Source organism: Caulobacter sp. SRI_008, assembly GCF_057586355.1.
Map to the genome: position 1 here is coordinate 221,459 of NZ_JBYCZS010000003.1, position 51,530 is coordinate 272,988.

The following is a 51,530-nucleotide window of genomic DNA, read 5'->3' on the forward strand; positions in this document are numbered from 1 at the left end:
CGTCACCGGTTCCGGCGCCGTCTTGGCCTTGGCCGCCGGCTTCCTGCGGCGCTTGGGCAGGCCCGAGGGATTGCCCCAGAAGGTGACCACCGCCAGCGTGCCCAGCAGGGTCAGGGCCAGGCCCGAGACCGTCATCACCAGCCGGTAGGCCAGGCCGCCCACCTTGGCCGCGTGCAGCGGGAAGTCGGCGTTGGTGATCCGCGAGCCCAGCGGCATGGTCTGGGCGTCGCGCGCGGCGACCATCTTGCCCGTGGCGGGATCGAACCAGGCCATGCTGCGGCCATTGGGCAGCCACTCGGCCTGCTGTCGCAGGCGGATGGCGACCAGGCCGCCGGTCTTGGCCGGCAGGCCGATGGTCCGCACCTCGGCGCCCGGGAAGCGGGCCTGGGCCTGGCCGATCACCGCAGCCCAGTCGAGATCCTTGGCCAGCTTGCCGCCCTTGATCTTCGGCGCGGCGGCGGCCTTCTCCATCACCGCCGGCGAGGTGAACGGCGCGCGCAGGGCCTGGGAGAACCACTTGAGATTCATGGTCGCGCCCGTGGCCAGCGACAGGATCAGCAGCGGCGCCACCAGCACCCCGAGGTCGCGATGGTGGTGGACGATGGCCGCCCGCTTGGCCATCCGCGGCCAGAGCCGCAGGTGGAACATCCGCCGCGTCGGCCACCACAGGATCAGCCCGGTGACCACGAAGCCCAGCCCCGCCAGCCCGGCGATCCCGCCGACGATCTCGCCCGTGTCGCCGGCGAAGAGATGGTGGTGCAGGTCGAACAGCCAGACCTCCGGCCGCGCCCAGTTGCTGGTCCAGGCCTGGACGATCGCGCCGTCCTGGTCGGCATAGGCGCCCTTCTCGGTCTCGCCGGGATAGGACAGCTTGTGCAGGCCCTTGCGCTCGCTCGCCAGGACGATGGAGCGCGGACGGTCCTGCGCGGCGAAGATCCGCGTCGCGGCCGCCGCCAGGGTCGCCGTGTCCTGTCGCTGGGCGTCGGCGGCGTGGGGCACGGTGGCGCGCAGGAACGCGTCCTCGTGCACCAGCAGCGCGCCGGTGAAGCCGAGCACGGCCAGCAGCAGGCCGATCAGGCCGCCGGCCCAGCGATGCAGGAGCCGCAGCGTCTTCATCAGAAGCGCGCTTCCCAGCCCAGCGTCGCGGTGCGGCCGCGGCCGGCGTAGAACTTGTCCTTGGCCGGCAGCACGGTGTCGGAGTTGTAGGTGATGTACTGCTCGTTCAGCAGGTTCTGGACCCCCAGCGACAGCGCCCCCACCGGCAGTTCGTAGCGGGCGAAGGCGTCCACCAGGGTGTAGCCCGAGAAGTCGTCCTTCACGAGGGCGTGGCTCATGTCGCGCTGCAGATAGGTCTGGACCTGCAGACGGAGGGCCAGCTTGCCGGCGCGGTAGTCGGCCGCCAGGTTCACCCGGTCGGGGGAGATGTTGGCGCCGTCGAGATCGGTGTCGAGCTTGCCGTCGCCGTTGGCGTCGGTCTCGCCGCGCAGGCGGGCGTAGCCAGCCGAGACGCCCAGGCCCGGGACCGGGGTCCTGGCCTTGACGTTCAGCTCCAGGCCCTCGATGGCCACCTTCTGGCGCTGCACGTCGAAGATGCCGCCGGTGTTCTTGACCAGCAGCTGGCCCAGCTTCGACGACGACCAGAAATAGGCGACGCTGGCGTCGAACGGCCCGCGCTTCCACTCGCCGCCGATCTCGCGGTTGTTCGACACGATCGGCTCGATGTTGAGGTAGCTGTCCACGTCCACGCCGGCGACGTTGATGCTGCGCAGGATCCGGCCGACGTCCGGCACGGTGTAGCCCTCGGCGTAGCTGGCGTAGAGGCGCAGGCCCGAGGCTGGCTCCAGCACGACGCCGCCGTTGGCCAGGGTCGACTTGAACTCCGGATCGCCGCCCGCGACCTTGCGCGAGCCGTAGGAGGCCAGGGTCGTGAAGTCGTCGACCTTCAGCTGGACGTTCTCGAAGCGCAGGCCGCCGGCCAGGCGCAGCTTGCCGTCCAGCAGGGCGTAGTTGCCCTGGACGAAGGGCGCGACGCTCTGGAACTTGGTCGGCGGCACCCAGGCGCGGCCGGTGGCGATCAGCAGTTGCTCGGTGCGGTCGTTCATGGCGTCGAGGCCGACGGTGGCGGTCAGGCCCTGGATGCCCGGAACTTCGCGCTCGTAGTTCAGGCGCGCGCCCAGCTTGCGCGAGCGGTTCGACGACTGGTCGAACAGCGTGCCAGACGGGGCGATGCTGACGTCCTGGAAGGTGGCGTTGCGGTCGCCGCCGAAGGTGTCGCGCGAGCGGTTGAAGAACACCTGGGCGGTGAAGTCGCCGCCGAGCACTTCGCCGCTGGTCAGCGAGGCCGACAGGGTCTCGACGCGGTTGGCGGCCGGCTTGCCCGGAACCGGACCGCGCACCGAAGTGGTGGGCAGGCGCGTGGCGCGATTGCCGTCGGTGACGGCCGCGGCCGTGCCGGTGACGGTCACGTAATCGCCGTCGCCCTTCAGCTCGAAGCGGTTGGCGACCACGTCCAGGCGGGTGCTGTCGCCCAGCTGCCAGCCAAAGCGGCCGAACACCGACAGGCTCTTGGAATCCTGGACGTCGCCCTGGGTGTTGTCCATGCCGATGCGGCGGCCGTCGGCGTCGTAGAAGGCGCCGCGGGTCTCGTAGGCCACGCCGCCGGTGGCGTCGAACGCGCCGCCACGCCAAGCGAGAAGGCCCGCGACCTTGCCGCCGACGCTGTCGCCCAGGTCATGGCCGATCGTGCTCTGCACCAGGGTGCGGCCCGAGACGCCGTCGTTCTTGGGCGGGCCGACCGTCACCTGGTTGACCACGCCGCCGGTGGCGCCGATGCCCTGCAGGGCGTTGGAGCCGTAGATCAGCTCGACCCGGTCCACGAAGAACGGATCGATGGTGTAGCCGTCGCGCGAGCCGTCGCGGATTGGGGTCGACTGCGGGATGCCGTTGATGGCGTAGAGCGGCGAGCGGCCGCGCAGGCTCTCGCCCGAGCCCGACAGCTTCTGGCGGGTGGGCGAGAACGACGGCGACAGGGTCGACAGGGCGTCGACGATCGAGCCGCTGATGGCCACCTGCTGGTTCAGGGCTTCGGCGCCCACCACGTCGACGGTCAGCGGCAGGGCCGTGACCGGCAGCTTGGTGCGGGCGGCGGTGACGACCACCTGTTCGACGTCGTCAGCTTTAGGCGCCTGGGCGTGGGCGCCGGCGGCGATCGACAGCGCCGCCAGGCTGAGCGTCGAGAACAGGGCGCGCCGAGCGGCGGCGCGCGAGAAGCAAAGTCGCATGACCATCCCCAGAAAGAGAGGGCCGGCTATTGGCGCAACTGCGACTGAGTTTCAATCCTGAAATGATCTCCGACAGACGATCAGCCGCCCTACCGACACGTCCCTGCCCTCCCTGACGAGCTTGAACCACTTTTCTACCGAGCCTCCCCGCGAAGGCGGGGATCCAAGCCGAGCCGGCGGATCGCCCGCGGACGCGCCTCATCCTGAAAATCAGCTTGGATCCCCGCCTGCGCGGGGAAACACGGATTTGGGGAGCGAGCGGATGAATGTCGCTTCCGGCCTAGCCTTGATCAGCCGCACTGCGCCATCGCCGCCATGTCCATGAACAGCACCTCCCAGACGTGGCCGTCGGGGTCCTGGAAGCTGGCGCCGTACATCGGGCCCATGTCCATGACCGGCTTCCATTCGCGGCCGCCGTTGGCCAGGGCGTTGGCCAAGAGGCTGTCGACCTCGGCCCGACTGTCGGCCGACAGGCAGGTCAGGACCTCGGTGGCCTTGAAGGCGTCGGCGATGTCGCCGTTGATGAACTGGCGGAACTTGTCGTGGGTCAGCAGCATGACGTGGATCACGTCGGACACCACCACGCAGGCGGCGGTCTCGTCGGAGAACTGCGGATTGATCGAAAAGCCCAGGGCCTCGAAGAAGGCCTTGGAGCGGTCGAGGTCGGCGACCGGCAGGTTGACGAAGATCATGCGCATGATGCGGCTCCCTAAGCTGTGTCGGCCAGAGGACGTTTGAGCCTCGACGCTCCCGACATCCTGCCGGATCTTTTTTGTCAGCCCTTCACGCGGGCCGGGTTGCCCACCGCCGTCGCGCCGGTCGGCACGTCGCGAGTGACCACCGCCCCGGCCCCGATCACCGCGCCGTCGCCGATCGTCACGCCCGGAACGATGATCGCCCCGCCGCCGATCCAGACGTCCTTGCCGATGGTCACCGGGCGGCCGAACTCCAGCCCCGAACGGCGGGTCTCGGCGTCGCGCGGATGGTCGGCGGCGAAGATCTTCACGTGCGGGCCGATCATCGTGCGGTCGCCGATCGTGACCGTCGTCACGTCGAGGATCACGCAGCCGAAGTTCATGAACACCCCGTCGCCCAGCACGATGTTGTAGCCGTAGTCGCAGTGGAACGGCGCCCGGATGTTGGCGCCCAGGCCCACGCTTCCGAACCGCTCCTTCAGCAACGCCATGCGCTGGGCGAGGGTCTGGCCGGGAGCGTTGTAGCGCTCCATCCAGTCCAGCGCCTGCTCCTGGTCGGCGACGATCTCGGCGTCCAGCGGGTCGTAGAGGTCGCCGGCCAGCATGCGCGCTTTGTGGGTGCGATCGTCGGTCAAGGCGGAGCTCCGGCAGATAAGGACAGACCCCCGGATGGACCGGCGGCGGCCTGCAAACAATGAAAACCATGCGACGAAGAGGGATATCGCTGCTCGCCCGAGCGACAGGTTCACGAGACCTCGCGCGATCGCTCGTCCGAAAGTTGCCTGCGCCGCAAGCTCGGCTATTGTCCCGCTCCGAGTAGCGGGGGCGTGAAATGCGAGTCTGGGGTATTGCGGCGACGGCGCTTGTGGCCGCGGCCGGCGTGGCGCATGCGGGATCGAACGTGGTCAAGTACGGGCCCGCCCCGGCCTGGGTCGCCGCGCCGCCCGCCCCGACCGACACGGCCCCGCCCGAAGGCGCCGCCGCCCAGTTCGTCTACAACGACGTGCAGACCCGCCTCGGCGCCGACCACGACGAGTTCTACACCAGCTACCGCATCAAGATCCTCAAGCCCGAGGCCCTGGCCCTGGGCAACGTGATGGCGGTGTGGAACCCGTCGTCCGACGAGATCCGCGTGCACATGCTGAAGATCCTGCGCGACGGCCGCGAGATCGACGTGCTGGCCAAGACCAAGTTCGGCGTCATCCAACGCGAGAACAATCTCGAGGCCGCCATGCTGGCCGGCGACCTAACCGCCAATCTGCAGGCGCCGGGCCTGCAGGTCGGCGACGAACTGCAGTTCGCCGCCACAATCAGCCGACGCGACCCGACCCTGGGCGACCGCTCGCAGGGCGGCATGATGCTGCCCTCGGTCGGCGCGGCCGGCGCCTATCGCACGCGGCTTGTCTGGCCGGTCGACCGGCCGCTGCAATGGTCGGCCTCGCCGGACCTGGGCAAGCTGGAGCCCGTGCGCCAGGGCGCCGACAACGTGCTGACCCTGGAGATGCGCGATCCCAAGAGCGCCATCGCCGCCGACGGCGCGCCGCTGCGCTACAACATCCGCCGCCTGGTGCAGTTCAGCAGCTTCGGCGGCTGGAGCGAGGTGTCGAACCTGCTCTGGCCGATCTACGACAAGGCCGCCCAGTTGGCGCCGGCCTCGCCGATCAAGGCCGAGGCGGCCAGGATCGCCGCCGCCCACAAGGACCCGACGGCCCGCGCCGCGGCGGCCCTGGCCCTGGTCCAGGAACAGATCCGCTACGTCTATATCGGCCTGGACGACGGCAACTATCGTCCGGCCTCGGCCGAGGACACCTGGTCGCGGCGGTTCGGCGACTGCAAGGCCAAGACCGTGCTGCTGCTGGCCCTGCTGCGCGAACTGGGGATCGAGGCCGAGCCGGTCCTGATCCAGAGCCAGAACGACGACGGCCTCGACAAGCGCCTGCCGATGGTCAGCGCCTTCGACCACATCCTGGTGCGCGCCGTCATCGGCGGCCGCGCCTACTGGCTGGACGGCACGCGCATGGGCGACCTGGACCTCAAGTCCATCCCCGAGCCCGACTTCCACTGGTTCCTGCCCGTCCGCGCCGGCGCGACCAGCCTGACCGCCTTCAAGCCCGAGGCGCCGCTGCTGGCGCAGGAAGGCTTCCTGCTGGAGATCGACGCCTCGGCCGGCTTCGACGCCCCTGCCAAGGTGACCGCCGAGAACATCGTCCGCGGCGACCAGGCCTTCGCCTTCAAGACCGCGCTGGCCCAGCTCTCAAAGGACGACGCCGACCGCGCCCTCAAGGGCTATTGGAGCAAGGCCAACGACTGGGTCGAGCCCGAGACCGTCGGCTGGACCTACGACGCGGTCCGCAAGCAGATGCTGCTGACCATGACCGGCGAAGGCGAACTCGACTGGGAAGGCGACGCGACCGACGGCCGCGCGTTCGACATCTCCAGCGCGGGCTTCAGCCCGCCCTCGCCCTACAAGCGGCCCAAGGAGCAGGACCAGACCGCCCCCTGGCAGACCGAATTCCCGATCTACCGGCGCTGGACCACCCTCATTCGACTGCCGCCGGAAACCGACGGCTGGAAGTGGAGCTTCATGGCCAGTCCGGTCGACGACCGGCTGGGCGGAACCGCCTACTGGCGCCAGGCCGACCTGGAGCGCGGCGTCATGCGCACCACCATGACCCGCCGCGTCTACGAGCCCGAGGTCTCGGCCGAAGAGGCCAAGCTGCTCAACAAGAAGCTTCCGAAGTTCGACAACAAGGTCTCGCGCGTCTTCCAGTACCGCGCGACGGACGAAGGCCCGGCCAAGCCGGCCGAGGAAACGGCGCAGGACCCGGCCGAACTGGTGGGGATCGGCGCCTACTACCAGACCACGGGCAAGCCGGAGAAGGCGCTCGCCGTGGCCGACAAGGCTTTGGCCAAGAGCCCCGGCTTCCGTCCGGCCGTCCGCCTCAAGGCCCTGGCGATCGCTACGACCTCGCCCGCCAAGGGCCTGGCCTTCGTCGACAAGGCGCTGAAGACCGACGACGACCCGGTGCTGGCGATACAGCGCGGCAGGATCCTGGCCGGTCTTGGCCAGACCGACGCCGGCCTGGCGGCGATGGAGGCGACGTTCGCGTCGCGCGACGACGAGCTGGAGGTCGCCGAGGCCTTCGCCGATACGGCCCAGGCCATGGGCCGCAGCGACCTGGCGCTGAAGGGCGCCGAGCGGGCCGTGAAACTGGCGCCCGACAACATCGTCGCCCTGCGCCGCCGGGCCGCGCTCAACATCCAGCTGGGTCACATGGAGGCCGCGCTCGCCGACTTCGAGACCGCCGTGCACCTGCAGCCGGAGGACCCGATCAACCTGCGCAATCGGGCCTACGCCCTGCGTCGCCTGGGCCGGACCGACGAGGCCCTCGCCGATCTCGACGAAGCGTTGCGGATGAACCCGGTCGACATCGACAACCTGGACGCCAAGGCCCTGGCCCTGCGCGCCGCCGGCCGCGGCGCCGAAGCGGCCGCGCTGTACGACGCCTTGATCGCGCGCCGACGCGACGGCTGGGCCCTGAACAGCCGCTGCTGGGAGCGCGCCCTGGCCAATGTCGAGCTGAAGGGCGCCGAGAGCGACTGCGCCGAAGCGGTCAAGCTGGAGCCCAAGGATGCCGCCTACTGGGACAGCTACGCCCTGGTGGCGCTGCGCGACGGCCGCTTCGACGTCGCCCTGCAACGCTACGACCAGGCGCTGAAGCTGGCGCCGCGGCAGGCCGCCAGCCTCTACGGCCGCGGCCTGGTGAAGCTGCGCCGGGGCGACGAGGCCGGCGGCCGCGACGACATCGCCGCCGCCAAGGTGCTCAACGCCAAGGCCGGCGACGAACTGGACGAGGCGGGCCTCGCGCCCGCCGCCAAGGGCGACTGACGGTTCAGGCCTCGCCCAAGCCTTCGCCCAGACCTTCACCAAGCCGCTCGGCCAGGGCGGCGACGAACAGGCGGACCTTGGGCGGGGCCAGGCGGGCGGTCGGATAGACGGCCCAGATCGACCAGCCGGGCAAGGCGGCGTCGGCCAGCGGCAGCTCGATCAGCCGGCCGGCGGCGACCTCGTCGCGCACGTCCCAGGCCGACAGCGGGGTGATCCCCAGCCCGCCGAGGCAGGCTTGGTGCAGGCCCTCGATGCCCGAGGCGGTGAAGCGGCCGGCGACCTTCTGCTGCACGGCCCGCCCCCCGGCCTCGAACGACCAGTGGGTGGTTCCGCTCATCGCCAGGCATTCGTGCTCGGCCAGATCGGCCAGGCGGGCCGGCGCCCCGCGACGCTCCAGATAGGCCGGCGCGGCGTAGAGGGCGCGGGGGTTGCCGGCCAGCCGGCGGGCGACCAGCGAGTTGTCGCGCAGGGGCGCGATGCGGATGGCCAGATCGAGGCCCGCGGCGACGATGTCGACCACGCTGTCGGTCAGCAGCAGATCGATGCTGACCTCGGGATTGGCGTGCATGAACGCGGCCGCCGCCGGGGCGACGACCTTGCGGCCGAAAGCGGCCGAGGCGGTGACGCGCAGCAGGCCCGAGGCCCCGGCGTCGGACGGCCGGATCGCGGCGCGGGCCGCCGCCTCGCCTTCCAGCATGGCCTGGGCGTGAGGCAGGAACGCCTCGCCCTCGGGGGTCAGCGACAGGGCGCGGGTGGTGCGGTGGACGAGGCGCGCCCCGACCTCCTGCTCCAGGGCCGCCATCCGGCGCGAGGCGGCCATGGGCGTGACGCCCAGCCGCCGGGCCGCGCCCGCCAGGCTGCCGGCCCGCGCGGCCTCCACGAAGACGCCGACGTCCGCGAGATCCATTCTATCGAATTCCGTTATGCCGACTTAACGCAAGACCGTACTATAAACGGATCGGGGATACTCTATATAGCCGGGCGACTGACACGGAACGCCGCCCCCTCCCCCTCGCCGGGCGGCCTGGAGCCGATCATGAGCACAGCCGCCCTTCCCGCCGACACCTCCAACACCCACGCCCTGGGCAAGGGCCTGACCTTCGCCATGGCCGCCGCCGCGGGCCTGGCCGTGGCCAACATCTATTACAACCAGCCGATGCTGGGCCTGATCGAGCGCGACCTGCCCGGCCCGCTGACCGCCTTCGTGCCGACCGCCACCCAGCTGGGCTACGCCGCCGGCCTCTTCCTGCTGACGCCGCTGGGCGACCGGGTGGAGCGCAAGAGCCTGATCGTCGTGCAGTTCCTGGTGCTGGCCCTGGCCCTGGTCGCCGCAGCCCTGGCGCCGAACACCGGCCTGCTGCTGGTCGCCTCGCTGCTGGTCGGGGCCGGCGCGACCGTGGCCCAGCAGATCGTGCCCTTCGCCGCCCATCTCTCGGTGCCCGAGCGGCGCGGCCAGACCGTGGGCGTCGTGATGTCGGGCCTGCTGTGCGGCATCCTGCTGTCGCGCACCCTGGCCGGCTTCGTGGGCGCGCACGGCGGCTGGCGGGCGATGTTCTGGCTGGGCGCGCCGATCGCCCTGGCCGCCGCCGGCCTGATGGCCCTGGCCCTGCCGCGCAGCAAGCCGGACGCCGACCTGACCTACGCCGGCCTGCTCGGCTCGCTGGGCAAGCTGTGGCGCGAGTTCCCGGCCCTGCGCCTGGCGACCCTGACCCAGGCCAGCCTGTTCGCCGCCTTCACCGCCTTCTGGACGATCCTGGCCCTGCAGCTTCAGGCCCGCTTCCACCTGGGCGCGGACGTCGCCGGCCTGTTCGGCATCGTCGGCGTGGTCGGCGTGCTGGCCGCCCCGATCGCCGGCCGCGTCGCCGACAAGCGCGGCCCGCACCTGACGATCGCCCTGGGGGCCGTGCTGACCCTGGCCTCGTGGATCCTGTTCGGAACCTGGATCTCGATCGCCGGCCTGATCGCGGGCGTCGTCCTGCTCGACTTCGCCATCCAGGGGGCGCTGGTCTCCAACCAGCACCTCGTCTACGCGCTGAAGCCCGAGGCCCGGGCGCGGCTGAACACCCTGTTCATGGGCGGGATGTTCCTAGGCGGAGCGGCCGGCTCGGCGGCGGCGGCCGCTGCCTGGAACCTCGGCGGCTGGAACAGCGTGGCCCTGATGGGCGCGGGCCTGGCGGCGGTGGCCAGCGTGTTGCAGGTGACGAGCCTGAAGGGGCGGAAGGGCTGAGGCCCCTCACGCTTCCCCTCCCCCACGATCGTCATCCCGGCCGCAGCGTAGCGGAGAGCCGGGACCCAGGGGCAGCCGCAATGCGACGACGACCGGCAACCGGCGGGCGGCGAACCCTGGCGTGGAGCCCAGTCCCCTGGGTCCCGGCTCTACGCGCTACGCGCTTCGGCCGGGATGACGACGCAGGTGGAACTCAATCCACCGAGTGCTCGACCGCCAGCGCCAGGTCCAGCGCCCGGGCGGCCTCTTCCCCCGTCACCACCGGACGCGGAGCCTCGCCGCGCACGGCCTTCAGGAAGCCGGCGACGCTCTGGCCCAGGGGGTCCTTGCCGGCCGGGGTCTCGGTGAAGTCCTCGATCAGCGGGAACGGCGTGGTGTTGCGGAAGGTGCGGGCCAGGAAGTCGATCTCGACCTCGCCCGAGGGGTAGACCACCTTCATCGTCCGCTCGCGGGCCTCTGCGACGCGGGAGCTGTCGAACACGGCGGTGAACCCATTCGCGAAAGTGGCTTCCACCTTCACCCAGTCCAGGCCGTAGCCGCGCGCGGCCTCGCCCTCGCCTTCCACGGCCACCGGATCGGCGGCGCACAGCGCCAGGGCCAGGTCGATGTCGTGGATCATCAGGTCCAGCACCACCGAGACGTCGAGATTGCGCTCCGACGGCGTGCCGCGACGCACCGCTTCCAGGCGCAGCGGCTGTTCGGGAATATCCAGCAGGCCCATGGCCTGGAACACCACCCGCTCCTGGTGGCCGCAGGCCAGAGCCACGCCCGACTTGGCGGCGGCGGCGATCAAGGCGTCGGCGTCTTCCGGAGACACCGCCAGGGGTTTTTCGGAATAGACCGGCTTGCCGGCCTTCAGCGCCGCCAGCGCCGCCTTGGCGTGGTGCACGGCCGGGGTGGCGACGGTGACGACGTCGACCGCGGCCAGGAAGGCCTCCATGTCGTCATAGGCCTTGGCGCCCAGCGGGCCGGCCAGGGCTTGCGCGCGCGCCAGGTCGATGTCGAACACGCCGACCAGATCGACGCCCGGCAGCTCGGCGTATTTCTTCGCGTGGTAGCCACCGAACACGCCGGCGCCGACAACGCCAGCCTTGAGGGTTTTGACTTGAGCATCTTGGGTCATGGGCGCTGTCTCTAGCCGCTTCGGGATGCCGCGAAAAGCTTTGGCGGGCGACGCGGACCAGCGCTAAACATTCGTTTGAACCAGAACACAAAGGCCCAAAAGCCAGAAAAGGGAGGTCGCCATGACCACGTCGCGTGAGATCCGCCTCAAGAGCCGTCCCGTCGGCGTGCCGACCGCCGAGAACTTCGAACTGGCCAGCGTCGACCTGCCCCCGCCCGGCGACGGCGAGATCCAGGTCAAGAACCTCTACATGTCGGTCGATCCCTACATGCGCGGCCGCATGACCGACCGGAAGAGCTATGTGCCGCCGTTCGAGCTGGGCAAGGCCCTGCAAGGCGGCGCGGTCGGCGAGGTGACGGCTTCCAACGATCCGGACTTCAAGGTCGGCGACCTGGTCAGCTCGATGTTCGGCTGGCGCGAGGCCTACAACGCCCATCCGAAAGCCCTGGCCGCCGCCGGGCCGATGGGCGGGATCATGAAGCTTTCCACCCACGGCATGCCGCCCCAGGCGTTCCTGGGCGTGGCCGGCATGCCCGGCATGACCGCCTATGCCGGCCTGCTGCGGGTGGCCGGCCTGAAGGAAGGCGACGTCGTCTTCGTCTCGGCCGCCGCCGGCGCGGTCGGCTCGGTCGTCTGCCAGATCGCCAAGATCAAGGGCCACACGGTGATCGGCTCGGCCGGCGGACCGGAGAAGGTCGCCTTCCTCAAGTCGATCGGCGTCGACCACGTGATCGACTACAAGGCCACGCCCGACGTGGTGGCGGAGCTGGCCAAGGTCGCCCCCAAGGGCATCGACGTCTATTTCGAGAACGTCGGCGGCGCGCACCTGGAAGCGGCCCTGAACTCGGCCCGGCCGTTCGGTCGCTTCGCCCTGTGCGGGATGATCTCGCAGTACAACGACACCGGCCGCCCGACCGGCCCGGCCAACATCATCCAGGCGGTGGGCAAGAGCCTTCGCCTCGAAGGCTTCATCGTCTCCAACCACTACGACCTGTTCCCCGCCTTCGTGCGCGACATGGCCGATTGGATCGGTTCGGGGAAGCTGACCTGGAAGGACACCGTGCTGGAAGGCGTCGACCGCGCGCCCGAGGCCTTCATCAAACTGTTCTCGGGCGAGAACCTGGGGAAGATGCTGGTGAAGCTGTAGGGGCGAAGGCCCCCTCAGTCGCTTCGCGACAGCTCCCCCAGAGGGGGAGCATCTGCGGCGTAGATCCTCCCCCTCTGGGGGAGGTGGCCCGGAGGGCCGGAGGGGGTTCACCGCCCCCGCATCTCCGTCAGTTCCCAGCCTTCGCCAACCGCGACCTTGCGGAACTTGAACGTCACCCGCGCGCCGGGTTCGAGCGGGGCTTCGGCCAGGACGTCGCCATAGGCCTGGAAGGTCGTGCGGCCGGCCGGCAGCGGCGCGGCGCTCGCGCCGTCGTGATCGAGCGTGAGAACCTGGCCGTCGACCGTGGCGATCACGCCTTGAGTCTCGTGCTCGGGGGCGGTCGAGATCCGCGGCGCGGGCCGGGCGGCGGGCGGCGTGGCGCTGTCGCCCTTCGGGGCGGGCCCGCAGGCGGCCAGGCTCGCAACCGCGAGAAACGCCAAAACTGCCTTGAACTTCATAGCCTTACCCAATCCCTTAGCGACTTCCGGCCGCGCCGTTACGCGCATTTGCACAGATTTTTCACCGCACCTGCGAAATCGATCACATTTTCGATAGCGATTTCGTGATCGAAGTTTTACTCTAGATGCGTCGGCGGTTCCTCCGCCGGACTTCGTGCAACGCCAGACCCCTCCCTGAACGCAGCCGATCCCTAGCGGACCGGAGGCGTCCCGTGAAGGCGTTCGGCGTGAAATCGAAGCTCTGCATTTCGTCCGACCACGGTCGGATCACCGAGACGGAACCGATGACCGAACGCGGCGCCTTCTTCGACCTGGCCACCTCCACCCCGGTGGCCTTCGAAACCGTGATCTCTCCGCGCGACCGGGTCGAAATCCCGACCGAGGCGCCGCTGGCCATGCCGGTCCAGCCGCTGGGCTTCTGGCAGGGCGCGGCCCGCGCCGTCAGCACCCCGGGTTCGGAAACGGTCATGCGCCGCTGGGTGGTGTTCATCGCCACCGCCATCATGGGCGCGGCCGGCTGGAAGGCCACGTTCGACACCGTGGCCCTGGGCGGCGTCACCCGCCTGGAAGCTGTCTGCCTGACCCTGCTGGCCCCGCTGTTCCTGGCGCTGGCCCTGTGGTTCGTCACCGCCGTCGCCGGCTTCGTGGTGCTGCTGCGCACGCCGAAGGACCCGCTGGGCATCGACAGCAGCAAACCCATGCCCAAGCCGCGCGCCCGCACGGCGATCCTGATGCCGGTCTACAACGAAGACGCCCAGGCGGTGTTCGCCCGCCTGCGGGCCATGGACGCCTCGATCGCCGAGACGGGCAACAGCCGCGCCTTCGACATCTTCATCATCTCCGACACCCGCGACGCGGCCGTGGCCCTGGCCGAGCAGGCCTGCTTCGCCCGCTTCCGTCGCGAGGCCTCCAGCCACGCCTTCTATCGCCGCCGCCCCGACAACGCGGGCCGCAAGGCCGGCAACGTCGCCGACTGGGTCGCCCGCTGGGGCGGCGACTACGAGCACATGCTCGTGCTGGACGCCGACAGCCTGATGACCGGCGACGCCATGGTCCGCCTGGCCGACGCCATGGAGCGCCACCCGGGCGTGGGTCTGATCCAGACCATGCCGACGATCATCAACGGCCAGACCATCTTCGCCCGCACCCTGCAGTTCGCCACCAAGCTCTACGGCCGCGTGGCCTGGACGGGCCTGGCCTGGTGGTCGGGTTCGGAAAGCTCGTTCTGGGGCCACAACGCCATCATCCGCACCAAGGCCTTCGCCCAGACCTGCGGCCTGCCCTCGCTGAACGGCCCCAAGCCCTTCGGCGGCGAGGTGATGAGCCACGACGCCCTGGAAAGCGCCCTGCTGCGCCGCGGCGGCTGGGCCGTGCACCTGGCCCCCTACCTGGAAGGCTCGTACGAGGAGAGCCCCTCCAACCTGCTCGACTTCGCCACCCGCGACCGCCGCTGGTGCCGGGGCAACGTCCAGCACGTGCCGCTGATCGGCCTGCCGGGCCTGCACTGGATGAGCCGCCTGCACCTGGTGATCGGCGTGCTGAGCTACGCCCTGTCGCCGATCTGGTTCGTGGCCCTGTCGGCCGGCGTGATCTCGCGGGCCCTGATGCCCGAGGTCAAGAAGGCCGCCTTCACCATGGCCGACCTGCAGGCCGCCGCCCACGCCCTGATCGACTGGCGCGAGATCCAGGCCACCGCCTGGGCGATGATCATCACCTTCGTGCTGCTGTTCGGCCCCAAGATCATGGGCGCCACCCTGATCTTCATGCGCAAGCACGAGATCAAGGGCTTCGGCGGCCGTCGCCGGGTGATGGCCGGCCTGGGCGTCGAGATGCTGCTCTCGGCCCTGGTCGCCCCGATGCTGATGTTCACCCAGACCCGCGCCCTCGCGGAAATCCTGGCCGGCCGCGTCGGCGGCTGGAGCGCCCAGCGCCGCGACGCAGACAAGGTCGCCTTCAAGGAGGCCTGCGCCGCCATGGGCTGGATCAGCGCCACGGGCCTGGGCCTGGCCGCGATGTTCTGGTTCACGCCGGACCTGCTGACCGCCACCGCCCCGATCCTGGCCGGCCTGATCCTGGCCGTGCCGCTGACCATGCTGGGCGCCAGCAAGGCCGCGGGCCTTGCTTTGAAGGCCAACGGCCTGTTCATGACCCCCGACGAACGCACCCCGCCGGCCATCGTCCGCGCCGCCCTCGGCCCGGTCTGCGAACCGCCGGCCCGCTGGAAGGTCGGCAAGGCCCCGGCCGCGCCGCTGGCGACCGCCGAGCAGAACGCGGCCTGATCACTCTTCGCCCCGATATGAAAAGCCCCGCCCTCACCGGCGGGGCTTTTTGTTTTCGGCCGCCCAGAAACAGCTACTCAAGCTTCGCAACATCTGGCGGCTCGCCCTCCGGGGGAGTAGAAGCGCGCTTCGTTTGGATTTGACGGAGCCTTCGCTGTGTCGCGGCTTTTCAGCGCCTATGTGATCGTCGACTGGAGCGCGGCGGCCAAGCCGACCACGGGCGCGGATTCCGTCTGGATCGGCGTGCTCAAGCGCGACGTGCGCTTCCGCCTGACCTTCGAGAGCTTCAATCCGGCCACCCGCCAGGAGGCCGAGGCCAAGATCGCCGTCGTCCTCGACGACCTGAAGAAGCGCGGCGAGCGCGCCCTGCTGGGCTTCGACTTCCCGCTGGGCTTCCCGCGCGGCTTCTCCCAGGCCCTGAACCTGCCGGGCGACAAGCCCTGGCGCGCGGTCTGGGACCAGCTGAATAAGATGGTCAAGGACAAGGCCGACAATACCAACAACCGCTTCGGCGTGGGTTCCGAGATCAACCGCCGCCTGACCGGCGGGCCGTTCCCGTTCTGGGGCTGCCCGCCCAAGGACGCCCTGACCACCCTGCAGCCCAAGCGCACGCGTGAACACGGGCCGGACGACCTGCCGGAGTTCCGCCACGCCGATGTCGCCGCCAAGGGCGCGCACTCGATCTGGAAGCTCTATTACAATGGCTCGGTCGGCGGCCAGGCGATCATGGGCATCCCAGCCGTGCGCCGCCTGAAGGACGCCCGCGGCGAGACCGTCCGCGTGTGGCCGTTCGAGACCGGCTTCAAGACCCTGACCGAGGCCGATCTCGACGGCGTCGAGGTCGTGGCCGCCGAGGTCTATCCCTCGCTGGTCAAGGCCGTCCCCGGCCCTGGCGAGATCAAGGACCTGGCCCAGGTGCGCACCCTCGCCGAACACTTCGCCAAGCTCGACGAGGCCGGCAAGCTGGCCGCGCTGTTCGGTCCGGGCAAGGACGCGCCGGCCGAACTGGTCGAGGACGTGCAGACCCAGGAAGGCTGGATCCTCGGAGCCGGCGTCTAAGCCGCTTCGCGGCTCCCCCTCCGGCCCTCCGGGCCACCTCCCCCAGAGGGGGAGGATTTACGCTGCAAAGATGCTCCCCCTCTGGGGGAGCTGTCGGCGAAGCCGACTGAGGGGGCCGCCGCAGGCGTTCAGCCCCGCTTATCCAGCATCCGATACCGCCCCAGCAGCATCGCCGCCGCCGCGAAGCTGGTGACGATCACCGACCAGACGATGCCGTTGACGCCCATCTTCATCGGCAGGGCCAGCCACCAGGCCAGCGGCCCCATGATCAGGGCGTAGGCGACCATGTGGGTGCCGGCGGGGATCCAGACCTCGCCCCGCGCCCGCAGGGCCTGGGCGCAGACCACCTGCACGGCGTCGGGCACCAGGAACAGGCAGGTCAGCACCAGGGCCGGCGCGATCAGAGCGATGGCGGCGGGATCGGCGGTGTAGGCGCCGGCCACCAGGTGGCGCAGCGGATAGAGCAGCAGCGCCACGATCAGCGAAAACACCGCCGTGACGCCGAAGGCGATCCAGCCGGCGCGGCTCATGCCCGCCGGATCGCGCGCGCCATGCGCCCGGCCGACCTGCACCGCCGTGGCGGTGGCCAGACCCAGCGGCACCATGAAGATCACCCCGGCCACGTTCAGCACCACCGCCCAGGCCGCGACGTTCAGCCCGCCCAGCCAGCCCGCCACCAGGCTCATGCCGGCGAAGGCCGACACCTCGAACAGGTTGGACGTGCCGGCCCCGTAGCCGACCCGGCGCTGGTCCTTCTCGGCGGCGCGGTCGCGGCCCGGCTTGTCGAACACGCCCAGCGCCCGGGCGTCCTTAAGCCGGACGATGACCACGACCAGCATGATCGTGAAGGCGGTGCGGGCCACGAAGGTCGCCCAGGCCGCGCCGACCGCGCCCAGGGCCGGCAGGCCCATGACGCCGGGCACCAGCAGCAGGTTGACCCCGAGGTTGATCAGGTTGGCGATCCACATCGTCACGGTCACCAGGCCAGGGCGGCCCAGCCCCTCGAGCCAGAAGCTCAAGGCGACGCTCAGCGCATAGGGCGTCAGCGACAGCGAGAAGACGATCAGCGGCGCGGTCGCGCCGTCGGCCAGGGCCTTGTCGATGCCGACATGGTGCAGCAGCGGCGGCGCGGCCAGGGCCAGCAGCACCGAGCCGGCAAGACCCAGCCACAGGCCATATTTCACGCCCCGGTGCAGCACCGCTCCGGCCTCGTGCAGCCGCCCCGCCCCGAGCGCTCGCGAGCCCATCACCTGGGTCCCGACCAGCAGGCCGACCGTCACGGTGACGAACACCGAGGTCGGGGCCCAGGCCATGGCGTGGAAGCCCAACTGCCTGGCCGAATAGTGCCCCACTACGATGGCGTCGGTCAGGCCCATCACCATGATGCCCAGGCGCGACAGCACCACCGGCCCAGCCAGGCGCAGCAGCTCGATCAGATCCGAGGCGATGACGCCGCCCGACTTCCCGGAAGCCGGCGCGGCCGCGGGACGCGACATGGAAGGGCCTTTCGAAACGGGGCCGGAAGGTGGCCGATGCGCGATGGGAGGGCAAGGGGCGGCGAGCCCCCTCCGGTCCTCCGGACCACCTCCCCCAGAGGGGGAGGATCTTGAGCGCCCAGATGCTCCCCCTTTGGGGGAGCTGTCGCGGAGCGACTGAGGGGGCTCTTCCCCTACTCCGCGTACAGCCGCAGGGCCTGCAGGCACATCTCCAGCCCGGTCAGGTCGTGCAGCGGTTCGGGCGTCACGATCACGAACAGCCGCCGCGCCTCGGCCCACAGCATGACGCTCTCGGGCAGGCCCAGGTCCTCGACCACGCAGTCGTGCTCGTCGCGCCAGATCCCGTCCTCGCCGCGCTCGGCGCCGACCAGCACGTCGACCCGGTCGACATATTCGGCCAGGCTTTCGTCCTCGACGTTGAGATAGGCGAAGATCGGCTTGCCCAGCCCCGCCAGCACCCCCGCCTCGAAGGCCGTGGCCGCGTCGCAGGACGGCCCGCGCCAGGGGGTGAGATTGACGATCGCGGCGTCGGCCCGACGCAATTGGGCCATGCGCTCCATGTAGAGTTCACGGGCCTGGATCTCGGAGCTGAACTCGTCGCCCGGCGCCGGCTGGGCGCCGGAAAAGGCCGTGAAGCCGGCGTCCAGACACAGGGCCTTGCGCCGCAGGTCTTGGGCTTCTGCATCGGGGAGCCAGGCCTCGGGGCCGGCCAGCCAAAGGGAACGGACGGGTCGCATCCGGCCTTAGAGCGGACGACCGGCCTGTCCTGTCAACTGTATTGGAGCCAAAGCCCGCCCTGATGACCGCCCTTCCCCGCCGAACCGTCCTCAGCCTTGGCGTCGCGGCCCTCTTCCTGCCTGGGCTCGCGCAAGCCGCCCCGGCCCGGACCTGGCTGGCCTACGAGCGCCGCCTGCGCGACCAGCTGGCCGCCCGGCGCGGCGACTTCGACGCCGATTTCGAGCGCGAGCTGCTCGACCAGGGCGACGCCTTCCGCGAGGCTCGGCGCCTGTCGCCGCTGGCCTTCGACCCGGGCCTGGCCCAGGCCGCCCGCACCCACGCCGCCGACATCGCCCGCACCCGAATCTACGACCATATGACCCGCGAGGGCTTCGGGCCCGCCGCCCGCGTCGGCCTGCTGGCCCGCGACCTGGTCGGCGCCCCGGCCGAGAACATCGCCATGCGCCGCAACGCCTCGGGCGCTGTCCGCCCCGATCAGATCATGGGCCAGTGGAAGTCGAGCCCCGGCCACCGCGCCAACCTGCTGGCGCCGGGCCTGACCCACGTCGGCTACGCGGCCCTGCGCGATGGGCCCGAGGTCATCGCCGTCGGCGTCTATGCCGAGGTCTCGGCCCGCCTGGCCGCCCCCGCCCCGCTGCGCGCCCCCTCGGTCGAGGCCATCGCCGCCGCCCTCTCCCGCGCCAGCCCGCGCATCGACCAGTTCTCGCTGTCGGACCCCGGCGGCGAGGTGCTGACCCAGACCTATGTCGAACGCCCCCAGCCGGTCGTCATCCCGCCCGGCGCCTGGCAGCTGCGCCCGCACCTCTCCAGCGGCGCGCACCGCTATCAGGTGGCCTGGGGGCCGGTGGTGGTGCTGGGGTAGCGGCGTACTCCTCTCCTATAGGGAGAGGATTGGGGTGAGGGGTTACGGCGTCTGACGGAGCGCCGGCACATCGTCCGACCTCGTAACCCCTCACCCTCCCACCGCTGCGCGGCGGGCCCCTCCCTCTCCCTCTGGAAGAGGGGCGTTACACCCCCTCCACGAACGCCTTCAGCCGCCCAAGCGCGTCGTCCCAGCGGGCCGAGACGGTGTCGAGCCAGGCCCGCGCCTGCCGCACCTGTTCGGGGCGGTAGGCAAAGCGGCTTTCACGCCCTTCGCGCAGGCTGGCGACCAGGCCCGCGCCCTCCAGCACCCGAAGGTGCTTGGTCACGGCCTGGCGGGTGATGTCGCCGCCGCTGGCCAGGGCCGAGATCGAGCGCGGGCGGCCGTCGCTGAGCCGGTCCAGCAGGGCCAGGCGGGTAGGATCGCCCAGGGCGGCGAACACGACGGCGGGATCAGGGGCGTCCGGCGCCCCGGCCTCAAGCCTCGACATGGGCCTTGATGTTCTCGACCTGCTGGGCCCAGCCGCCATCGTTCATGCGGAAGGCCTCGTCGCGGCGATGGGCCGGCACGGCGTCGAAGCCGCTCTCGATCACGTCCAGCCGCACGCCGTCGCCTTCCGGCGTCAGCAGGAACTCCACCAGGGTCGGGGTCTCGCCCGAATAGTCGATCGCCGGATCGATGGCGTACGGATGCCAGTGGAAGGCCAGCCGCCGCATCGGCTCGACGGCGACGACCTGCGCGCGCCACTGGATGTGTTCGTAGCCTGGATAGGTGATGTGGCCGGTCGAGGCCTCTCCCGGCACGAACGGCCCGTCCAGCTTGACCCGGAACCAGGCGCCGAACTGCTCGTGGTCGGCGATGGCGTTCCAGACGCGCTCCAGCGGCGCGTTCAACACGATGGTCTTCTCGATGCGGTCGGTCATTTCAGCAACCTTCTGGTTGCCCAACCATGACTCCGACACGCGATATACGCAACCATATGATTGCATGATAGCCCAAACGAAAAACGACGGGCCCTTGCGAGCCCGCCGTTTCCGTCTTCAGCCGTGAGGCGGAAGCTTAGTTCTTGGTGACGTCCACCAGCTTGTTCTTGGCGATCCACGGCATCATGCCGCGGAGACGCGCGCCGACTTCCTCGATCTGGTGCTCGGAAGCGCGACGGCGGGTCGCCTTGAAGGACGGCTGGCCGACGGCGTTTTCCAGCATGAAGTCACGGACGAACTTGCCCGACTGGATGTCTTCCAGCACGCGCTTCATCTCGGCCTTGGTCTCGGCGGTCACGACGCGCGGGCCGGTGACGTACTCGCCGTACTCGGCGGTGTTCGAGATCGAGTAGTTCATGTTGGCGATGCCGCCTTCGTAGATCAGGTCCACGATCAGCTTCAGCTCGTGCAGGCACTCGAAATAGGCCATTTCCGGCGCGTAGCCGGCTTCAACCAGCACTTCGAAGCCGGCGCGGATCAGCTCGACCGTGCCGCCGCAGAGGACGGCCTGCTCGCCGAACAGGTCGGTTTCGCATTCTTCGCGGAAGTTGGTCTCGATGATGCCCGAGCGGCCGCCGCCGATGGCCGAGGCGTAGGCCAGGCCGAGGTCCAGCGCGTTGCCGGTGGCGTTGTGGTGCACCGCGATCAGGCAGGGCACGCCGCCGCCCTTCTGGTACTCGCCGCGGACCGTGTGGCCCGGGCCCTTCGGGGCGACCATCAGGACGTCGATGGTGTCCTTCGGCTCGATCAGGCCGAAGTGGACGTTCAGGCCGTGGGCGAACAGCAGGGCCGCGCCGTCGCGGATGTTCGGAGCGATGTCGTTCTTGTAGATCGCGGCCTGGTGCTCGTCCGGCGCCAGGATCATGATCAGGTCGGCCCAGGCGGCGGCTTCGGCCACCGACAGAACCTTCAGGCCTTCGCCTTCGGCCTTCTTGGCGCTGGGCGAACCCGGGCGCAGGGCGACGGCCACGTTCGACGCGCCGCTGTCACGAAGGTTGAGCGCGTGGGCGTGGCCCTGGCTGCCATAGCCTACGATGGCGATCTTCCGGTCCAGGATGCGGGCGAGGTCGGCGTCGCGGTCGTAGTAGACGCGCATGATTTCTTCTCCAGGACTGGTCAATCTGCCCGCCTCACGCAAGCTGGAGGCGGGAAAGGCCGGCGTTTGAGCGTTTTTTTGCCGCCTCGTCAAGGCGGGGCGCGCCCATGAGCGATGATCGGCGACGCTTAATACCGCGACTGAGGCGAAAAAGCCCCCGGAAAGGCAAGGCGGATCGCGACGAAGCCTTTTCTCGCCTCGCCTTCAGCGAAGAATGTGCAAAAACAACCTCAGATATATAAATATGCCAAATTGACTCAAGGTTGCACGCGCAACACCCTCAACCCGCCTCCACACCCGGAGGCGAGAACGGGAGGGCATCCCCATGAGCGAGATCATCGACATCCAGATCGTGGTCGACACCGCGAACCTGATCGCGAGCGTCCAGAACCCCAGCCAGAACCAGAACGCCCCGACCCCGATCGGGCACAACTACGCCTACATGGTCGCGCCGAACGAATATGTCCGCAGCGGCCAGGCCTCGGGCGACCTGTCGATCTCGGCCGACGTGGGCGACACCGTGCGCTGGCGGATGGTCTCGCAGTCGGGCAACACCAGCTACTCGGCCGACCTGCAGAACATCGCGATCTTCTCGGGCACGCAGGTGACCTCCACGACGGGCGGCAAGCTGCTGAACGTCGAGACCCCGGTGCCCGGCACCACCCCGGGGAACATCGCCCTGCCGCCGACCTACTCGGTGACGCCGCAGTACGACTTCTACCTGACGGCCGACATCGTCCAGAGCGGCACGGGCAACTACAACGTCTCGTTCGCCGTGCTGCAGTACCACTCCGGCTCGCTGCAGGTGCTGGGCTACTTCGTCTGGGATCCGACCATCACCGCTTCCTGAGCCCTTCCCCCGCTCAGAAAGAGAGAAAGCCGCGCCTCCTTCCGGAAGCGCGGCTTTCGACTTTCTACCGGCGAGGCCTGGGCCTCTTACCAGAAGAGGTCGTAGTACACGCTCAGCACCTGGCCGGACCAGACGTCGACCAGGACGGCGTCGCCGCCGACCCTCACCCATTCGCAGCCGATCGGCGGCATGGGCAGGCCGTAGCGGTACCAGTCGAGGTAGTAGTAGCTCGAGTACCAGCCGCCCGGCAGGTAGTCGCCGAAGCTCCAGCGGAACGAATACCAGCCGCGCGGATAGCGGTAGGCCGGGGCGCGATAGCGCTGGGCCGAGCGATAGCTGGGCCGCCAGCGACGCTGGTCATACTGCGGACGGCCGTTGTCGCGGTCGCGCCAGCGCTGGTCGCCAGGGCGTTGCGCGCCCGGACGGGAGCCGCCGCGATCGCCCTGCCAGCCGCCGGGACGGCCGTCATTGGGGCGACCGTCATTGGGACGACGATCGGGCTGCCCGCCGGGACGGTCGTTGCGATCATTGCGGTCGTTTCGGTCGGGACCGCGATCGCCGCGATCCTGGACGCCGCGGTCTTGGCCGCCTTGCCAGCCGCCACGATCAGGACGGTCGCCACGGCCGCCACGGTCCTGGCCGCGATCGGCCTGGGGCGCCTGGGGCGCTTGCTGAGCCGGACGCGGCTCGGCGGCGCGCGGCGCCTGGGGCGCGCTATCGTTCACCCGGCCGCCGCCGCCGCGCCAGCCGCCTTCCTGGCGGTCGCCGCGATCAGGGCGGTCGGCGCGCTCGGGGCGAGCGGCCTGATCGCCGCCACGCTGCTGCTGGGCGCGGCCGCCTTGCTCGCCGCCGCGCGAGCCACGATCCTGGCGCGCGGGGCGATCGCCGCGATCGTTCTGTTCTTGCTGGGCGACGGCGAACGCCCCGTTGCCAGCCTGCGCCGCCGCGCCGCCCGTCAGCGACAGGATCATGGCGACGGTGATCAGACGTTTCATTTCTAGCTCCAATAGGCCTTGCGCCGGCCCGTGGCTCATCCCTTGATGACAGTGTCGCGCTCGGTGCATGAACCGCAATTGAACGAAACCCGCAGCGAGGATTCGATGGCCGCTCAGCCCCAGGACATTCTCGGCTTCTGGACCCAGGCGGGGCCCAAGAAGTGGTTCGAGAAGAACCACGCCTTCGACGAGGCGATCCGCCTGAAGTACGAGCCCACCCACCACAAGGCCGCCCGCGGCGACTATGACGCCTGGCTGGAAAGCCCCGAGGGGGCCCTGGCGCTGGTCATCGTGCTCGACCAGTTCCCGCGCAATCTCTATCGCCGCAGCGGCCACGGCTACGCCACCGACGGCAAGGCCCGCGCCGTGGCCCGCGCCGCCATCGCCGCCGGCTTCGACCAGGAAGTCGCGCCCGAGCTGCGCTATTTCTTCTACCTGCCGTTCGAGCACTCCGAATCCCTGGCCGACCAGGAGCTGTGCATCGAGCTGTGCGCCGGCCTGCAGGCCGACACCGGCGACGAGGGGCCGATGAAGTGGGCCCTGATTCACCGCGACATCATCGCCCGCTTCGGCCGCTTCCCCCATCGCAACGTCGCCCTGGGCCGCGAGACCACCCCGGCCGAACAGGCCTTCCTCGACGAGGGCGGCTTCGCCGGATAGGCTTCTCCACGATCCGGAGAGCCCGAAGATTGTAATTGCTCCCCACTTTTGGGGATCAGCCTCCGGGCGAGCTTGGCTTGCGTGCAATCGGTACTGTAGTGTTCGCACGCAGTTTTCGAGGGCTCTGGAGGCCAAGTTGATGTCGATGAAGAAATGCCTGGTGGCGGCGGGCGCGATCGTTTGCGCCGTCGTTCCGGCCGAGACCTTCGCCCAGGCCAAGGCCAGCAAGGCCCAGCAGATGCAGACCCAGGCGGTGACCGAGGTGCCGCGCTGCTCGCGCAAGCTGGGCACCCTGTCGATCATCGACGGCGATGATCCGCGCGGCTGGACCCAATACAACCTCGCCTCGCCGCAGAAGCTGCTGCGGGCCATCGTCCAGAAGTCGGGCTGCTTTAACCTGGTCGACCGGGGCGCTGGCCTGAACGCCGCCCAGATCGAGCGCAACATCGGCGGCAATCTGGGTCTTCAGCGCGGCTCCAACGTCGGCCAGGGCCAGATCAAGGCCGCCGACTACGTGCTGGTGGCCGAGGTTCAGGCCAGCGACAGCAACGCCGGCGGCGGCGCGGTGGCCGGCGCCATCGGCGGCCTGATCGGCGGCCGCGCCGGCGCCCTGGTCGGCGGCATCAAGACCAAGAAGCTGGAAGCCAACACCGTCCTGTCGCTGACCAACGTGCGCACCACCGAGACCGTGGCCGTGCAGGAAGGCTACGCCGTGAAGAACGACATCGGCTGGGGCGCGGGCGGCGGCATCGGCTTCGGCGGCGCGGTCGGCGGCGGCTACGAGGACACCGAGATCGGCCGCATCATCACCCTGGCCTTCATCAACTCCTATTCGAAGATGGTCGGCGAGCTGGGCCTGGTCGGCGACAGCCCGGCGGCGGCCCAGAACGCCCCGGCCAAGACCTTCGTGGCCACCCGCGTCGTCAACATGCGCGCCACCCCGGTGGCCGCCGGCAAGCTGATCCGCGCCCTGCCCGCCGGCGCCATCGTCTATCCGACCGGCAAGAAGCAGGACCTGTGGTGGGAAGTGGCCGACGAGAACGACAATGTCGGCTGGGTGCTGAACACCGGCCTCGAACCGTCGAAATAGGCGACTTCGCCACCTGAGCTAGAACGCCCCGCCGGCTCGCCGCGCGGGGCGTTTTTGTGATTGGCCACGGGCTCGATTCGTCGCGATTGTGCGCCCCATGACCACCGCCGTCCTCGACGCCCCGAAAGCCGCCGCCGACCATCCCGAGCGCCAGTACCTGGCCCTGCTCGCCGACATCCTTGAGAACGGCGTGCAACGCGGCGACCGCACCGGCACCGGTACGCTGGGCGTCTTCGGCCGCCAGATCCGCTTCGACCTGTCCAAGGGCTTCCCGGTCCTGACCACCAAGAAGCTGCACCTGCGCTCGATCATCATCGAGCTTTTGTGGTTCCTGAGGGGCGAGACCAACATCGCCTGGCTCAAGGACAACGGCGTGCGCATCTGGGACGAGTGGGCCGACGAGAACGGCGAGCTTGGCCCCGTTTACGGCAAGCAGTGGCGCTCATGGGCCACGCCGGACGGCCAGTCGATCGACCAGATCGTCAACCTGGTCGAGGGCCTGAAGACCAATCCCAACAGCCGCCGCCACATCGTCAGCGCCTGGAACCCGGCCGACGTCGAGGACATGGCGCTGCCGCCCTGCCACTGCCTGTTCCAGTTCTTCGTGGCCGACGGAAAGCTCAGCTGCCAGCTCTACCAGCGCAGCGCCGACGTGTTTCTGGGCGTGCCGTTCAACATCGCCAGCTACGCCCTGCTGACCCTGATGGTGGCCAAGGTCGTGGGCCTGCAGCCCGGCGAGTTCGTGCACACCTTCGGCGACGCCCACCTCTATCTGAACCACCTGGACCAGGCCCGCGAACAGCTGACCCGCGAGCCCAAGCCGTTCCCGACGATGAAGATCGCCGACAAAACCGACCTCTTCGCCTTCGCGTACGAGGACTTCCAGCTGGAGGGCTACGAGGCCCACCCGCACATCAAGGCGGCGGTCTCGGTCTGAAACCCGACCTTCCGGATCGGGCTGCGGGCGGCTAAGAGTCGCCCATGACCGCCCCCATCCTCACGCTCGGCCCCGTGGCCCGCTCGCTCAACGGCGTCATCGGCCGCGACAACGACCTGCCCTGGCGGCTGAAGTCGGACCTTCAGATGTTCAAGGCCGCCACCCTGGGCAAGCCGGTGATCATGGGCCGCAAGACCTGGGACAGCCTGCCCCGCAAACCCCTGCCCGGCCGCCTGAACATCGTCCTGACCCGCGACCACAAGTTCGAGGCCGAGGGCGCCGTGGTCTGCGACACCTGGATGGAGGCCGTCCAGATCGGCAAGGAGCAGGCCGCCGAGGACGGCGTCGAGGAGGTCTGCGTGATCGGCGGCGCGGCCCTGTTCGAGCTCGCCCTGCCCCGCGCCAAGCGAATCTACGTCACCGAAGTGCAGGCAGAGGTGGAAGGCGACGTCCACTTCCCGGCCTTCGACGAGAACGCCTGGACCGAGGTGCGGCGCGAGGAGCGCCCGGCCGGCGAGGGCGACGACTTCCCGTTCGTCTTCCGCGTGCTGGAGCGCAAGTGAGCGGCCCGCTGATCGCGGCGGTCCTGCTGGCCCAGGCGGCGACGCCCGCGCCGCCCTTGCCCGCGGACGCCCGTCAGGCCGCGCGCGACAAGGCCGCCGAGATCGCCGTGGTTCAGGTCCAGCACGTGGGCGTACCGCGCGGCGTGCGCGGCCGTTGCTACGTCGTCGCCAAGGTCTACCGGGCCGAGCCGGGGGTGAAGCTGGCCGTCGGCCGCACCCTGCGCCTCTACGTGCCCTGCGCCGCGCCCGGGGCCAGCGGTTCGGACGTCGAGCACGGCGTCGACCAGGCCGCCCTCAAGCGCTCCAGCTACGGCCGGGCCTTCTTCGACGCGCGGCTGAAGCTGATCGCCTACGACCTGTTCGACCTGAACTGAGAACCCGCATGAGCACCTGGACCGACCGGCGGCTGATCGACCTTCTGGGCGTGGCGGCGCCGGTGCTCCAGGCGCCGATGGCCGGGGCCAGCACGCCGGCCATGGCGATCGGCGCGGCCCGCGGCGGCGGCCTGGGCTCCCTGCCCTGCGCGCAATATACGCCCGAGCAGGCCCGCGAAGCGATCACCCAGTTCCGCGCCGCCGTCGACGCCCCCCTGAACCTCAACTTCTTCGCCCACACTCCGCCGGCGCCGGATCCGGCGCGGATGATGGCCTGGCGTTCGCGCCTTGCGCCCTACTATGTCGAGGCGGGCCTGGATCCGGCCCCGCCGCCGCCCGCCGGCGGCCGCGCGCCCTTCGACGAGGCCTTCTGCGCCCTGGTCGAGGACCTGCGGCCCGAGGTGGTCAGCTTCCATTTCGGCCTGCCCGAGCCCGCGCTGCTCGATCGGGTGAAGGCGACGGGGGCCAGGGTGCTGTCCTCGGCCACCACGGTCGCCGAGGCCGTCTGGCTGGAGGTCAACGGCGCCGACGCCGTCATCGCCATGGGGGCCGAGGCCGGCGGCCATCGCGCCGTCTTCCTGCCGGGCTTCGGCCAAGGGATCGACAAGACGATCGACAACCGCCTGGACAGCGCCGCCCAGCCCGGCCTCTTTTCCCTGCTGCCGCAGGTGGTCTCGGCCGTCTCGGTGCCGGTGATCGCCGCTGGCGGCATCGCCGAGGCGCGCGGCGTGGCCGCCGCCCGGGCCCTGGGCGCGTCCGGCGTGCAGGTCGGCACGGCCTATCTGTTCACGCCCGAGGCCAGGATCCCGCCGGCCCACCGCGCCGCCCTGGACGAGGCCCGCGACGACAACACCATGATCACCGACCTCTTCACCGGCCGCCCGGCCCGGGGTGTCGCCAACCGGCTGATGCTTGAGGCCGGGCCGATCGGCGGCGAGGTCGTGCCGCCCTTCCCCCTGGCCGGCGGCCCCCTGACGCCGCTGCGCCGGGACGGGACCAATCCCGACTTCACCAACCTCTGGGCCGGCCAGTCGGCGCGCCTGGCCCCGCGCGGCCTCAACTCGGAAGACCTGACCCGGCTGCTCGCTGACGCCTGAGTGGGTTGCGGCCCGGTTCAAACGACCGTTTACTCCCTGGCAGCGTCCAACAGAGGCGCGCATCCAGGGAGCGAGACGACATGGACCTGACCCTCGTCGCCGAAGGCCTGCAATTCCCCGAAGGCCCGATCGCCATGGCCGACGGCTCGGTGCTGCTGGTCGAGATCCAGCGCCAGACCCTGACCCGCATCGCGCCGGACGGGACCCGGACCACCGTCGCCGACCTGCCCGGCGGTCCCAACGGCGCGGCGATCGGCCCGGACGGCGCGGTCTATGTCACCAACAACGGCGGCAGCTTCGAGTTCTTCGACATGGGCGGGCTGAACATCCCCGGCCCCACGCCCGCCAGCCACCAGGGCGGCTCGATCCAGCGGGTGGATCTGGCCACCGGCGCGGTGACCACGCTCTACGAGGCCTGCGACGGCAAGCGGCTGGTCGGGCCCAACGATCTCGTTTTCGACAAGCAGGGCGGGTTCTGGTTCACCGACCACGGTTGCTCGACGCCCGAGGGCCGCAAGTATGGCGCGCTGTACTACGCCCGGACCGACGGCAGCCACATCGTCCGCGCCCGCGACCACCTGATCTCGCCCAACGGCGTGGGCCTGTCGCCGGCGCAGGACGTGGTCTATGTGGCCGACACCATGCTGGGCCGCCTGTGGGCCTTCGACGTCGTCGCCCCCGGCGAGCTCGCCCCGCCCGCCCCGCTCCAGCCCGGCCGCGTGGTCTGCAACCTGCCGGGCTACCAGCTGCTCGACAGCCTGGCGGTCGAGGCCGACGGGCGGGTGTGCGTGGCGACGATCATCAACGGCGGGATCACGGCCTTCTCGCCCGACGGGACGACCGAGCACGTGGCGGTTCCTGACGTCATCGTCACCAACCTCTGCTTCGGCGGGGCGGATCTGCGGGACGTCTGGATCACCGGATCCGGGACCGGCAAGCTCTGGCGTGGGCGCTGGGAGCGGCCTGGGCTGAGGCTGAACTATAACGCCTGACCGCTTCGCGGCCCCCTCAGTCGCTCCGCGACAGCTCCCCCAGAGGGGGAGCATCTCGGCGCACAGATCCTCCCCCTCTGGGGGAGGTGGCCCGGAGGGCCGGAGGGGGCCGCCGCAGGCGGCTACAGCTTAGTACAGCACCCCCAGCGCCTCGCGCGAGAAGCTCTGCAGCTCGTCCTCGCGCCCGTCGCGGATCTTCACCACCCACTCGGGATCCTGCAGCAGCGCCCGGCCGACGCCGACCAGGTCGAACTCGCCGCGATCCAGGCGCTCGAGCAGGCCGTCGATCGAGGCCGGCTGGCTGCCCTCGCCGCCGAAGGCCGCGATGAACTCGCCCGACAGGCCCACCGAGCCGACGGTGATGGTCGGGGCGCCGGTCAGCTTCTTGGTCCAGCCAGCGAAGTTCAGGTCGCTGCCCTCGAATTCCGGCTCCCAGAACCTGCGTTGCGAGCAGTGGAAGATGTCGGCGCCGGCGTCGGCCAGCGGCTGCAACCAGGCTTCCAGCAGTTGCGGGGTCTCGGCGTTCTTCACCGCGTAGTCCTGCTGCTTCCACTGCGACAGGCGGATGATCACCGGATAGTCCGGGCCGACGGCGGCGCGGACGGCCTTCAGGATCTCGGCGGCGAAGGCGCTGCGCTCGGCGATGGTCGGACCGCCGAAGCCGTCGTCACGCAGGTTGGTGCCGTTCCAGAAGAACTGATCGATCAGGTAGCCGTGGGCGCCGTGCAGCTCGATGGCGTCGAAGCCCAGGCGCTTGGCGTCGGCGGCGGCCGTGGCGAAGGCGGCGATGGTGTCGGCGATCTCGGCGTCGGTCATCGGCTCGGTGAACGGCGAACCGCCGGCCTTTGACACGCCCGAGGGGCTGTCGATCTTGCCCAGCACGTCCTTGCCCTTGGCCGAACCCACGTGCCACAGCTGCGGCGCGATCAGGCCGCCGACGGCGTGGACGTCGTCGACCACCTTCTTCCAGGCCGCCAGTTCCTTCTCGCCATGGAAGCGCGGGATGTTGGCGTCGTTCAGCGAGGCGGCGCGGGCCACGCCCGTGCCCTCGGTGACGATCAGGCCGACCTGAGCGGCCGCGCGGCGGGCGTAGTAGGCCGCCACGTCGTCGGTGGCCACGCCGCCGGGCGAGAACGACCGGGTCATCGGCGCCATCACCACCCGGTTGGGCAGCTTCAGCGACTTGAACTCGAAGGGCTTGAAGAGGGCGTCGAGGGCCATGCGGGCGCTCCAGCAGGAGTATGAACCGATGCGATCCAAACACTTGTTCGGAGCGACCGCCATGCAGAAATACTGCAACGGTCGTTGTATCTGGTGTGGCCCGTTCGGAAAGAAAACCCCTACCCCAGGATTTCGTCCAGCGCCGCCAGCAGGCGGTCGATCTGGCCGTCCGTCCCGACCGTGATCCGCAGGTGATCCCCGATGCGCGGCGCGTCGAAGCGGCGGACGATGACGCCGCGCTTGCGCAGTTCCGCCGCCAGCTCGGCGCCAGGCCGCGCGGCGTGGCGGGCGAAGACGAAGTTGGCCGACGAGGCCGGGGCGGTAAAGCCGCGCGCCTCCAGCCCCTCGACCAGGCGACGGCGGCCGGCGATCACCTTGGCGCAGCTTTCCTGGAAGAAGGCCTCGTCCTCGATCGAGGCGAGCGCGCCGGCCTGGGCGGGACGGCCAAGGGGATAGGAATTGAAGCTGTCCTTCACCCGCGTCAGCCCCTCGATCAGGGCCGCGTCGCCGATGGCGTAGCCGACGCGCAGGCCGGCCAGGGCCCGCGACTTCGACATGGTCTGCACGACCAGCAGGTTGGGATGGTCGGCGACCAGCGGGATGGCGCTCTCGCCGCCGAAATCGACATAGGCCTCGTCGATCACCACCGGCTTGTCGGGATGCTCGGCCAGCAGGCGGGCGATCTCGGCGCGGGTCAGGGCGACGCCCGTGGGGGCGTTGGGGTTGGCGACGATGATCGCGCCGGACGGACGGCGATAGTCCTCCACCCGCACAGACAGGTCCTCGGCCAGCGGCACGGTCTCGTAGGCCACGTCGAACAGCCGGCAATAGGTCGGATAGAAGCTGTAGGTGATGTCGGGGAACAGCAGCGGCGCATCGTGCCCCAGCAGGGCGCGGAAAGCGTGGGCCAGCACCTCGTCAGAGCCGTTGCCGACGAACACCTGCTCCACGGCCACGCCGTGATAGGCGGCCAGGGCCTCGCGCAGCGCGCTGGAGGTCGGATCGGGATAGAGCCGCAGGGCCTCGCCCGCCGCCGCCGCGATCGCCTCGACGGCCTTGGGCGAAGGCCCATAGGGGCTTTCGTTGGTGTTCAGCTTGACCAGGTCGGCGATCTTCGGCTGCTCGCCCGGCACATAGGGCGACAGCTTGTGGACCAGCGGGCTCCAGAAACGGCTCAAGGTCTTGCTCCAGACGACATTCGCCGCCGGGATGCGCGAAACCTCAGCCCTCCGTCAAGCGCAAGCCCGCCCTACTCCACCGCGTCGAGATATTCGATCTCCGGACGGCCGGCCATGAACGGCCCCATGGCCGCGCCAGCGGCCTTGAAATAGTCGGTCCCGCCGTGGTGCTTGAGGGCGTCTTCCGAGGCGTAGAGTTCCAGCACCTTGTAGACGCCGGCCTCGGTTTTGGACTTGGTCAGCTGATAGACGATCGCGCCCGGCTCGCTGGCCTTCACCTTGGCGGCCAGGCCCAGGAACACCGCTTCGAACTCGGACGTCTTGTCCGGCTGGACCTTCAGGGTCGCCACCACGCCGATCATGCTCGCCTCCCAACGTTTGTTTGAACGGAGGTTGGACGAGCGGGCGCGCGGAAGGCAAGCGTTTTGGCGCCTCTTTCACATCGACAAGCCAGACCTTAGGCTCGCCGGATGCTTTGGTTCTTCGATCGCTGGAAGCGCGTGGCCGCGGGCGCGGACGAGATCGCGCGAGTGCTGCGCATGCATGGAGAACCAGCCTGGGCCGCAGAGTTGCATGGGATCGCGCGACGCATACGGAGGCGCGACTACTATGGCCTGGAGCGCTTCCTGCAATGCTTCGGAGGCTCCGGAACGCTGAACGATCTCATTCTGATGAGGAATGAAAAGGCGCTTGCCCGAGCGAACACGCGGCTGCGGCGACTGACGTCGAAAGCCTCCAATCAGGCCTCACGCCTCAAGCGCGACATCGACCACGCTCAATCTCGATAGTTTAAGCCGCCCGCCCCTGGAGTGGGCGTCAGCGCCGCTCGTTCCAGCCGTAGGCGACCCACGAGTGGCCGCCGACGTTGCGGGCCTCGATCAGGTTGGGATCGGCGTTGGCCTTGGCGTGAGCATGGCGGCGGCCGCGCAGGGCGAAGGCGGCCAGGCCCAGCAGCGCGGTGGCCATGAAGCCGACGACCACCAGGGTCGCTGCGAACACGACGGCGACGATGGCGGCCACCGAGACGGCGATCGCCGTGGCCACGCCGCCGATCACTCCAGCCAGGCCGCGCCAAGCCGAAGACTGCGTCGCGCCGATGTTCGCGCCCAGGGTCATGGTCATCGTCGTCCTCGATCGGCGCCGGAGCGCCCAGAATCTCCGTCCTCGCCCCTTAGGTTGGCTTCGGAGGTCTGAACGTCAACTGAACACCCATTGGGTTCAATCACAAAGACTTTTCCGCTCAACCCGCGGCGGCCAGTCCGAGTTCCCTGCGCTCGCGCATCACGGTGGTGAAAGCGGCGTTGATCGCGGCCGCCTTGGCCTCGGCCACCTCGATGAACTCGGCCGGCAGGCCGCGAGCGCGAGCCCGGTCGGGGTGGGCGTCCGACAGCGCCAGCTTCCAGGCGCTGCGCACGGCTGCGTCGTCGGCGTCGGCCGCCACGTCGAGGATCACATAGGGATCGTCCGCCCCCGCCCCCAGGTGGGTGGCGCTTAGGCGGCGGAAGGCCAGCGGCGACAGGCCGAACAGCTCGGCCACCCGCTCCAGGTAGTCGAGCTCGTCCTGGGTCACCGCGCCGTCGGCCTTGGCGATGTGGAACAGGCCGTCGAGCACGTCTTCCAGCAGCTGCGGGCACGAGCGATAGCGCTTGGCCAGCCGCTTGGCGTAGCTCTCGAAGCCGTGGGTGGTCTGGCGGGCCAGGTCGTACAGGCGATGGATGTTCTGCTCGGAGGCCGGATCCGGGTGGAAGACCTGCGAGAAAGCCGCGAACTCGTGGCCGTCGGCGCTGCCGTCGGCCTTGGCCAGCTTGGCGCCCAGCGCCGTGACCGCGGTCGAGAAGGCCGGATCCTGTCCCGGCGGTCCGGGCGGACACTCGGCGCACTCCGCCAGGTCCAGACGGCGGGCCGCGATGCTTGCGATGTTGCGCCAGAAGGTCATGCGGAGGGGTCTTAAAAGCCGGCCGGTCCTGGGAGATACGGATCCGAACGTCTCCAGGATGACGCTCCGGAAGCGCCTCATAGCACACGCCTCGCGGCGGACCCACCCGGCGATTGCTGCGCCGCACATGTAAACTTGTTCAGAATCGCCGCGAACTTCGGAGCCATCCGGCGCTTGCGTCGTTATGGTCGAGCTTGGAGCGCGGGTAGATCCCGCCGGCGCCATGCTGCGGTCCCATTGCGGCCCGAAATGATCTAGTCAGTCCGCTGACGCTACCGAAAGGATTCCCGGCCGTATGGCGACCGCTCTTCTCTTCGCCCTCGCCCTGATGGCGCAGGACGCGCCCGTGACCACCGCCGCTCCGCCGCCGCGCACCCAGCCCGCGGCCACGCCGCCCAGCGACGAGTACGGCTATATCGCCTGGTGCTATGGCGCGCTCGGCGGCTACATCGACCTGTACGACCGGGTCATGCCAGAGGTGACGCGCATCGAGAAGGCCTTCCCCGGCCCCGACGGCGCGGCCGCGGCGCTGAAGGAATATCCGGCGATGCGCACCCAGGCGCGCTCGGACCTCAGGATCTACGCCTCGGCCATCACCGCCGCCGAAAAGGCCAGCCCGCGTCCGATCTCGGAATACGGCGCGGCGGCCATGAAGAAGGGCCGCTCGATCTGGGGCGGCTCGGAAACCATCGACAAGGCCCGCCTGGCCCAGGTGTGGATGAGCTGGTCGCCGCCCGGCGACTGCGAGACCCGCGCCAAGACCCTGGAGAAGAAGTCCAACCTGTTCGGCCAGGCCCTGAACTACAACGTGAAAAGCGCCGTGCCGGCCCAGCCGGAGCCGGAAGCCGCGCCCGAACCGCCGCCGCCCGTCGAGGAGCCCGCCGCGCCCGCCGAAGCGCCTGCCGCCAAGGTCGAAGTCTCGGCCCCCGCGCCGGCGCCCAAGGCCGCGGTCCAGAAGCCGGCCGTCCAGAAGCCGGCGGCAGCCAAGCCGGTCGCCGCCAAGCCCGTGGCCGCCCCGGCGGTCAAGAAGCCGCTGGCCCCCATCGGCGCGACTCCGGCCAAGCTGCCGGCCAGCCGCGAGATCATCATCGACCCCGCCAACCCGCAGGCCTGCGCCGGCAGCCTCCTGCCCGCCAAACGCGGCGGCAAGGACGTGCTGATCTGCAAGCCGGACTGAGGATTTAGCTCGCTTCCCTTTCTTCCCGTCATTCCCGCCCTTGTGGCGGGAACCCCTGGCCCGCTCGCACGTGAAGCGCAAGCGGATCGCCAGCGATCCGCCCCATCCGCACCTGCGGCTGACAGAGGGGTTCTCGCCACAAGGGCGAGAATGACGGGGGGATAGAAAGACGGCGTGGCTCTAGGGCGCCGCCGGCAACACCCCGCTCCGCGCCAGGGCCGCATACCAGGCGTAAGACGCCTTCGGCGTGCGCACCCCGGTCGCCCGGTCGTGGGTCACCAGGCCGAACTTCGAGCGGTAGCCCAGCGCCCATTCCCAGTTGTCGATCAGGCACCAGGCGAAGAAGCCCTTCACCGGCGAGCCGGCCTCCATGGCCGCCTTCACCGCCTGCAGGTGCCGGCGCAAGAAGGCGATGCGGAAGGTGTCGGCCTGGATGCCCGGTCCGTCGCCGAACGGGTCGGAGCAGCCGTTCTCGGTGACGAACACCGGCGGGTTGCCGTACTCGGTGCGCAGCCGCGCCAGCACCTCGGCCAGGCCCGACGGGTCGATGTGGCGGCCAAAGGCGTCCAACTCCACGCCCTTGGGCGGCGCGGCGGGCGCGATCTTGCCGGGCGACAGCGGCGCCAGGCGCATATAGGCCGGCGCGTAGTAGTTCACCCCCATGAAGTCGACCTTCTGGCGGATGGTCGAAAGATCCTCCGAGCGCACGCGGTCGCCCAGGAACTCGTTCATGGCGTCGGGATATTCGCCCTTCAGCAGGGGATCGAGCCACGCGCGGTTCCACAGCGCGTCGAGCCCGTCCGACGCCAGCCGGTTCCAGAACGCCAGCCCGCCGCCCGCCGGCCGGCACGGCTGCAAGGCCAGGGTGGTGCCGATGGAAAAGTCGCTCTTCGCCGCCCGCAGGGCCTGGATCGCCAGTCCCTGGCCCAGGTTCATGTGGTGGGTCACCGGCCCCAGCAGGGCGACGTCCTTCAGGCCCGGCGCGTGCTCGCCGGTGACGTGGCCGAACACCGCGTGCACGGCCGGTTCGTTCAGAACGATGATCCGCTTGAGCCGGTCGCCCAGCCGCTCGCCGACCAGGGCGGCGTAGTCGGCGAAGGCCTGGGCCGTATCGCGCGCCGCCCAGCCGCCGCGATCCTGCAGGGCCTGCGGCAGGTCCCAGTGGAACAGCGTGGCGTAGGGCGTGACACCCTTTTCCAGCAGGCCGTCGATCAGCCGGGAATAGTGGTCGATCCCCGCCTGGGAGACGGCTCCGGCGCCGGTGGGCAGCAGCCGCGACCACGAGATCGAGAACCGGTAGCCGCCCAGGCCCGCCCCGGCCACCAGGTTCACGTCGTCGGCCCAGCGGCGATAGCTGTCGGTGGCGACCTTGGCGTTCGAGCCATCGATGATCTTGCCCGGCAGGTCCTGGAACACGTCCCAGACGCTGGGGCCGCGTCCGTCGGCGTCGGGCGAGCCCTCGGTCTGGAAGGCCGCGGTGGCCGTGCCCCAGACGAAGTCCTTGGGAAAATCGCGCGACTTCGGCTGCACGTCGCCGGGCCGCTGCGTCCCGCACCCTGATAGCCCCGCCGCCGCTCCGCCGACCGCCAACGCGCCCAGCGCCCGACGGTTCATGCCCGCCTGATCCACGCTCCACCCCCAGCTTTGGATCGGAGGCTCACAACCTCCGTTGGGGGAACAATGCAGCTATAACCGGATACTTGGCCAGCCCGCGATTTTGTCACTTCAACCGCCGTACATTTTGTCAGGCTGGACATAGGTCGGGAAAGAACGGCGTTCACCCCTGGGTCCCAGAACATCGCATTTTGGGAAGAACCCATGGCCCTCGAAGGCGCCCGAAAAAACTCAGCCCTGGTCGCGGCGGTCGTCGCCATGGCCCTGACCGCGGGCCTGGCCGCCTGCGGAGGCGGCGGCGGCTCCAGTTCCAGCAGCTCCAGCAGCAGCTCATCGTCGAGCAGCTCGTCCAGCAGCAGCAGTTCGAGCAGCTCCAGCAGCACGGCCTCGACGTCCTGCTCGGAGAGCACCCAAGGCGCGCAGCTGGTCTGCCTGGCCAACGTGTTCCGGGCCACGCTCAGCAGCAGCCAGCTCAGCTCGGTCAGCTACAGCCTGACCTCGTCCAACGCCACCGCCCACTGGTCGAACCTGCCGGTCGGCTCGGTCAGCCGCCTGGGCCTGGCGCTCAGCGCGCTCAGCACCGACCAGAAGACCGCCGCCGAGGCCCTGATCGCCGCGGCCCTGACCACCCAGGGCCAGTCGACCATGACCGGCCTTCGCGCCGCCGACGGGTACCTCGCCACCGCCGCCAGCGGCTACGGCCAGAACCTCTACTACATCGCCTTCCTGGGCACGCCCTCGACCTCCAGCCCGTGGATCCTGGAGTTCTCCGGCCACCACTACACCTTCATGGCCAGCGTCACCGGCGACTATGTCAGCATGACCCCCAACTTCGTCGGGGTGGAGCCGCTGTCGTTCACCTATGGCGGCACGGCCTACACGCCGATGCAGACCCGGCACGACACCCTGGCGGCGATGCTCAGCGGCCTGTCGTCCACCCAGCTGGCCTCGGCCAAGCTGTCCCAGGCCTATGACGACGTGCTGGTCGGCCCGCAGGAGGACGGCGACTTCCCCTCCACCCAGTCGGGCCTGGCGGTCTCGAGCCTGAGTTCGACCCAGCAGGCGCTGGTGAAGGCGGCGATCAACGCCTACGCCGCCGACGCCAACGGCACGGGCCAGGCCGACGCCTACACCACCGACACGGCCCTGGCCTCGACCTACATCTCGTGGGCCTCGTACTCGGACCTGTCGACCAAGGGCTCCTATGTCCGCATCGACGGCCCGCGCGTCTGGATCGAACTCAGCGTCCAGAGCGGCGTCGTGTTCAGCGCCAACCACTATCACAGCATCTGGCGCGACAAGACGGCGGACTACGGCGGCAACTTCACGTTCTGAGGCGCCCCATGTTCAAGCGCTCCCCGTTCAAGCGCCCTGTGGCGGGCTGGCTGGCGATCCTCGCCGCGGGCCTGGCCCTCCTGACCACGGGCCTGGCCATCGCCCACCCGATGGCCAAGTCCTTCGTCCAGATCCGCGTGCTCGACCACGCCTGGCGGCTGCACCTGCGGCTGCCGGCCGACCGGCTGGAGGTCGCCTTCCTCCAGGCCGGGCTGGTCCCCAAGCCGCTCGGCGACGGACGTCCCACCCTGACGGCGGCGGGCGTGGCGGCCTACGTCCAGGACCGCATCCAGCCGCGCTCGCCCACTGGAGCAGCCTGGGGCGTGCAGGTGCTCAGCGTCGACGAGGTCCCCTTCCCCACCGACGAATGGACGGTCGAGGTCGATCTGACCCCGCCGCCCGGCCCGGCGCCGGACTCCCTGGTGCTGGACTACGAGGTCATCGTCCGCGAGATCGCCACCCACTCGGCGGTGCTGACCCTGGAGCAGGACTGGACGCGCAACGTGCTGCCGCACAAGCCGCGCCTCTTGGGAACGCTGCGGGCCGAGACGCGGCAGATCCGCATCGACCGCGTCCAGGGCTCGCCCTGGCCGGCCTGGACCAGCATGGTCGTCATGGGCGCGCGCCACATCCTGGAGGGCGCCGACCACCTGCTGTTCCTGGTCACCCTGATCCTGACCGCGCCGCTGGTCGCCGAGAACGGCCGCTGGCGGCCGGTCGGCGACGCCCGCAAGGCGCTGTGGGCCACCTTCGCCCGGGTCAGCGCCTTCACGGTCGGCCACTCGATCTCGCTGCTGGGCGCGGCCCTGGGCTGGCTGCCGCCGGGCGGCAAGATCGTCGAGGCGCTGATCGCCCTGTCGGTGGGGATCTCGGCCCTGCACGCCCTGCGGCCGATCTTCCCCCGGCGCGAAGCCTGGATCGCCGGCGGCTTCGGCCTCGTCCACGGCCTGGCCTTCGCCGAGACGCTGAGCGCGCTGCAGCTCTCGACCGGCCAGCTGGTGGCCGCGACACTGGGCTTCAATCTGGGGATCGAGCTGGTGCAGCTGCTGATCGTCGCGGCCGTGGCGCCGGTGGTGTTCGTGCTCAGGCGCAAGGCGGCGGGCGTGTGGACCCGCTGGGCGCTGGGGGCAGGCGCGCTCGTGGCGTCGATGGTGTGGCTCTACGCGCGGCTGGCGTAGGCCTGCCCCCGCCCTCTCCCAAACTCCCGTCATTCCCGCCCTTGTGACGGGAAACCCTCTGTCAGCCGCAAGGGCGGATGGGGCGGACTGCTGAGCAGTCGGCTTGCACCTCACCTGCGAGCGGAACCAGGGGTTCCCGCCACAAGGGCGGGAATGACGGGAGTTAAGAGGATACCGTCTTACGCCGCCGCCCCGCGCGCCCGGGCCAGCGGGTCGTAGTTCAGGATCGGCGACAGCCAGCGCTCGGTCGTGGCCAGGTCCCAGCCCTTGCGGCGGGCGTAGTCCTCGACCTGGTCGAAGTCGATCTTGCCGACCCCGAAATAGTGGCTCTGCGGATGGCTGAAATAGAGGCCCGACACGGCCGCGCCCGGGCTCATGGCGAAGCTCTCGGTCAGGGCCATGCCGGTGGCGGCCTCGGCGTCGAGCAGGCGGAACAGCGTGCCCTTTTCGGTGTGGTCGGGCTGGGCCGGATAGCCGGGGGCCGGGCGGATGCCCTGGTACTTCTCGGCGATCAGACGATCGGCGTCGAAGCCCTCTTCCGGCGCATAGCCCCACAGCTCGACCCGGGCCTTGTGGTGCAGCCACTCGGCGAAGGCCTCGGCCAGGCGGTCGGCCAGCGCCGAAGCCATGATCGCCGAATAGTCGTCGCCGGCGTCCTTGAATTTCTTGACGATCTCGTCCTCGCCGTGACCGGCGGTGACGGCGAAGCCGCCGACATAGTCGGCCGGGCCGCCCACGGGCGCGACGAAGTCCGACAGGGCCAGGTTGGCCTTGCCCTCGCCCGGTCCCTTGTCGATCTGCTGGCGCAGGGTGTGCAGGCGGGCGATCTCGACCGTGCGGGACTCGTCCGAGAACAGCACCACGTCGTCCTCGACCGCCTGGGCCGGCCAGAAGCCGATCACGCCCTTGGCCCCGAACCACTTCTCGGCGATGACCTTGTCGAGCATGACCCGGGCGTCGCGATAAAGGTCGCGGGCGGCCTCGCCGACCACGTCGTCGTCCAGGATCTGCGGATAGCGGCCGATCAGCTCCCAGCTGGCGAAGAACGGCGACCAGTCGATGAACGGCTCCAGCTCGGCCAGGCTCGGCTCGAACACCCGCGTACCGGTGAACAGCGGCTTGGGCGGCGTGTAGCCCTTCCAGTCGATGGCGTACTTGCGCTTGCGGGCCTCGCCGATGGCGGTGCGGGCCTTGACCGTCTGGCCGCGCGCGTACTGCTCGCGCACCTTGACGTATTCAGCGCGGGTCTCGCCGATGATCCGGTCGCGCTCGCTTTCCGACAGCAGGCCCGAGACCACGCCGACCGCCCGGCTGGCGTCGACGACATAGGTGGTCGGGCCGCGGCGATAGGCCGGCTCGATCTTCACCGCCGTATGAGTGCGGCTGGTGGTGGCCCCGCCGATCAGCAGCGGAATGTTGAAGCCCTGGCGCTCCATCTCGGCGGCGACGAACACCATCTCGTCCAGCGACGGGGTGATCAGGCCCGACAGGCCGATCATGTCGACCTGGTGCTTTTTCGCTTCGTCGAGGATGCGGTCGGCGGGCACCATCACGCCCAGGTCGATGACCTCGTAGTTGTTACACTGCAGCACGACGCCGACGATGTTCTTGCCGATGTCGTGGACGTCGCCCTTGACGGTGGCCATCAGCACCTTGCCGGCGGCCTTGCGGACCTGGCCTTCCTTCTCGGCCTCCATGAACGGCATCAGCCAGGCCACGGCCTGTTTCATCACGCGGGCCGACTTGACCACCTGGGGCAGGAACATCTTGCCCGCGCCGAACAGGTCGCCGACGACGTTCATGCCGTCCATCAGCGGGCCTTCGATGACGTGCAGCGGACGCTCGGCCGCCAGGCGCGCCTCTTCGGTGTCGGCCTCGATGAACTCGGTGACGCCGTTGACCAGGGCGTGGGTGATGCGCTCGCCCACCGTGCCTTCGCGCCAGGCCAGGTTGACCTGCTGGGCCGCGCCCTTCTCGCCCTTGTAGCGCGGGGCCATGTCGACCAGGCGCTCGGTGTTGCTCTGCACCGGATCGCGCTGCGGGCGATTGAGGATCACGTCCTCGACGGCCTCGCGCAGCACCGGGTCGATATCGTCATAGACCGGCAGGTCGCCGGCGTTGACGATGCCCATGTCCATGCCGGCGTTGATGGCGTGGTACAGGAACACCGAGTGGATCGCCCGGCGCACCGGCTCGTTGCCGCGGAAGCTGAACGACACGTTCGACACCCCGCCCGAGATCCGGGCCCAGGGGCAGCGCGTCTTGATCTCGCGCGTGCCCTCGATGAAGTCGACGGCGTAGTTGTCGTGCTCCTCGATCCCCGTCGCCACGGCGAAGATGTTGGGGTCGAAGATGATGTCTTCCGGCGGGAAGCCGACCTTGTCGACCAGGATGCCGTAGGCCTTCTCGCAGATCTCGATCTTGCGGGCGGCGGTGTCGGCCTGGCCGACCTCGTCGAAGGCCATGACCACCACGGCCGCGCCGTAGCGCAGGCACAGCTTGGCCTGGTCGATGAACTTGGCCTCGCCTTCCTTCATCGAGATCGAGTTGACGATCGCCTTGCCCTGCACGCACTTCAGCCCGGCCTCGATCACCTCCCACTTGGAGCTGTCGATCATCACCGGCACGCGGGCGATGTCGGGCTCGGCCGCCATCAGGTTCAGGAAGGTGACCATCGCCTGCTCGCTGTCGAGCAGGCCTTCGTCCATGTTGACGTCGATGACCTGGGCGCCGGCCTCCACCTGCTGGCGGGCGACCGACAGGGCCTCGCTGAAATTGCCCTCGACGATCAGCTTCTTGAACTTGGCCGAGCCGGTGACGTTGGTGCGCTCGCCGATGTTGACGAAGACAGGTCTCATTGGGATGCGCTCAGAATAGCTTGCAGGCCGGCGATATGGGTCAGCCAGCCGTCGTGACCGTCGCCCTCCTGCCAGAGTTCGTCGAGTTCGGAGGCCGGGCCGACCACGCGGGCCAGGGCGGCCTTGGCCAGGCGAGCCGCGCCTTCCGGCGGCGCGCCCAGTTCCGCCTTCAGGCCCTGATGGTCGGCCGGCAGCAGCGCGGCTTCGCTCAAGGCGGCGGCGACCACCGCGGCGGCGGCCACGGCCATCTCGGCCTCGGGCGCTTCCAGATAGCCGGCGGCCTTGGTCACGTGGTCGAGGATCAGCACCACCGCGCGCCAGTCAGGCGCTTCGGCCAGGTCGGCGATGAAGTCGGCGGCTTCGTCGTTTTCGAAGGGTCCGTTGTCCCAGGCCATGGTCAGGCCGCCGTCGCGGCTTGCTTGGCGCGCGCCTCGGCCAGGGCCAGCTGCCCCTGGAGGAAGTCGGCGACCTCGATCCCCTGCGCCTTCAGCGCCTTGGGATAGAGCGACGAGGCGGTCAGGCCCGGCAGGGTGTTGGTCTCCAGATAGACGAGGCCGTGCTCGGAAACGATGAAGTCCGAACGCGAATAGCCGCGGCAGCCCAGCGCCTTGTGGGCCTTCAGCGCCTGGTCCTGCAGGGCCGCGTTGATCTCCGGCGCGAAGGTGGCCGGGCAGATTTCCTCGGTGTCCTTGGCCAGGTACTTGGACGTGTAGTCGAACTTGCCGGCCGACGGCCGGATCTCCACCGGCGGCAGGGCGATCAGTTCGCCGCTGGCCAGTTCCAGCACGCCGCAGGTCGATTCCAGGCCCTGCACGAAGGGTTCGATGACATAGGCCTGCTCGGCCGCCGCCTTCAGGGCCGCATCCAGGTCGGCCGGGGTGTCGACGAAGATCAGGCCGTAGCTGGAGCCGTCCTCGGACGGCTTGGCGATCAGCCGGCCGTACTTGGCCAGCGCAGCCTGCGCGTCCTCCGAAGCGATGTTCCGCGGGACCGAGACGCCGGCCTGCGCGACCACGTCCTTCGCCCGCGTCTTGCTGAAGGCCAGCCAGCTGGCGTGCGAGCCCGAGCCGGTGAAGGCCACCCCGCGCGCCTCGCACAGCTTCTGCAGGCCGCCGTCCTCGGCGAAGCCGCCGTGCAGGCTCAGCAGCAGGGCGCGGTCCTCGCGGGCGGCGACGTCCAGGGCCGTCTCGATGTCGCCAATCGGCGCGCCTTCGGTCGGCAGGTCCAGCTCGAACGGACGGTCATGGCCCAGCAGAACGGCCTGGCTGGCCGGATAGACCTGGCCGTCCGGCGCCCAGAACCACAGATCGGCGTCCGGCAGCTGCCGGGTCAGGCTCTGGGCGCTGGCCACGGCCACGAGGCGCTCGCGGCTGGGGCCGCCGAAGAGGATGGTGGTGCGCATCAGACTCGTACTCGATCAGGCCAGTTCGAAGGGTTCGAGGCCCGACAGGCGCATGGCCTTCGGGCGTTCGGGGATGGCGCGCGGGGCGACGCCGCGCACCTCGTCGGCCACGTGGCGGATGTGGTCGGGGGTGGTGCCGCAGCAGCCGCCCAGGATGTTGACCAGACCGTCCTTGGCCCATTCGTGCAGGGCGTGGCCGGTCTCGTGCGGCTCCTCGTCGTACTCGCCCATGGCGTTGGGCAGGCCGGCGTTGGGATAGGCCGCGACCAGGGTGTCGGCGATGCGGGCCATCTCGGCGATGTGCGGGCGCATCAGGTCCGCGCCCAAGGCGCAGTTGAAGCCGACGGCGAACGGCTTGGCGTGCTTGATCGAGTTCCAGAACGCCTCGGCCGTCTGGCCCGACAGGGTGCGGCCCGAGCGGTCGGTGATCGTGCCGCTGATCCAGATCGGCAGCTCCTCGTGGCCCTCGTCGCGCCAGTCGAGGATCGCCTTGATGGCGGCCTTGCAGTTGAGGGTGTCGGTGATGGTCTCGATCAGGAACAGGTCGACCCCGCCCTGGTAAAGGGCGTCCACCTGCTGGCGATAGGCCTGGTAAACCTGGTCGAAGGTCACCTTCCGCGCGCCCGGGTCGTTCACGTCCGACGACATCGACAGCATGACGTTCAGCGGACCGATCGAGCCGGCGATGAACTTGGGACGGTCAGGGTTTTCGGCGTTCCAGCGGTCGGCGACCTGGCGGCCGATCTTCGCGCCTTCGAGGTTGATGTCCCAGACGTCCTGTTCGCCGAGGCGATAGTCGGCCTGGGCGATGGTGGTGCCCGAGAAGGTGTTGGTCTCGGAGATGTCGGCGCCGGCCGCGAAATAGGCGTCGTGAAGCTCGGCCACGAGATCCGGCCGGGTCAGGCACAGGATGTCGTTGTTGCCCTTCATCTGGCCGTCGAAGTCGGCGAAGCGCTCGGCGCGGTAGTCGGCCTCGCCCAGCTTCTTCTTCTGGAACATCACGCCCCAGGAGCCGTCGAGGATCAGGATGCGTTCCTTGGCGGCGGCCTTGAGGGCCGCGACGCGGCCAAGCCTCGTGGAAATATCGCGGATGGTCAGGTCGGTCATTTCGCGGCTCCTTGCTGGCGCGCGAGTTCCTTGTTGAACGCCGTCTCGGAGGCGTTGACGAACCGGCCCAGCTCGGTCGGATCGATGAACGCGTCGGCGTCGCCGCGCAGCTGCTTCTGGCGCTTGGCCAGCAGGCCGCCCTGCTCCTCGTGGCTGGGCAGCATGACGTCAGTCGGCAGCGCCCGCATGGTCGCGAAGCTGGCCCGATAGTCGGCGACGATGGTCTTGTGGGTCTTGTTGCCGACCAGCACGTTGCCGGCCACCGACAGCGAGCACGGGAAGGTCACGTTCAGCGGCCGGTCCTTCTCGACCACCTGGGTGGTCCAGGTGGTGCAGCCGACGGTGTGGCCGGGCGTCAGGTGGGCGACCAGGGTGGTCCCGCCCATCTTCAGCTTGGTCTCGTCGCCGAACGCCTTGTCGACCTTCACGGCCGGGAATTGGGTGAGGCCATTGGCGTTGTCGCCGAAGTGCTGTCCCTTCTCCAGGGCAGGCTTGTCGGCGCGCGAGGCCCAGACCTTGGCGCCGGTGTCGGCCTTCAGTTGGGCCAAGCCGCCGGCGTGGTCGAAATGGGCGTGGGTATTGATCAGCACCTTCACGTCGGTGAGCTTGAAGCCCAGCGACTGGATGTTGCGCTCGATCAGCTTGCCGCCCTCGGCCGACGGACCACCGTCGAGCACCACGTGGCCTTCCGGCGAGGTGATCAGCCAGGCCGACAGCCCCTCGGAGCCGACGTAATAGATGTTGCCCACCACCCGGTAGGGCCGGTTCGGCTTGGTCCAGGAGGCGTTGTCCTGCGCGCCGGCCGGGGAAAGGCCGGCCAGCCCAAGGGCCAGGGCGAGGGTCAGGATCCGCTTCATGCCGCGGCCTCCGCCGCCGGGGCCGGCGCGGTCTCGCGCACGCCCAGCACGCGGCAGATGGCGTAGACCAGGTCGGCCCGGTTCAGAGTGTAGAAGTGGAAGTCGTTGAAGCCCTGCTCCTGCAGCTTGGCGCACATCTCGGCGGCCACCGAGCAGGCGATCAGGCGGCGGGTCTCGGGATCCTCGTCCAGCCCGTCGAACAGGTTGGCCAGCCACGACGGCACCGAGGTCTGGCAGGCCACCGACATCTTCTTCAGGCCGTTGAAGTTGGTCACCGGCATGATCCCCGGCACGATCGGGATGGTGATCCCGGCCGCGCGGGCCTTGTCGACGAAGCGCAGGAAGGCGTCGATGTCGAAGAAGAACTGGCTGATGCCCAGCGTCGCGCCCGCGTCGACCTTGGCCTTCAGCACCTCGATGTCGTGGTCGAGCGAGGGGCTCTCGGGATGCTTCTCGGGATAGACCCCGACCAGCACCTCGAACGGCGCGATCCCGCGCAGGGCAGCCGTCAGCTCGGTGGCGTTCTTGTAGCCGTCCTCGCGGGGCGCGTAGACGCCGCCGATGCCGCCCTCGCCGGGAGGCGGATCGCCGCGCAGCGACACGATGTGGCGCACGCCGATGTCCCAGTAGTCGTGGATCACCTCGTCGACCTCGGCGCGGCTGGCGCCGACGCAGGTCAGGTGAGCGGCCGGCTTCAGGCTGGTCTCGTCGAGGATGCGCTTGACCGTGCGGTGGGTGCGCTCGCGGGTCGAGCCGCCGGCGCCGTAGGTCACCGACACGAAGGCCGGATCCAGCGGGGCCAGGCGGGTGATCGCCTCCCACAGGCTGGCTTCCATCTTCTCGCTCTTGGGCGGGAAGAACTCGAACGAGACGCGCGGACGCGCGGCCCCGACAGGACGCTCGCCGGCGCGGGCGACGGGACCGATGACGCGGCGGGTGGGCGGCAGGGTCATGCGGCGGTCCTTTCGGCGAGCGCTTGCGCCGAACGGCGAGCGGTCCAGATCTTCACGGTCAGGCCCTCGGCCGTGGTCGGCGGCAGGGCGATATTGGCTTCCGGGACCAGGCCGCCGGCGACGATCCAGGGCTGGATCTCGTCGTCGGCGAAGCCCAGACGGCGGTGCTGGTGGGCCTCGCGCAGGAACTCGTGGTCGTGCGGGGCGAAGTCGGCGATCAGCAGCAGGCCGCCGGGCGCGACCAGGCGCGCGGCCTCGCCCACGGCGGCGGCGGGATCGCCCAGATAGTGCAGCACCTGGTGGACGGTGACGAGGTCGGCGCAGCCGCCCGGCAGGCCGGTGTCGAAGATGTCGCCGTGGCGCAGTTCGCAGGCCGTGAGGCCGGCCTTGGCCACCTCGTCGCGGGCGATGTTCAGCATCTGCTGCGACAGGTCCAGGCCCAGGGCGTTGACCACCCGCTTGCCCAGCAGGGTCAGCATGCGGCCAGCGCCCGCGCCCAGGTCGACCATCTCGTCGAACGGGCCTTCGCCGATCGCCCGCAGGATGGCCGCCTCGACCTCCTGCTCGTCGACATAGAGCGAGCGGATCTCGTTCCAGCGCGCGGCGTTGCGGGCGAAATAGGCCTGGGCGCCGGCCGAGCGCTCGGCGCGCACGGCGGCCAGCTTGCTGGCGTCGGCCTGGATGACGGCGTCGTCGCGGTCGATCAGCCCCAGGGCCGAAGCGACCACCGCCCCGCCGCCCGAAGTCCCCGCCAGGCGGTAGAAGACCCAGGCGCCGTCGGGAAAGCGTTCGACCAGCCCGGCCTCGGCCAGCAGCTTCAGATGGCGGGAGACGCGCGGCTGGCTCTGGTCGAGGATCCGGCACAGTTCGAGCACCGAAAGCTCGTCCGCCGCCAGCAGCGCGAGGATGCGCAGACGGGTGCTTTCGCCCGCCGCGCGCAAAACGTCGACAACCTGTTCGCTCGATAGCGCCATAGGGACATAAAGATATCTTTATGTCCGATTTGGCAAGCGATTTCTAAGCTGAGAGACCGTCCTTAGCCCGCCGCGCGGAGATCAAAAAGCCCCGCCAGCGCTCAAAACGCGCGGCGCAGGGGATAAATCTTCCCCTGCCCGCCCCGCGCCTATTCGGCCGGCTGCCATAGCTCGATCTTCAGGCCCTCCGGATCGACCAGCCAGGCGAACTTGCCGTAACCCTCGTCCTGGCGGCCGGTCGGTTCGACGCCCGCCGCGGCGGCCTTGGCCAGCACGCCCTCCAGGTCGTCGACGACGAAATTGACCATGAACGGCGCGGCCGACGGCTCGAAATAGCGGGTGTCGGCGGGGAACGGCGACCAGTTGCCGGTGAACGGCTTCTTCGAAGGCTCGAACACCGCCCCGCCCCAGTCCTCGATCTTGAAGCCGAGCACCCGCGCGTACCAGTCGGCCAGCGCCTTGGGATCGCTCGCCTTGAAGAACACGCCGCCCAGACCGAGCACCTTGGCCATGACTTCCCCTCCACCCGCAAAGAGCAGAGGGGACTACATCACGCCGCCACCGGGCTCGCCAGGGGTTCGCCGAGGAAGTAGCGGCGCAGGTTCTCCAGGGTCAGGTTGACCATGGCCGGAATGCTGTCGAGCGTCGCGCCGGCCATGTGCGGCGTCAGCACCGTGTGGGGCACGTCGACCCAGCGCGCCGGCGAGGTCGGCTCCTGCTCGAAGACGTCGAGGGCGGCCATGCCCAGGCGGCCGGCCTTCAGGGCCTCGACCAGGGCGTCCTCGTCGACCAGCGACCCGCGCGACACGTTGACCAGCAGGCCCTGCGGACCCAGGGCGTCGATCACCCCGGCGTTGATCAGGTGGCGGTTGGACACGTCGGGCCGGGCGCAGACCACCAGGATGTCGCTGTCGCGGGCCAGGGCCAGCAGGTTGTCGGCGCGCGGCCACTCGGTCTCCTTGGGGCGCGGCCCCCACCAGGCGACCTTGACGTCGAAGGCGGCCAGGCGACGGGCGACGGCCTCGCCGATATGGCCCAGACCCACGATCCCGGCCTTGCGGCCGCGCAGGCCGTGGCGCGCGCCCATGCGGTCCATCGAGCTCCAGCGGCCGCTGCGCACCCGCCGGTCGCCCTCGGCGATCCCGCGCCAGGCGCCCAGCAGCAGGCCCAGGGCGTGGTCGGCCACGTCGCCGGCGTTGAGACCGACCGAGTGGGTCACCGCCAGCCCGTGGGCCCGGCACCAGGGCACGTCGACGCCGTCATAGCCGGCGCTGACGCAGGCGATCAGGCCCAGGCGCGGCATTTCCGACAGCAGGTCTCGCGGCAGCACCATCTCGCCGGCGTGGACGATGGCCTGCACCTTCCCGCCCGGCCCTTCAAGAAAGTCCAGGCGATCAGGATAGTCCCACAGGCGGTGCACCTCGTAGGCGCCCTCCAGCAGCGGCTGCATCGGCAGCAGCATCTCGTGCGAAAGAACGATGTGGGGCTTTACGACAGGGTTTTGCGGCATTGGCGGCGGCTCCGGTCCCGGCGCGCGGCGGAAGGTCTCCGTCGCCGATCCGCGGGACGATCATCTCCAAAGGACAAGCTACTCTTCTGGCGGCCGCGCGCCAGCACGTAGCGCGCGACGCACGAATATCTGAAGTCGTCCGACGGCGGTTTGCGCGAACGCCTCACCCCTGCCGGACTGCCGCAGACAACCCGCCGCGCCGACCACCGGTTCCCGCATTGCAACAGGCAATGCCAAGCTGTGAACGCCCCGACGTTGAAAGGGTTTTATTCCTTGGCGCCGAGCACGGCGCCTTAGGGAGAGCTCCCCATGTTGACGAAAACCCTGCTGGCGGGCGCAGCGCTCGCCATGATCGTCTCCGGCGCGGCCGTCGCCAATCCGAAGATCAAGGCCAGCGCCGCCGTGGCCGCGCCCAAGCAGCCGATCCCCTACAGCCAGCTCGACGCCTACACCAAGGCCTCGCCCAAGCAGCGCGCGACCAAGGACTGGTGGGCCGGCGAGGCGGCCACCGGCATGCAGGCCGACACCTCGGCGACCATGCCGCCGGCGTCCCCAGCCAATTCGATGAACGGCTCGATGTCCGGTGACGCCGCGGCCAGCACCCAGGTCAATCCGCCCATGACCGACGCACCGGCCTCGATGCCGACCACGCCGCCGACCAACAGCACGCCGCCCGACGACATGGCCCCGCAACCCGGCTCGAACCTGCCCGGAACCGACCCGAACATGCCGCCGAAAGAGCCGAAGTAGACAGCCGATCCAGGCGCAACTAAAGCGCGACTATTCGCTTTACCATGAGCCCCCTCTGCCCCTATCGTGAAGAGGCAGGGGGGTCTGCACATGCAACTTCGTCGCGAGCTTGCGGCATGTTTCGTCGTGGCCGTCATCGTGACGGCGATCGCGGCGATCATCGCCGTGCTCGATCCCATGGGTCTGGACGAGGCGTCCGACCGACATAGCGCCGGCGTGGTCGGGCGCATGACGGCGCCGTTCTACGGCGGCGAGCCCGACGCGCCGCCCCATCGGCCCACGGTGGTCCTGGTCAGCGACGCCACCCTGCAGGAGATGGCCACGCCCTGGCCTCCCCCGCGCGGCTTCTACAGCGATCTCGTCCGCACCCTGGCCGCCGAACGGCCCTCGGCGATCATCCTCGACTACATGCTGGTGTCCGAGTTCGGCGAGCCCAGCGAGCGCCAGGCCTTCATCCAGACCGTCGGCGAGGTGACCCGGGTCGCCGACTGGTCCAAGGGCGCCGACTGCCGCTCGACCCCGCTCCACAAGCTGAAATGCATCGTCCAGGCCGGCGGCGTGCCGGTGATCCTCGGCAAGCAGTTTCCGCCCGACCAGTGCGGCCCGGTCACCGGCAAGACCATGTCCATGGACATGATCGCCCAGGACGGCGTGGCCCTGCTGGCGCCGCTGGGCTGGCCCGACCTGCCGGACGCCTACCGGCCCGTGCTTACCCGCCAGGACTACGCGGCCGCCATGAACGACGCCTACGACAAGCAGGCCGCGACGCTGATGGAGTCCTGCAAGGCCCTGCGCACGATCGAGGTCCCGGGCGACACCACGAGGCCGGGCTTCGCCTGGCACGGCGGCGCGCAATACGACCTCTCCCCGGCGATGGCCGCCTACGCCGTCGACTGCCTGCGCGCGCCTGCCAGGCCGGATGACGGCAAGACCCTCTGCGGGGCCCTGCGGGCGCTGCCGACCGAAGGGCCGGCGTTTCGCGAGACGCTGGACAGGCTCGGCCTTCCTGTGGAGAAAGCCTCGGTCGTCTGGGGATCGCGCCCCGATCCGAAGAAGCTGGCGCTCGACCAGAAGATCTACGCCGTCAGCGACGAAGAAAAGGACTGCGACAAGGAGACCCGCTCGCCGCTGCGGCTGCTCTCCGTCGGTTTCGTCCAGCTGAGCTCAGCGATCGGCGAGCACGAGGCCGCCGCCAAGGTCGCCTGCCCCTACGCGCCCACCTTCGACTACGCCGTGCTGCGCGACGAGCTGACCGGCCCGCGCGCCGGCGAGGTTCGCGGCTACCTTGCGGGCCGCACGGTGATGGTGGGGGCCGCGCAGTCGGGCAACAACGACTGGATCAGCAACGTCGTCCACGGCCGCCAGCCCGGCGTGCAGTTCCACGCCATGGCCTACGACAACCTGGTCCGTCTGGGGCCGAACCTGCAGCGGCCGCCGCCCGACGTCTTCGAGAACGGCCCGCTCAGCGCCCTCAACCTCGACTGGGGCGAGGTGCTGGAGTTCGCCTGCGCCTTCTCGATCGCCTTCCTGGTGGAGCACACCCGGCGGCGCGTCGAAGCCGAAGGCGTTCGCCGCCGCGACGTCCTTCGCAAGATCGCCGGCCTCTTCCTGATGAGCTGCGTCGTGCTGACCACGGCGGTGATCTTCACCCAGACGCGACACTGGGAGCCGGTCAACATCGTGGGGCTGTTCGGCTTCACCATCATGGACGGCGTGATCAGCTTCTGGAGCATCGAGGGCTTCAGCTGGAGCGCCATCCTCTGCCGCGACGCCGTCGTCGTCGCCTGGCGAAACGGCGTCCGGAAGACGCGCGCCCTGCTGCGCCGCCGCCCCGCTTCCCCGCCCCCTCCCCGAACCACCGAGAACGAGGCGTCCTCATCATGAACCGTCCGATCGCGTCCGCGGCGTTCTGCGCCGCCCTGCTCCTGCCCGCAGCCGCCCCGGCGCTCGCCGCCGACGGCGATGTCCCGGTCGCCTTCAGCGCCGGCAGCGTGACCCTGCACGCCGACCCCGACTGCTTCGCCACCAAGCAGACGGTCGCGGCCGGCAAGCTGCCGCCGCTGACCCGGGATCCGGCGGTCCCCGCCAGCGGCGGCTGCCTGACCCTCAAGGACGCCTCGGGGGTTCGCTACTACGTGCTGGAAGCCGCGCTCTCGGCCCGCAAGGGGCCGTGCCAGAGCGGGCTGCGCATGGCCGAGCGGCCCAAGGCCACGGCCACGGCCGGGTCGCAGGGGGCGGCATGCAACAACTGACCCCGCGCCTGCGCGCCATCCTGGCGGTCGCGGTCGGGCTGAGCCTGGGCGTCCCGGCGAGCGACGCCATGGCCCAGGCCCGCAAGTCGCCCGCCGCCAAGCCCCCGGCGAAAGCCGCAGCCGCGCCCAAGCAGCCGATCCCCTACAGCCAGCTCGACGCCTACACCAAGGCCTCACCCAAGCAGCGCGCGACCAAGGACTGGTGGGCCGGCGAGGCGGCCACCGGCATGCAGGCCGACACCTCGGCGACCATGCCGCCGGCGTCCCCAGCCAATTCGATGAACGGCTCGATGTCCGGTGACGCCGCGGCCAGCACCCAGTTCAATCCGCCCATGAC

The 51,530-nt window shown here is 69.8% G+C and carries 50 protein-coding genes and 1 pseudogene (1 of these 51 cut by a window edge); 23 read left to right on the plus strand and 28 right to left on the minus strand.

Annotation, left to right across the window (positions count from 1 at the left end; translation table 11 throughout):
* From AC2YHT_RS04515 to AC2YHT_RS04530, 4 genes are all read right to left on the minus strand, one after another.
* Positions 1-1,116, minus strand: the 5' portion of a protein-coding gene (locus AC2YHT_RS04515) for a PepSY-associated TM helix domain-containing protein (protein ID WP_487288385.1). Its footprint begins 6 nt before the window's first position; 1,116 of the gene's 1,122 nt are visible here — the first part of the coding sequence; it begins with the start codon at positions 1,114-1,116; its stop codon lies off the left edge, out of view.
* Entirely contained in the window at positions 1,116-3,281 is a 2,166-nt protein-coding gene (locus AC2YHT_RS04520) for a TonB-dependent receptor (protein WP_487288386.1), read from the minus strand. The genes AC2YHT_RS04515 and AC2YHT_RS04520 overlap by 1 nt, the downstream gene beginning before the upstream one ends.
* Positions 3,282-3,571: 290 nt before the next feature.
* Positions 3,572-3,979: a VOC family protein gene (locus AC2YHT_RS04525; RefSeq protein ID WP_487288387.1), complete on the minus strand. Its 408-nt coding sequence runs from the start codon at positions 3,977-3,979 to the stop codon at positions 3,572-3,574.
* A 77-nt stretch (positions 3,980-4,056) separates the two neighbouring features.
* Positions 4,057-4,611 carry a sugar O-acetyltransferase gene (locus AC2YHT_RS04530; RefSeq protein ID WP_487288388.1) on the minus strand — a complete coding sequence of 185 codons (555 nt, stop codon included), beginning with the start codon at positions 4,609-4,611 and terminating at the stop codon, positions 4,057-4,059.
* A gap of 197 nt (positions 4,612-4,808) precedes the next feature.
* Here AC2YHT_RS04530 and AC2YHT_RS04535 point away from each other — a divergent pair, with 197 nt between their 5' ends.
* On the plus strand, positions 4,809-7,865 hold the full coding sequence (locus AC2YHT_RS04535) for a DUF3857 domain-containing protein (protein WP_487288389.1): 3,057 nt from the start codon (positions 4,809-4,811) through the stop codon (positions 7,863-7,865).
* Between the two features lie 4 nt (positions 7,866-7,869).
* Here the strand turns inward: AC2YHT_RS04535 and AC2YHT_RS04540 are convergent, their stop codons facing one another.
* Positions 7,870-8,772, minus strand: coding sequence for a LysR family transcriptional regulator (locus tag AC2YHT_RS04540; RefSeq protein WP_487288390.1), 903 nt, complete (start codon positions 8,770-8,772; stop codon positions 7,870-7,872).
* Between the two features lie 129 nt (positions 8,773-8,901).
* Here AC2YHT_RS04540 and AC2YHT_RS04545 point away from each other — a divergent pair, with 129 nt between their 5' ends.
* Complete coding sequence (locus tag AC2YHT_RS04545) at positions 8,902-10,092, plus strand: MFS transporter (RefSeq protein ID WP_487288392.1); 1,191 nt, start codon at positions 8,902-8,904, stop codon at positions 10,090-10,092.
* Between the two features lie 193 nt (positions 10,093-10,285).
* Here the strand turns inward: AC2YHT_RS04545 and AC2YHT_RS04550 are convergent, their stop codons facing one another.
* Complete coding sequence (locus tag AC2YHT_RS04550) at positions 10,286-11,215, minus strand: Gfo/Idh/MocA family protein (RefSeq protein WP_487288393.1); 930 nt, start codon at positions 11,213-11,215, stop codon at positions 10,286-10,288.
* 121 nt (positions 11,216-11,336) lie between these two features.
* Here AC2YHT_RS04550 and AC2YHT_RS04555 point away from each other — a divergent pair, with 121 nt between their 5' ends.
* Positions 11,337-12,362 (plus strand): NADP-dependent oxidoreductase, encoded by a 1,026-nt coding sequence (locus AC2YHT_RS04555; RefSeq protein ID WP_487288394.1) that lies wholly within the window; start codon positions 11,337-11,339, stop codon positions 12,360-12,362.
* Positions 12,363-12,469: 107 nt separating this feature from the next.
* Here the strand turns inward: AC2YHT_RS04555 and AC2YHT_RS04560 are convergent, their stop codons facing one another.
* Entirely contained in the window at positions 12,470-12,820 is a 351-nt protein-coding gene (locus tag AC2YHT_RS04560; RefSeq protein ID WP_487288395.1) for a copper-binding protein, read from the minus strand.
* Between the two features lie 284 nt (positions 12,821-13,104).
* Here AC2YHT_RS04560 and mdoH point away from each other — a divergent pair, with 284 nt between their 5' ends.
* Together mdoH and AC2YHT_RS04570 are read left to right on the plus strand one after the other, a co-directional pair.
* Positions 13,105-15,099: a glucans biosynthesis glucosyltransferase MdoH gene (gene mdoH, locus AC2YHT_RS04565; RefSeq protein WP_487288397.1), complete on the plus strand. Its 1,995-nt coding sequence runs from the start codon at positions 13,105-13,107 to the stop codon at positions 15,097-15,099.
* A 156-nt stretch (positions 15,100-15,255) separates the two neighbouring features.
* Positions 15,256-16,158 (plus strand): cobalamin biosynthesis protein CbiG, encoded by a 903-nt coding sequence (locus AC2YHT_RS04570; RefSeq protein WP_487288398.1) that lies wholly within the window; start codon positions 15,256-15,258, stop codon positions 16,156-16,158.
* A 128-nt stretch (positions 16,159-16,286) separates the two neighbouring features.
* Here the strand turns inward: AC2YHT_RS04570 and AC2YHT_RS04575 are convergent, their stop codons facing one another.
* Together AC2YHT_RS04575 and AC2YHT_RS04580 are read right to left on the minus strand one after the other, a co-directional pair.
* A complete protein-coding gene (locus AC2YHT_RS04575; RefSeq protein WP_487288399.1) occupies positions 16,287-17,654 on the minus strand; it encodes an MATE family efflux transporter in 1,368 nt (455 codons plus the stop codon).
* A 173-nt stretch (positions 17,655-17,827) separates the two neighbouring features.
* Positions 17,828-18,391 carry a nucleoside 2-deoxyribosyltransferase gene (locus tag AC2YHT_RS04580; protein ID WP_487288400.1) on the minus strand — a complete coding sequence of 188 codons (564 nt, stop codon included), beginning with the start codon at positions 18,389-18,391 and terminating at the stop codon, positions 17,828-17,830.
* Between the two features lie 62 nt (positions 18,392-18,453).
* Between AC2YHT_RS04580 and AC2YHT_RS04585 the strand changes: the two genes are divergently transcribed.
* Complete coding sequence (locus tag AC2YHT_RS04585; RefSeq protein ID WP_487288401.1) at positions 18,454-19,254, plus strand: CAP domain-containing protein; 801 nt, start codon at positions 18,454-18,456, stop codon at positions 19,252-19,254.
* Positions 19,217-19,402: pseudogene (locus AC2YHT_RS04590) on the plus strand (hypothetical protein); the annotation flags it as partial. The gene AC2YHT_RS04585 and the pseudogene AC2YHT_RS04590, both read left to right, overlap by 38 nt.
* Here the strand turns inward: AC2YHT_RS04590 and AC2YHT_RS04595 are convergent.
* The 3 genes from AC2YHT_RS04595 to ilvC all read right to left on the minus strand — a co-directional run bounded on the left by AC2YHT_RS04595 (position 19,400) and on the right by ilvC (position 21,333).
* The gene (locus tag AC2YHT_RS04595; RefSeq protein WP_487288402.1) at positions 19,400-19,744 is read right to left on the minus strand and encodes an ArsR/SmtB family transcription factor; all 345 of its coding nucleotides are present in this window, start codon (positions 19,742-19,744) and stop codon (positions 19,400-19,402) included. The pseudogene AC2YHT_RS04590 and the gene AC2YHT_RS04595 sit on opposite strands and share 3 nt — an antisense overlap.
* A complete protein-coding gene (locus AC2YHT_RS04600) occupies positions 19,731-20,177 on the minus strand; it encodes an SRPBCC family protein (protein WP_487288403.1) in 447 nt (148 codons plus the stop codon). The genes AC2YHT_RS04595 and AC2YHT_RS04600 overlap by 14 nt, the downstream gene beginning before the upstream one ends.
* 136 nt (positions 20,178-20,313) lie before the next feature.
* Positions 20,314-21,333, minus strand: coding sequence for a ketol-acid reductoisomerase (gene ilvC, locus AC2YHT_RS04605; RefSeq protein WP_110117938.1), 1,020 nt, complete (start codon positions 21,331-21,333; stop codon positions 20,314-20,316).
* A gap of 325 nt (positions 21,334-21,658) precedes the next feature.
* Here ilvC and AC2YHT_RS04610 point away from each other — a divergent pair, with 325 nt between their 5' ends.
* Positions 21,659-22,183, plus strand: coding sequence for an inclusion body family protein (locus AC2YHT_RS04610; RefSeq protein WP_487288404.1), 525 nt, complete (start codon positions 21,659-21,661; stop codon positions 22,181-22,183).
* An 86-nt stretch (positions 22,184-22,269) separates the two neighbouring features.
* Here AC2YHT_RS04610 and AC2YHT_RS04615 read toward each other — a convergent pair whose 3' ends face one another.
* A complete protein-coding gene (locus AC2YHT_RS04615) occupies positions 22,270-23,178 on the minus strand; it encodes an RcnB family protein (RefSeq protein ID WP_487288405.1) in 909 nt (302 codons plus the stop codon).
* 105 nt (positions 23,179-23,283) lie between these two features.
* Between AC2YHT_RS04615 and AC2YHT_RS04620 the strand changes: the two genes are divergently transcribed.
* The 7 genes from AC2YHT_RS04620 to AC2YHT_RS04650 all read left to right on the plus strand — a co-directional run bounded on the left by AC2YHT_RS04620 (position 23,284) and on the right by AC2YHT_RS04650 (position 28,891).
* Positions 23,284-23,838, plus strand: a complete 555-nt coding sequence (locus tag AC2YHT_RS04620; protein WP_110117935.1) for a DUF924 family protein — start codon at positions 23,284-23,286, stop codon at positions 23,836-23,838.
* 145 nt (positions 23,839-23,983) lie between these two features.
* A complete protein-coding gene (locus AC2YHT_RS04625) occupies positions 23,984-24,928 on the plus strand; it encodes a CsgG/HfaB family protein (RefSeq protein ID WP_487288432.1) in 945 nt (314 codons plus the stop codon).
* 97 nt (positions 24,929-25,025) lie between these two features.
* Positions 25,026-25,865, plus strand: a complete 840-nt coding sequence (locus AC2YHT_RS04630; protein WP_487288406.1) for a thymidylate synthase — start codon at positions 25,026-25,028, stop codon at positions 25,863-25,865.
* Positions 25,866-25,909: 44 nt separating this feature from the next.
* Positions 25,910-26,428 (plus strand): dihydrofolate reductase, encoded by a 519-nt coding sequence (locus AC2YHT_RS04635; RefSeq protein ID WP_110117932.1) that lies wholly within the window; start codon positions 25,910-25,912, stop codon positions 26,426-26,428.
* A complete protein-coding gene (locus AC2YHT_RS04640) occupies positions 26,425-26,802 on the plus strand; it encodes a hypothetical protein (RefSeq protein WP_487288407.1) in 378 nt (125 codons plus the stop codon). Before AC2YHT_RS04635 ends, AC2YHT_RS04640 begins: the two co-directional genes overlap by 4 nt.
* Positions 26,803-26,810: 8 nt before the next feature.
* Positions 26,811-27,899 (plus strand): NAD(P)H-dependent flavin oxidoreductase, encoded by a 1,089-nt coding sequence (locus AC2YHT_RS04645; protein WP_487288408.1) that lies wholly within the window; start codon positions 26,811-26,813, stop codon positions 27,897-27,899.
* An 80-nt stretch (positions 27,900-27,979) separates the two neighbouring features.
* Positions 27,980-28,891, plus strand: a complete 912-nt coding sequence (locus tag AC2YHT_RS04650; RefSeq protein WP_487288409.1) for an SMP-30/gluconolactonase/LRE family protein — start codon at positions 27,980-27,982, stop codon at positions 28,889-28,891.
* Between the two features lie 129 nt (positions 28,892-29,020).
* Here AC2YHT_RS04650 and AC2YHT_RS04655 read toward each other — a convergent pair whose 3' ends face one another.
* From AC2YHT_RS04655 to AC2YHT_RS04665, 3 genes are all read right to left on the minus strand, one after another.
* Positions 29,021-30,112, minus strand: a complete 1,092-nt coding sequence (locus AC2YHT_RS04655; RefSeq protein ID WP_487288410.1) for an NADH:flavin oxidoreductase — start codon at positions 30,110-30,112, stop codon at positions 29,021-29,023.
* A 119-nt stretch (positions 30,113-30,231) separates the two neighbouring features.
* Positions 30,232-31,290: a histidinol-phosphate transaminase gene (gene hisC / locus AC2YHT_RS04660; RefSeq protein ID WP_487288411.1), complete on the minus strand. Its 1,059-nt coding sequence runs from the start codon at positions 31,288-31,290 to the stop codon at positions 30,232-30,234.
* A 71-nt stretch (positions 31,291-31,361) separates the two neighbouring features.
* Positions 31,362-31,652, minus strand: coding sequence for a putative quinol monooxygenase (locus AC2YHT_RS04665; RefSeq protein WP_487288412.1), 291 nt, complete (start codon positions 31,650-31,652; stop codon positions 31,362-31,364).
* 108 nt (positions 31,653-31,760) lie between these two features.
* On the opposite strand from AC2YHT_RS04665, the gene AC2YHT_RS04670 reads away from it, so the two are divergent.
* Entirely contained in the window at positions 31,761-32,078 is a 318-nt protein-coding gene (locus tag AC2YHT_RS04670; protein ID WP_487288413.1) for a DUF6966 domain-containing protein, read from the plus strand.
* 28 nt (positions 32,079-32,106) lie between these two features.
* On the opposite strand, the gene AC2YHT_RS04675 is transcribed toward AC2YHT_RS04670, so the two are convergent.
* The gene (locus AC2YHT_RS04675; protein ID WP_110117930.1) at positions 32,107-32,406 is read right to left on the minus strand and encodes a hypothetical protein; all 300 of its coding nucleotides are present in this window, start codon (positions 32,404-32,406) and stop codon (positions 32,107-32,109) included.
* A 124-nt stretch (positions 32,407-32,530) separates the two neighbouring features.
* Positions 32,531-33,226: a tellurite resistance TerB family protein gene (locus AC2YHT_RS04680; protein WP_487288414.1), complete on the minus strand. Its 696-nt coding sequence runs from the start codon at positions 33,224-33,226 to the stop codon at positions 32,531-32,533.
* 295 nt (positions 33,227-33,521) lie between these two features.
* On the opposite strand from AC2YHT_RS04680, the gene AC2YHT_RS04685 reads away from it, so the two are divergent.
* On the plus strand, positions 33,522-34,403 hold the full coding sequence (locus AC2YHT_RS04685) for a hypothetical protein (protein ID WP_487288415.1): 882 nt from the start codon (positions 33,522-33,524) through the stop codon (positions 34,401-34,403).
* Positions 34,404-34,583: 180 nt separating this feature from the next.
* Here the strand turns inward: AC2YHT_RS04685 and AC2YHT_RS04690 are convergent, their stop codons facing one another.
* Entirely contained in the window at positions 34,584-36,017 is a 1,434-nt protein-coding gene (locus AC2YHT_RS04690; protein WP_487288416.1) for a GH1 family beta-glucosidase, read from the minus strand.
* A gap of 204 nt (positions 36,018-36,221) precedes the next feature.
* On the opposite strand from AC2YHT_RS04690, the gene AC2YHT_RS04695 reads away from it, so the two are divergent.
* Positions 36,222-37,352: a DUF3500 domain-containing protein gene (locus tag AC2YHT_RS04695; RefSeq protein WP_487288417.1), complete on the plus strand. Its 1,131-nt coding sequence runs from the start codon at positions 36,222-36,224 to the stop codon at positions 37,350-37,352.
* Positions 37,353-37,360: 8 nt separating this feature from the next.
* Positions 37,361-38,530: a HupE/UreJ family protein gene (locus AC2YHT_RS04700; RefSeq protein ID WP_487288418.1), complete on the plus strand. Its 1,170-nt coding sequence runs from the start codon at positions 37,361-37,363 to the stop codon at positions 38,528-38,530.
* A 179-nt stretch (positions 38,531-38,709) separates the two neighbouring features.
* On the opposite strand, the gene metH is transcribed toward AC2YHT_RS04700, so the two are convergent.
* The 9 genes from metH to AC2YHT_RS04745 form a co-directional block, all read right to left on the minus strand.
* Complete coding sequence (gene metH, locus AC2YHT_RS04705; RefSeq protein WP_487288419.1) at positions 38,710-41,388, minus strand: methionine synthase; 2,679 nt, start codon at positions 41,386-41,388, stop codon at positions 38,710-38,712.
* A complete protein-coding gene (locus tag AC2YHT_RS04710; RefSeq protein WP_110120986.1) occupies positions 41,385-41,783 on the minus strand; it encodes a DUF4259 domain-containing protein in 399 nt (132 codons plus the stop codon). Before AC2YHT_RS04710 ends, metH begins: the two co-directional genes overlap by 4 nt.
* 2 nt (positions 41,784-41,785) lie before the next feature.
* Entirely contained in the window at positions 41,786-42,790 is a 1,005-nt protein-coding gene (locus AC2YHT_RS04715) for a D-alanine--D-alanine ligase family protein (RefSeq protein ID WP_487288420.1), read from the minus strand.
* Positions 42,791-42,805: 15 nt separating this feature from the next.
* Positions 42,806-43,882, minus strand: a complete 1,077-nt coding sequence (locus tag AC2YHT_RS04720; RefSeq protein ID WP_487288433.1) for a homocysteine S-methyltransferase family protein — start codon at positions 43,880-43,882, stop codon at positions 42,806-42,808.
* Between the two features lie 11 nt (positions 43,883-43,893).
* Positions 43,894-44,754, minus strand: a complete 861-nt coding sequence (blaCAU, locus tag AC2YHT_RS04725; RefSeq protein WP_487288421.1) for a CAU/MBL1b family subclass B3 metallo-beta-lactamase — start codon at positions 44,752-44,754, stop codon at positions 43,894-43,896.
* The gene (gene metF, locus AC2YHT_RS04730) at positions 44,751-45,707 is read right to left on the minus strand and encodes a methylenetetrahydrofolate reductase [NAD(P)H] (RefSeq protein WP_487288422.1); all 957 of its coding nucleotides are present in this window, start codon (positions 45,705-45,707) and stop codon (positions 44,751-44,753) included. The genes blaCAU and metF overlap by 4 nt, the downstream gene beginning before the upstream one ends.
* Positions 45,704-46,681: an ArsR/SmtB family transcription factor gene (locus AC2YHT_RS04735; protein ID WP_487288423.1), complete on the minus strand. Its 978-nt coding sequence runs from the start codon at positions 46,679-46,681 to the stop codon at positions 45,704-45,706. The genes metF and AC2YHT_RS04735 overlap by 4 nt, the downstream gene beginning before the upstream one ends.
* A gap of 149 nt (positions 46,682-46,830) precedes the next feature.
* Positions 46,831-47,193, minus strand: a complete 363-nt coding sequence (locus tag AC2YHT_RS04740; protein ID WP_110120994.1) for a VOC family protein — start codon at positions 47,191-47,193, stop codon at positions 46,831-46,833.
* A gap of 38 nt (positions 47,194-47,231) precedes the next feature.
* Positions 47,232-48,191, minus strand: a complete 960-nt coding sequence (locus tag AC2YHT_RS04745) for a 2-hydroxyacid dehydrogenase (protein WP_487288424.1) — start codon at positions 48,189-48,191, stop codon at positions 47,232-47,234.
* A 309-nt stretch (positions 48,192-48,500) separates the two neighbouring features.
* On the opposite strand from AC2YHT_RS04745, the gene AC2YHT_RS04750 reads away from it, so the two are divergent.
* The 4 genes from AC2YHT_RS04750 to AC2YHT_RS04765 all read left to right on the plus strand — a co-directional run.
* The gene (locus tag AC2YHT_RS04750; protein WP_487288425.1) at positions 48,501-48,941 is read left to right on the plus strand and encodes a hypothetical protein; all 441 of its coding nucleotides are present in this window, start codon (positions 48,501-48,503) and stop codon (positions 48,939-48,941) included.
* A gap of 90 nt (positions 48,942-49,031) precedes the next feature.
* A complete protein-coding gene (locus AC2YHT_RS04755) occupies positions 49,032-50,825 on the plus strand; it encodes a CHASE2 domain-containing protein (RefSeq protein WP_487288426.1) in 1,794 nt (597 codons plus the stop codon).
* Positions 50,822-51,193, plus strand: coding sequence for a hypothetical protein (locus tag AC2YHT_RS04760; RefSeq protein ID WP_487288427.1), 372 nt, complete (start codon positions 50,822-50,824; stop codon positions 51,191-51,193). Before AC2YHT_RS04755 ends, AC2YHT_RS04760 begins: the two co-directional genes overlap by 4 nt.
* The coding region (locus AC2YHT_RS04765) for a hypothetical protein (RefSeq protein ID WP_487288428.1) at positions 51,181-51,530 on the plus strand (350 nt) is incomplete at its 3' end. The genes AC2YHT_RS04760 and AC2YHT_RS04765, both read left to right, overlap by 13 nt.

What these genes read in the sequence shown, in the direction of transcription:
- mdoH (WP_487288397.1), top strand. Translation starts at nt 13,105, where the DNA reads ATGACCGAACGCGGCGCCTTCTTCGACCTGGCCACCTCCACCCCGGTG.
- AC2YHT_RS04630 (WP_487288406.1), top strand. Translation starts at nt 25,026, where the DNA reads ATGACCACCGCCGTCCTCGACGCCCCGAAAGCCGCCGCCGACCATCCC.
- AC2YHT_RS04625 (WP_487288432.1), top strand. Translation starts at nt 23,984, where the DNA reads ATGAAGAAATGCCTGGTGGCGGCGGGCGCGATCGTTTGCGCCGTCGTT.
- AC2YHT_RS04745 (WP_487288424.1), bottom strand. Translation starts at nt 48,191, where the DNA reads ATGCCGCAAAACCCTGTCGTAAAGCCCCACATCGTTCTTTCGCACGAG.
- AC2YHT_RS04655 (WP_487288410.1), bottom strand. Translation starts at nt 30,112, where the DNA reads ATGGCCCTCGACGCCCTCTTCAAGCCCTTCGAGTTCAAGTCGCTGAAG.
- AC2YHT_RS04595 (WP_487288402.1), bottom strand. Translation starts at nt 19,744, where the DNA reads ATGTCGAGGCTTGAGGCCGGGGCGCCGGACGCCCCTGATCCCGCCGTC.
- AC2YHT_RS04735 (WP_487288423.1), bottom strand. Translation starts at nt 46,681, where the DNA reads ATGGCGCTATCGAGCGAACAGGTTGTCGACGTTTTGCGCGCGGCGGGC.
- AC2YHT_RS04670 (WP_487288413.1), top strand. Translation starts at nt 31,761, where the DNA reads ATGCTTTGGTTCTTCGATCGCTGGAAGCGCGTGGCCGCGGGCGCGGAC.
- AC2YHT_RS04755 (WP_487288426.1), top strand. Translation starts at nt 49,032, where the DNA reads ATGCAACTTCGTCGCGAGCTTGCGGCATGTTTCGTCGTGGCCGTCATC.
- AC2YHT_RS04585 (WP_487288401.1), top strand. Translation starts at nt 18,454, where the DNA reads ATGACCGCCCTTCCCCGCCGAACCGTCCTCAGCCTTGGCGTCGCGGCC.
- metF (WP_487288422.1), bottom strand. Translation starts at nt 45,707, where the DNA reads ATGACCCTGCCGCCCACCCGCCGCGTCATCGGTCCCGTCGCCCGCGCC.
- AC2YHT_RS04760 (WP_487288427.1), top strand. Translation starts at nt 50,822, where the DNA reads ATGAACCGTCCGATCGCGTCCGCGGCGTTCTGCGCCGCCCTGCTCCTG.
- AC2YHT_RS04710 (WP_110120986.1), bottom strand. Translation starts at nt 41,783, where the DNA reads ATGGCCTGGGACAACGGACCCTTCGAAAACGACGAAGCCGCCGACTTC.
- AC2YHT_RS04700 (WP_487288418.1), top strand. Translation starts at nt 37,361, where the DNA reads ATGTTCAAGCGCTCCCCGTTCAAGCGCCCTGTGGCGGGCTGGCTGGCG.
- AC2YHT_RS04715 (WP_487288420.1), bottom strand. Translation starts at nt 42,790, where the DNA reads ATGCGCACCACCATCCTCTTCGGCGGCCCCAGCCGCGAGCGCCTCGTG.
- AC2YHT_RS04575 (WP_487288399.1), bottom strand. Translation starts at nt 17,654, where the DNA reads ATGTCGCGTCCCGCGGCCGCGCCGGCTTCCGGGAAGTCGGGCGGCGTC.
- AC2YHT_RS04610 (WP_487288404.1), top strand. Translation starts at nt 21,659, where the DNA reads ATGAGCGAGATCATCGACATCCAGATCGTGGTCGACACCGCGAACCTG.
- AC2YHT_RS04675 (WP_110117930.1), bottom strand. Translation starts at nt 32,406, where the DNA reads ATGACCCTGGGCGCGAACATCGGCGCGACGCAGTCTTCGGCTTGGCGC.
- AC2YHT_RS04690 (WP_487288416.1), bottom strand. Translation starts at nt 36,017, where the DNA reads ATGAACCGTCGGGCGCTGGGCGCGTTGGCGGTCGGCGGAGCGGCGGCG.
- AC2YHT_RS04740 (WP_110120994.1), bottom strand. Translation starts at nt 47,193, where the DNA reads ATGGCCAAGGTGCTCGGTCTGGGCGGCGTGTTCTTCAAGGCGAGCGAT.
- AC2YHT_RS04645 (WP_487288408.1), top strand. Translation starts at nt 26,811, where the DNA reads ATGAGCACCTGGACCGACCGGCGGCTGATCGACCTTCTGGGCGTGGCG.
- AC2YHT_RS04695 (WP_487288417.1), top strand. Translation starts at nt 36,222, where the DNA reads ATGGCCCTCGAAGGCGCCCGAAAAAACTCAGCCCTGGTCGCGGCGGTC.
- AC2YHT_RS04680 (WP_487288414.1), bottom strand. Translation starts at nt 33,226, where the DNA reads ATGACCTTCTGGCGCAACATCGCAAGCATCGCGGCCCGCCGTCTGGAC.
- AC2YHT_RS04550 (WP_487288393.1), bottom strand. Translation starts at nt 11,215, where the DNA reads ATGACCCAAGATGCTCAAGTCAAAACCCTCAAGGCTGGCGTTGTCGGC.
- AC2YHT_RS04665 (WP_487288412.1), bottom strand. Translation starts at nt 31,652, where the DNA reads ATGATCGGCGTGGTGGCGACCCTGAAGGTCCAGCCGGACAAGACGTCC.
- AC2YHT_RS04620 (WP_110117935.1), top strand. Translation starts at nt 23,284, where the DNA reads ATGGCCGCTCAGCCCCAGGACATTCTCGGCTTCTGGACCCAGGCGGGG.
- AC2YHT_RS04520 (WP_487288386.1), bottom strand. Translation starts at nt 3,281, where the DNA reads ATGCGACTTTGCTTCTCGCGCGCCGCCGCTCGGCGCGCCCTGTTCTCG.
- ilvC (WP_110117938.1), bottom strand. Translation starts at nt 21,333, where the DNA reads ATGCGCGTCTACTACGACCGCGACGCCGACCTCGCCCGCATCCTGGAC.
- AC2YHT_RS04635 (WP_110117932.1), top strand. Translation starts at nt 25,910, where the DNA reads ATGACCGCCCCCATCCTCACGCTCGGCCCCGTGGCCCGCTCGCTCAAC.
- AC2YHT_RS04555 (WP_487288394.1), top strand. Translation starts at nt 11,337, where the DNA reads ATGACCACGTCGCGTGAGATCCGCCTCAAGAGCCGTCCCGTCGGCGTG.
- AC2YHT_RS04560 (WP_487288395.1), bottom strand. Translation starts at nt 12,820, where the DNA reads ATGAAGTTCAAGGCAGTTTTGGCGTTTCTCGCGGTTGCGAGCCTGGCC.
- AC2YHT_RS04535 (WP_487288389.1), top strand. Translation starts at nt 4,809, where the DNA reads ATGCGAGTCTGGGGTATTGCGGCGACGGCGCTTGTGGCCGCGGCCGGC.
- metH (WP_487288419.1), bottom strand. Translation starts at nt 41,388, where the DNA reads ATGAGACCTGTCTTCGTCAACATCGGCGAGCGCACCAACGTCACCGGC.
- AC2YHT_RS04540 (WP_487288390.1), bottom strand. Translation starts at nt 8,772, where the DNA reads ATGGATCTCGCGGACGTCGGCGTCTTCGTGGAGGCCGCGCGGGCCGGC.
- AC2YHT_RS04685 (WP_487288415.1), top strand. Translation starts at nt 33,522, where the DNA reads ATGGCGACCGCTCTTCTCTTCGCCCTCGCCCTGATGGCGCAGGACGCG.
- blaCAU (WP_487288421.1), bottom strand. Translation starts at nt 44,754, where the DNA reads ATGAAGCGGATCCTGACCCTCGCCCTGGCCCTTGGGCTGGCCGGCCTT.
- AC2YHT_RS04615 (WP_487288405.1), bottom strand. Translation starts at nt 23,178, where the DNA reads ATGAAACGTCTGATCACCGTCGCCATGATCCTGTCGCTGACGGGCGGC.
- AC2YHT_RS04750 (WP_487288425.1), top strand. Translation starts at nt 48,501, where the DNA reads ATGTTGACGAAAACCCTGCTGGCGGGCGCAGCGCTCGCCATGATCGTC.
- AC2YHT_RS04545 (WP_487288392.1), top strand. Translation starts at nt 8,902, where the DNA reads ATGAGCACAGCCGCCCTTCCCGCCGACACCTCCAACACCCACGCCCTG.
- AC2YHT_RS04580 (WP_487288400.1), bottom strand. Translation starts at nt 18,391, where the DNA reads ATGCGACCCGTCCGTTCCCTTTGGCTGGCCGGCCCCGAGGCCTGGCTC.
- AC2YHT_RS04650 (WP_487288409.1), top strand. Translation starts at nt 27,980, where the DNA reads ATGGACCTGACCCTCGTCGCCGAAGGCCTGCAATTCCCCGAAGGCCCG.
- AC2YHT_RS04525 (WP_487288387.1), bottom strand. Translation starts at nt 3,979, where the DNA reads ATGCGCATGATCTTCGTCAACCTGCCGGTCGCCGACCTCGACCGCTCC.
- AC2YHT_RS04600 (WP_487288403.1), bottom strand. Translation starts at nt 20,177, where the DNA reads ATGACCGACCGCATCGAGAAGACCATCGTGTTGAACGCGCCGCTGGAG.